At 46.8% G+C, this 56,649-nt stretch carries 59 protein-coding genes, 1 rRNA gene and 2 pseudogenes (1 of these 62 only partly in view); 43 read left to right on the top strand and 19 right to left on the bottom strand.

Features of this window, described 5'->3' with window-relative positions; translation table 11 throughout:
- Nucleotides 1-655, top strand: the 3' portion of a protein-coding gene (locus ACTTK7_RS00310) for an MBL fold metallo-hydrolase (protein WP_462864903.1). It extends 17 nt beyond the left edge of the window; 655 of the gene's 672 nt are visible here — the last part of the coding sequence; its start codon lies off the left edge, out of view; its stop codon occupies nt 653-655.
- An 11-nt stretch (nt 656-666) separates the two neighbouring features.
- Nucleotides 667-1,083 (top strand): nucleoside deaminase, encoded by a 417-nt coding sequence (locus ACTTK7_RS00305; RefSeq protein WP_462864901.1) that lies wholly within the window; start codon nt 667-669, stop codon nt 1,081-1,083.
- A 10-nt stretch (nt 1,084-1,093) separates the two neighbouring features.
- On the opposite strand, the gene ACTTK7_RS00300 is transcribed toward ACTTK7_RS00305, so the two are convergent.
- From ACTTK7_RS00300 to ytvI, 3 genes are all read right to left on the bottom strand, one after another.
- Complete coding sequence (locus ACTTK7_RS00300; RefSeq protein ID WP_462864900.1) at nt 1,094-1,522, bottom strand: hypothetical protein; 429 nt, start codon at nt 1,520-1,522, stop codon at nt 1,094-1,096.
- Between the two features lie 37 nt (nt 1,523-1,559).
- Nucleotides 1,560-3,047, bottom strand: coding sequence for an aldehyde dehydrogenase family protein (locus tag ACTTK7_RS00295; RefSeq protein ID WP_462864899.1), 1,488 nt, complete (start codon nt 3,045-3,047; stop codon nt 1,560-1,562).
- Nucleotides 3,048-3,187: 140 nt separating this feature from the next.
- Nucleotides 3,188-4,300: a sporulation integral membrane protein YtvI gene (gene ytvI, locus ACTTK7_RS00290; RefSeq protein ID WP_462864898.1), complete on the bottom strand. Its 1,113-nt coding sequence runs from the start codon at nt 4,298-4,300 to the stop codon at nt 3,188-3,190.
- 206 nt (nt 4,301-4,506) lie between these two features.
- On the opposite strand from ytvI, the gene ACTTK7_RS00285 reads away from it, so the two are divergent.
- Complete coding sequence (locus ACTTK7_RS00285; protein WP_462864896.1) at nt 4,507-5,274, top strand: 3-hydroxyacyl-CoA dehydrogenase; 768 nt, start codon at nt 4,507-4,509, stop codon at nt 5,272-5,274.
- A 66-nt stretch (nt 5,275-5,340) separates the two neighbouring features.
- On the opposite strand, the gene ACTTK7_RS00280 is transcribed toward ACTTK7_RS00285, so the two are convergent.
- The 4 genes from ACTTK7_RS00280 to treP form a co-directional block, all read right to left on the bottom strand.
- A complete protein-coding gene (locus ACTTK7_RS00280) occupies nt 5,341-6,243 on the bottom strand; it encodes a PD-(D/E)XK nuclease family protein (protein WP_462865158.1) in 903 nt (300 codons plus the stop codon).
- Between the two features lie 86 nt (nt 6,244-6,329).
- Nucleotides 6,330-7,049, bottom strand: a complete 720-nt coding sequence (gene treR / locus ACTTK7_RS00275) for a trehalose operon repressor (protein ID WP_462864895.1) — start codon at nt 7,047-7,049, stop codon at nt 6,330-6,332.
- Nucleotides 7,050-7,070: 21 nt separating this feature from the next.
- Nucleotides 7,071-8,735, bottom strand: coding sequence for an alpha,alpha-phosphotrehalase (gene treC, locus ACTTK7_RS00270; protein WP_462864893.1), 1,665 nt, complete (start codon nt 8,733-8,735; stop codon nt 7,071-7,073).
- 79 nt (nt 8,736-8,814) lie between these two features.
- Complete coding sequence (treP, locus tag ACTTK7_RS00265; RefSeq protein WP_462864891.1) at nt 8,815-10,266, bottom strand: PTS system trehalose-specific EIIBC component; 1,452 nt, start codon at nt 10,264-10,266, stop codon at nt 8,815-8,817.
- A 164-nt stretch (nt 10,267-10,430) separates the two neighbouring features.
- Between treP and ACTTK7_RS00260 the strand changes: the two genes are divergently transcribed.
- Complete coding sequence (locus ACTTK7_RS00260; protein ID WP_462864890.1) at nt 10,431-11,357, top strand: alpha/beta hydrolase family protein; 927 nt, start codon at nt 10,431-10,433, stop codon at nt 11,355-11,357.
- A gap of 76 nt (nt 11,358-11,433) precedes the next feature.
- Here the strand turns inward: ACTTK7_RS00260 and mreBH are convergent, their stop codons facing one another.
- Together mreBH and ACTTK7_RS00250 are read right to left on the bottom strand one after the other, a co-directional pair.
- A complete protein-coding gene (gene mreBH, locus ACTTK7_RS00255; RefSeq protein ID WP_462864888.1) occupies nt 11,434-12,438 on the bottom strand; it encodes a rod-share determining protein MreBH in 1,005 nt (334 codons plus the stop codon).
- Between the two features lie 132 nt (nt 12,439-12,570).
- Entirely contained in the window at nt 12,571-13,566 is a 996-nt protein-coding gene (locus tag ACTTK7_RS00250; protein ID WP_462864887.1) for a lipoate--protein ligase, read from the bottom strand.
- A 305-nt stretch (nt 13,567-13,871) separates the two neighbouring features.
- Between ACTTK7_RS00250 and ACTTK7_RS00245 the strand changes: the two genes are divergently transcribed.
- The 14 genes and pseudogenes from ACTTK7_RS00245 (at nt 13,872) to ACTTK7_RS00180 (ending at nt 26,257) form a co-directional block, all read left to right on the top strand.
- The gene (locus ACTTK7_RS00245) at nt 13,872-14,579 is read left to right on the top strand and encodes a phosphoadenylyl-sulfate reductase (protein ID WP_462864886.1); all 708 of its coding nucleotides are present in this window, start codon (nt 13,872-13,874) and stop codon (nt 14,577-14,579) included.
- Between the two features lie 29 nt (nt 14,580-14,608).
- Nucleotides 14,609-15,757, top strand: a complete 1,149-nt coding sequence (gene sat / locus ACTTK7_RS00240; protein WP_462864884.1) for a sulfate adenylyltransferase — start codon at nt 14,609-14,611, stop codon at nt 15,755-15,757.
- Between the two features lie 17 nt (nt 15,758-15,774).
- A complete protein-coding gene (gene cysC, locus ACTTK7_RS00235; protein WP_462864883.1) occupies nt 15,775-16,386 on the top strand; it encodes an adenylyl-sulfate kinase in 612 nt (203 codons plus the stop codon).
- A gap of 76 nt (nt 16,387-16,462) precedes the next feature.
- A complete protein-coding gene (gene cobA / locus ACTTK7_RS00230) occupies nt 16,463-17,920 on the top strand; it encodes a uroporphyrinogen-III C-methyltransferase (RefSeq protein WP_462864881.1) in 1,458 nt (485 codons plus the stop codon).
- Nucleotides 17,921-17,932: 12 nt separating this feature from the next.
- Entirely contained in the window at nt 17,933-18,685 is a 753-nt protein-coding gene (locus tag ACTTK7_RS00225; protein WP_462864880.1) for a sirohydrochlorin chelatase, read from the top strand.
- On the top strand, nt 18,678-19,133 hold the full coding sequence (locus ACTTK7_RS00220; RefSeq protein ID WP_462864878.1) for a precorrin-2 dehydrogenase/sirohydrochlorin ferrochelatase family protein: 456 nt from the start codon (nt 18,678-18,680) through the stop codon (nt 19,131-19,133). Before ACTTK7_RS00225 ends, ACTTK7_RS00220 begins: the two co-directional genes overlap by 8 nt.
- Nucleotides 19,134-19,209: 76 nt before the next feature.
- Nucleotides 19,210-19,969, top strand: a pseudogene (locus ACTTK7_RS00215) (aldo/keto reductase).
- Nucleotides 19,970-20,085: 116 nt separating this feature from the next.
- A complete protein-coding gene (locus tag ACTTK7_RS00210) occupies nt 20,086-20,835 on the top strand; it encodes a TspO/MBR family protein (protein ID WP_462864876.1) in 750 nt (249 codons plus the stop codon).
- Nucleotides 20,836-21,009: 174 nt separating this feature from the next.
- Complete coding sequence (locus tag ACTTK7_RS00205; protein ID WP_462864875.1) at nt 21,010-22,320, top strand: lysine N(6)-hydroxylase/L-ornithine N(5)-oxygenase family protein; 1,311 nt, start codon at nt 21,010-21,012, stop codon at nt 22,318-22,320.
- A gap of 57 nt (nt 22,321-22,377) precedes the next feature.
- Nucleotides 22,378-22,968, top strand: a complete 591-nt coding sequence (locus ACTTK7_RS00200) for a ribonuclease H1 domain-containing protein (RefSeq protein WP_462864873.1) — start codon at nt 22,378-22,380, stop codon at nt 22,966-22,968.
- 16 nt (nt 22,969-22,984) lie between these two features.
- Nucleotides 22,985-24,001: an LLM class flavin-dependent oxidoreductase gene (locus ACTTK7_RS00195; RefSeq protein WP_462864872.1), complete on the top strand. Its 1,017-nt coding sequence runs from the start codon at nt 22,985-22,987 to the stop codon at nt 23,999-24,001.
- A 64-nt stretch (nt 24,002-24,065) separates the two neighbouring features.
- Nucleotides 24,066-24,581, top strand: a complete 516-nt coding sequence (locus ACTTK7_RS00190; protein ID WP_462864870.1) for a type 1 glutamine amidotransferase domain-containing protein — start codon at nt 24,066-24,068, stop codon at nt 24,579-24,581.
- Nucleotides 24,582-24,721: 140 nt separating this feature from the next.
- A pseudogene (gene msrB / locus ACTTK7_RS00185) lies at nt 24,722-25,703 on the top strand (peptide-methionine (R)-S-oxide reductase MsrB).
- A 104-nt stretch (nt 25,704-25,807) separates the two neighbouring features.
- On the top strand, nt 25,808-26,257 hold the full coding sequence (locus tag ACTTK7_RS00180; protein WP_079474327.1) for a ferritin-like domain-containing protein: 450 nt from the start codon (nt 25,808-25,810) through the stop codon (nt 26,255-26,257).
- Nucleotides 26,258-26,406: 149 nt separating this feature from the next.
- On the opposite strand, the gene ACTTK7_RS00175 is transcribed toward ACTTK7_RS00180, so the two are convergent.
- Nucleotides 26,407-26,568 (bottom strand): FbpB family small basic protein, encoded by a 162-nt coding sequence (locus ACTTK7_RS00175; protein WP_462864868.1) that lies wholly within the window; start codon nt 26,566-26,568, stop codon nt 26,407-26,409.
- Between the two features lie 217 nt (nt 26,569-26,785).
- Between ACTTK7_RS00175 and ACTTK7_RS00170 the strand changes: the two genes are divergently transcribed.
- The 6 genes from ACTTK7_RS00170 (at nt 26,786) to ACTTK7_RS00145 (ending at nt 30,940) form a co-directional block, all read left to right on the top strand.
- Nucleotides 26,786-27,214 carry a hypothetical protein gene (locus tag ACTTK7_RS00170; RefSeq protein ID WP_462864867.1) on the top strand — a complete coding sequence of 143 codons (429 nt, stop codon included), beginning with the start codon at nt 26,786-26,788 and terminating at the stop codon, nt 27,212-27,214.
- Nucleotides 27,215-27,364: 150 nt separating this feature from the next.
- Entirely contained in the window at nt 27,365-28,165 is an 801-nt protein-coding gene (locus ACTTK7_RS00165; protein WP_462864865.1) for a VLRF1 family aeRF1-type release factor, read from the top strand.
- A gap of 182 nt (nt 28,166-28,347) precedes the next feature.
- Nucleotides 28,348-28,734 carry an OsmC family protein gene (locus tag ACTTK7_RS00160; RefSeq protein WP_462864864.1) on the top strand — a complete coding sequence of 129 codons (387 nt, stop codon included), beginning with the start codon at nt 28,348-28,350 and terminating at the stop codon, nt 28,732-28,734.
- Between the two features lie 39 nt (nt 28,735-28,773).
- Nucleotides 28,774-30,147 carry an MATE family efflux transporter gene (locus ACTTK7_RS00155; RefSeq protein ID WP_462864863.1) on the top strand — a complete coding sequence of 458 codons (1,374 nt, stop codon included), beginning with the start codon at nt 28,774-28,776 and terminating at the stop codon, nt 30,145-30,147.
- The gene (locus ACTTK7_RS00150; protein WP_462864862.1) at nt 30,144-30,335 is read left to right on the top strand and encodes an SE1561 family protein; all 192 of its coding nucleotides are present in this window, start codon (nt 30,144-30,146) and stop codon (nt 30,333-30,335) included. Before ACTTK7_RS00155 ends, ACTTK7_RS00150 begins: the two co-directional genes overlap by 4 nt.
- Nucleotides 30,335-30,940 (top strand): histidine phosphatase family protein, encoded by a 606-nt coding sequence (locus ACTTK7_RS00145; RefSeq protein ID WP_462864861.1) that lies wholly within the window; start codon nt 30,335-30,337, stop codon nt 30,938-30,940. The genes ACTTK7_RS00150 and ACTTK7_RS00145 overlap by 1 nt, the downstream gene beginning before the upstream one ends.
- 36 nt (nt 30,941-30,976) lie before the next feature.
- Here ACTTK7_RS00145 and ACTTK7_RS00140 read toward each other — a convergent pair whose 3' ends face one another.
- Nucleotides 30,977-32,509 (bottom strand): AbgT family transporter, encoded by a 1,533-nt coding sequence (locus ACTTK7_RS00140; protein WP_462864860.1) that lies wholly within the window; start codon nt 32,507-32,509, stop codon nt 30,977-30,979.
- Between the two features lie 265 nt (nt 32,510-32,774).
- On the opposite strand from ACTTK7_RS00140, the gene ACTTK7_RS00135 reads away from it, so the two are divergent.
- From ACTTK7_RS00135 to ACTTK7_RS00110, 6 genes are all read left to right on the top strand, one after another.
- A complete protein-coding gene (locus ACTTK7_RS00135) occupies nt 32,775-33,674 on the top strand; it encodes a DNA-3-methyladenine glycosylase family protein (RefSeq protein WP_462864859.1) in 900 nt (299 codons plus the stop codon).
- A complete protein-coding gene (rlmD, locus tag ACTTK7_RS00130; RefSeq protein WP_462864857.1) occupies nt 33,661-35,070 on the top strand; it encodes a 23S rRNA (uracil(1939)-C(5))-methyltransferase RlmD in 1,410 nt (469 codons plus the stop codon). Before ACTTK7_RS00135 ends, rlmD begins: the two co-directional genes overlap by 14 nt.
- 130 nt (nt 35,071-35,200) lie before the next feature.
- Nucleotides 35,201-36,442, top strand: a complete 1,242-nt coding sequence (locus ACTTK7_RS00125; RefSeq protein WP_462864855.1) for a PucR family transcriptional regulator — start codon at nt 35,201-35,203, stop codon at nt 36,440-36,442.
- A 103-nt stretch (nt 36,443-36,545) separates the two neighbouring features.
- Nucleotides 36,546-37,667, top strand: coding sequence for an alanine dehydrogenase (ald, locus tag ACTTK7_RS00120; protein WP_462864854.1), 1,122 nt, complete (start codon nt 36,546-36,548; stop codon nt 37,665-37,667).
- A gap of 94 nt (nt 37,668-37,761) precedes the next feature.
- The gene (corA, locus tag ACTTK7_RS00115; RefSeq protein WP_462864852.1) at nt 37,762-38,715 is read left to right on the top strand and encodes a magnesium/cobalt transporter CorA; all 954 of its coding nucleotides are present in this window, start codon (nt 37,762-37,764) and stop codon (nt 38,713-38,715) included.
- Between the two features lie 24 nt (nt 38,716-38,739).
- Entirely contained in the window at nt 38,740-38,979 is a 240-nt protein-coding gene (locus ACTTK7_RS00110) for a hypothetical protein (protein ID WP_462864850.1), read from the top strand.
- 44 nt (nt 38,980-39,023) lie between these two features.
- On the opposite strand, the gene ACTTK7_RS00105 is transcribed toward ACTTK7_RS00110, so the two are convergent.
- From ACTTK7_RS00105 to ACTTK7_RS00090, 4 genes are all read right to left on the bottom strand, one after another.
- Nucleotides 39,024-39,413, bottom strand: a complete 390-nt coding sequence (locus ACTTK7_RS00105) for an ectoine synthase (protein WP_462864849.1) — start codon at nt 39,411-39,413, stop codon at nt 39,024-39,026.
- 106 nt (nt 39,414-39,519) lie between these two features.
- Nucleotides 39,520-40,803 (bottom strand): diaminobutyrate--2-oxoglutarate transaminase, encoded by a 1,284-nt coding sequence (gene ectB, locus ACTTK7_RS00100; RefSeq protein WP_462864847.1) that lies wholly within the window; start codon nt 40,801-40,803, stop codon nt 39,520-39,522.
- An 88-nt stretch (nt 40,804-40,891) separates the two neighbouring features.
- The gene (gene ectA, locus ACTTK7_RS00095) at nt 40,892-41,410 is read right to left on the bottom strand and encodes a diaminobutyrate acetyltransferase (protein ID WP_322525965.1); all 519 of its coding nucleotides are present in this window, start codon (nt 41,408-41,410) and stop codon (nt 40,892-40,894) included.
- Between the two features lie 300 nt (nt 41,411-41,710).
- Complete coding sequence (locus ACTTK7_RS00090; protein WP_462864846.1) at nt 41,711-42,607, bottom strand: TIGR01777 family oxidoreductase; 897 nt, start codon at nt 42,605-42,607, stop codon at nt 41,711-41,713.
- 120 nt (nt 42,608-42,727) lie between these two features.
- Between ACTTK7_RS00090 and recX the strand changes: the two genes are divergently transcribed.
- The 3 genes from recX to ACTTK7_RS00075 are packed head-to-tail and all read left to right on the top strand — an operon-like array spanning nt 42,728 to nt 44,122.
- The gene (recX, locus tag ACTTK7_RS00085; RefSeq protein ID WP_462864845.1) at nt 42,728-43,582 is read left to right on the top strand and encodes a recombination regulator RecX; all 855 of its coding nucleotides are present in this window, start codon (nt 42,728-42,730) and stop codon (nt 43,580-43,582) included.
- A complete protein-coding gene (locus ACTTK7_RS00080) occupies nt 43,548-43,856 on the top strand; it encodes a YfhH family protein (RefSeq protein WP_027847476.1) in 309 nt (102 codons plus the stop codon). The genes recX and ACTTK7_RS00080 overlap by 35 nt, the downstream gene beginning before the upstream one ends.
- Before the next feature lie 20 nt (nt 43,857-43,876).
- Nucleotides 43,877-44,122, top strand: a complete 246-nt coding sequence (locus tag ACTTK7_RS00075; RefSeq protein WP_462864843.1) for a YfhJ family protein — start codon at nt 43,877-43,879, stop codon at nt 44,120-44,122.
- 39 nt (nt 44,123-44,161) lie between these two features.
- On the opposite strand, the gene ACTTK7_RS00070 is transcribed toward ACTTK7_RS00075, so the two are convergent.
- Nucleotides 44,162-45,160: a metal-dependent hydrolase gene (locus tag ACTTK7_RS00070; RefSeq protein WP_462864841.1), complete on the bottom strand. Its 999-nt coding sequence runs from the start codon at nt 45,158-45,160 to the stop codon at nt 44,162-44,164.
- A 122-nt stretch (nt 45,161-45,282) separates the two neighbouring features.
- Here ACTTK7_RS00070 and ACTTK7_RS00065 point away from each other — a divergent pair, with 122 nt between their 5' ends.
- Genes ACTTK7_RS00065 through ACTTK7_RS00055 form a run of 3 tightly spaced genes read left to right on the top strand, consistent with a single transcriptional unit; the run spans nt 45,283 to nt 47,471 of the window.
- Nucleotides 45,283-45,624 carry a hypothetical protein gene (locus ACTTK7_RS00065; RefSeq protein ID WP_462864839.1) on the top strand — a complete coding sequence of 114 codons (342 nt, stop codon included), beginning with the start codon at nt 45,283-45,285 and terminating at the stop codon, nt 45,622-45,624.
- Nucleotides 45,625-45,630: 6 nt separating this feature from the next.
- Nucleotides 45,631-46,719: an A/G-specific adenine glycosylase gene (gene mutY, locus ACTTK7_RS00060; protein WP_462864837.1), complete on the top strand. Its 1,089-nt coding sequence runs from the start codon at nt 45,631-45,633 to the stop codon at nt 46,717-46,719.
- Nucleotides 46,716-47,471, top strand: coding sequence for an SDR family NAD(P)-dependent oxidoreductase (locus ACTTK7_RS00055; protein WP_462864836.1), 756 nt, complete (start codon nt 46,716-46,718; stop codon nt 47,469-47,471). Before mutY ends, ACTTK7_RS00055 begins: the two co-directional genes overlap by 4 nt.
- A gap of 33 nt (nt 47,472-47,504) precedes the next feature.
- On the opposite strand, the gene ACTTK7_RS00050 is transcribed toward ACTTK7_RS00055, so the two are convergent.
- On the bottom strand, nt 47,505-48,473 hold the full coding sequence (locus tag ACTTK7_RS00050; RefSeq protein WP_462864834.1) for an NADPH:quinone reductase: 969 nt from the start codon (nt 48,471-48,473) through the stop codon (nt 47,505-47,507).
- Between the two features lie 88 nt (nt 48,474-48,561).
- Here ACTTK7_RS00050 and ntdP point away from each other — a divergent pair, with 88 nt between their 5' ends.
- Genes ntdP through ACTTK7_RS00035 form a run of 3 tightly spaced genes read left to right on the top strand, consistent with a single transcriptional unit; the run spans nt 48,562 to nt 52,320 of the window.
- Nucleotides 48,562-49,173: a nucleoside tri-diphosphate phosphatase gene (ntdP, locus tag ACTTK7_RS00045; RefSeq protein ID WP_319632152.1), complete on the top strand. Its 612-nt coding sequence runs from the start codon at nt 48,562-48,564 to the stop codon at nt 49,171-49,173.
- A gap of 12 nt (nt 49,174-49,185) precedes the next feature.
- Nucleotides 49,186-50,928, top strand: a complete 1,743-nt coding sequence (locus ACTTK7_RS00040) for an ABC transporter ATP-binding protein (RefSeq protein ID WP_462864832.1) — start codon at nt 49,186-49,188, stop codon at nt 50,926-50,928.
- A gap of 21 nt (nt 50,929-50,949) precedes the next feature.
- On the top strand, nt 50,950-52,320 hold the full coding sequence (locus tag ACTTK7_RS00035; RefSeq protein WP_462864831.1) for a dipeptidase: 1,371 nt from the start codon (nt 50,950-50,952) through the stop codon (nt 52,318-52,320).
- A gap of 38 nt (nt 52,321-52,358) precedes the next feature.
- Here ACTTK7_RS00035 and ACTTK7_RS00030 read toward each other — a convergent pair whose 3' ends face one another.
- Together ACTTK7_RS00030 and ACTTK7_RS00025 are read right to left on the bottom strand one after the other, a co-directional pair.
- A complete protein-coding gene (locus ACTTK7_RS00030; RefSeq protein ID WP_322525953.1) occupies nt 52,359-53,435 on the bottom strand; it encodes an FUSC family protein in 1,077 nt (358 codons plus the stop codon).
- A gap of 29 nt (nt 53,436-53,464) precedes the next feature.
- The gene (locus tag ACTTK7_RS00025) at nt 53,465-54,766 is read right to left on the bottom strand and encodes a glutamate-1-semialdehyde 2,1-aminomutase (protein WP_462864829.1); all 1,302 of its coding nucleotides are present in this window, start codon (nt 54,764-54,766) and stop codon (nt 53,465-53,467) included.
- Between the two features lie 109 nt (nt 54,767-54,875).
- Between ACTTK7_RS00025 and bcp the strand changes: the two genes are divergently transcribed.
- The 4 genes from bcp to ACTTK7_RS00005 form a co-directional block, all read left to right on the top strand.
- Complete coding sequence (bcp, locus tag ACTTK7_RS00020) at nt 54,876-55,385, top strand: thioredoxin-dependent thiol peroxidase (protein ID WP_462865156.1); 510 nt, start codon at nt 54,876-54,878, stop codon at nt 55,383-55,385.
- A gap of 15 nt (nt 55,386-55,400) precedes the next feature.
- Entirely contained in the window at nt 55,401-55,712 is a 312-nt protein-coding gene (locus ACTTK7_RS00015; protein WP_462864827.1) for a cyclic-di-AMP receptor, read from the top strand.
- A gap of 95 nt (nt 55,713-55,807) precedes the next feature.
- Nucleotides 55,808-56,245 carry a peroxide-responsive transcriptional repressor PerR gene (gene perR, locus ACTTK7_RS00010; protein ID WP_322526179.1) on the top strand — a complete coding sequence of 146 codons (438 nt, stop codon included), beginning with the start codon at nt 55,808-55,810 and terminating at the stop codon, nt 56,243-56,245.
- 339 nt (nt 56,246-56,584) lie between these two features.
- Nucleotides 56,585-56,649 (top strand): 16S ribosomal RNA (locus ACTTK7_RS00005); the annotation flags it as partial.

Genomic DNA, 56,649 nt, shown 5'->3' with positions numbered 1-56,649 from the left:
GGTGAGTGAAAATATTATTAAGGTGCACATGAAAGTAGGAATTACCATCAGCGCCTGGGTCGTGAAGCATGAGAACGGATCAATCATTATCGATACGGGCATCCGGCCAATGGCGCCGAGAATTTTAAAAGAAGCAGCGCGTTTTGGGCGGGTGCAGATGATTTTACTAACCCACGGTCATCCGGATCATGTAGGCGGACTCGCTTATATTCAGGATAAAGTAAACGCACCTGTTTATATTCATGGGCTCGAAATTCCTTACATAACGGGGGAAAAACCTTATCCTAATCGTAAAAAACCGACGGATTATACAAAAGGATTTTCTGTAAAGCAGCTGCCGGGGGACAGCCGTGGCGTTTTTCATTCCATGATGGGAATTGATCCATATTTTACGCCGGGGCACTCGCCGGGTCATACCGCTTATTATCATAAGAAAGATGACGTGCTGATCACTGGCGACATGATTACTTCTAAAAACGGGCGTATAGGTCCTCCAATGAAACAGTTTACTGCTAATATGGACCGGGCGATGCGAAGCACGAAAACTATACAGAAGGTGGCTCCCAGAAAATTATCAATCTGTCACGGAGAGGATCTGGAGTATTCGCAGCATCTTTACAGCGCCTTCGTAAATGAATACCAGTCTAAAGTATAGGGGGCACGGTTATGTATAATGAGGCTTTGATGAAACGGGCGGTTCAGCTGGCGCAGAAGGTAAAAAAAGAAGGAGAAGGAGATCCTTTTGGGTGTGTCATTGTCCGGAACGGGAACATAGTGGCAGAGGAAGGGAACAAAACCTTTAAAACCTTCGATCCGACGACTCATGCTGAGCTCGAAGCAGTAAGGACCGCTTCACGGCTCTTAGAAACTACAGATTTAAGTGACTGCGAGCTGTATACGAGCGGGGAGCCATGCCCAATGTGTGAAGCTGCGATCAATTGGAGCGGCATTCCGGTAGTATACACGGCAAAAACAGCAAAGGAGGCCGAACAAGCCGGCCTCCTTCCAGTGCCCGAAACAACCTACAAGCTGCAGTATAAACCAATTCAGGATAAAACATTTGATCCATACCTTGAACAGTAGGCCGGGGCGGTTAAAGCAGAAAAAAACGAAAATAAATAAGTATGCCCAGGTAGATAATTAATAATAATGCAGACATGAGCAGAATAAACCACATGTATAAAAGTGGCACGTGATGTGACTGCTTTTTTATTGTGATTGCAGCGAGAGTTGTTGTTGTTCCGAGCGTAAGCAGAATCAGCACCACCAGCCAGGTGGCAATGGACGGCCACGGGAGAAAATAAACAAAGGGCATAAGCATCAGCAGTACGCACATTGTATAAAACGCATAAAGCGATGTTTTATACAGGCGTGTGTCCTTTTGACGCTCTTTGTGCTGGCGCCGCCGGTCCAGTCTGCTGTTTGAATTTGCCCCGTTCGCCGAAGCAGGCTGCAGTGTCTGCTTAACACGGGCCCATAGCTTTTTCGGAGTGAATGCTTTCCATTTTGATGAGCTTCCCATATTTCATGCTCCTAAAGGCAGACGGAAAACATCAGCATTACGGCCGGCGTGCGAGGCCCATAAACGTTTGCAAAAATGATTTCCAGTTACGGTTTCTGCCATAGTAATAGTCGATGATCTGTGAAAGTGATTCGAACTTTCCTTCATAAGGATACCATAAAATTTCGCTGTTCATACTCCCTCTTGCGCTCATAACGGATGTTTCAATACTGAATGAACGCATGCCTGAGGTAGAGTGGTAGGAACCAATGCCGCTCTGTTTTGTGCCTCCATAAGGAAGGTAGTGATTGGCAGCGTGAGATATTACATCATTGATCATGAAGTTGCCCGTGCGGACCTTTGCAGTAAAGCTTGCCGCAAGCTCCTGATCAGCAGTGAAAATGGAGCCGCTCAGGCCGTAAATTGTATCGTTGAACAGCTCGAGTGCCTCGTCTATCGTAGAATAGGTCCGTACAGAAAATACAGGGCCGAAAGTTTCTTCCTTCCATACCCGCATTTCTCCAGTTACTCCAGTTAAAACAACCGGTTCGATTGCCAGGGTTTGGTCGTCCCACTGTTTTGGAGGCTTCCCGGCTATTTGTTCGGCACCCTGGTCAAGTGCTTCCTGAACCTGGCTGTAGACAATATCCCACTGTTTTTTTGTCGTCATCCGGCCGATTTCATACTCTTTTTCCCCGTTCCGGCGCAGACCGGCAATGGTGCTGCGTACACTGTTCAAAAATTCCTCCTGAACCTTTTCATGCACAATCACCCGCTCGACAGATAGACAGACCTGACCGCTGTTCATGAAGGCACCCCAGGAAGCAGCATTCGCTGCCCGTTCCACGTTTGCATCCTCATGAACGACCATAGCATCTTTGCCCCCGAGTTCGAGGGTAGTGGGGATCAAATGCTCGGCGGCTTGCTTCTGGATAATCTTTCCTGTTTCGACCGAACCCGTAAAATGAATATAGTCCGGCTGCTGCTCAATCATTAAGCGTCCGGTCTCAGCTCCGCCGTGAAGAACCTGAAAAACTCCCTCAGGAAAAAGACCCGAGATTTTTTCCAGAAGAAGACTCGCGAGCGGCGTTTCTGCGGAAGGCTTTAAAAGCACGCAGTTTCCTGCGGTCAGCGCTTCAACAACAGGGATAAGAGAAAGCTGAAAAGGAAAGTTCCATGGAGAAATAATAGCAATTTTCCCGCGGGGCTTCCGGATAATCGATGAATTTTTACCCATGAAAATCATCGGGGTTCTGACCCGCTCCCGGTTGAAAAGGCCGGGAGCTTCTTTTTCAATGTGACGCAGTGCTTCAAGAACAGGAATAACTTCAGATCCCAGCGCTTCAATAGGTGGTTTTCCTGTAGCGGAGGAGATAATGTCGGCAATCTCCTCGCGAAGCTCGCTGATAGTAAAACGAAGCAGCTGTATGTAGCTCAGCCGTTTCTCTATGGGCAGAGAAGCCCAGGGAGTGAAAACATCATCGGCCTTTTGCCAGGCGGCCAGTATTTCTTCTTCATTAGATGAATGAACGGTTGTTGAATCCAATGTTGACACCCTTTCTAAAATCATAATAATAAGTATAGTACCCAGTTCCCTAATTGGAAGTAATCATAACAGAAGTTACGGAAAAGAAACCGCGGCCGTTCCAGAAGGTGCCAGGCGTCTTTTCCGTGGTGAAGGATACTTTATTTATCAAATCCGTACCGGATAAAGCGGGAGATATCCTTCGCAACACCGATATCCCAAAGAATAATAAATAGAACCAAGATGGCGGGCCCTGCCAGCAGACCGACGGCTCCAAACATCTGCAGGCCGGCAAACAGGGAAATAAGCACGGCGAGCGGGTTCAGATTCATGCTCGAAGAGAGCACCTTTGGCTCGATAATCTGCCGGACAATCATTGTAATGGTGTAAAGGATCAATAGGCCTAGCCCGAGACCGAAGTTGCCCGTCAGAATCAGATACACTCCCCACGGAATTAAAATAGTTCCGGTGCCCAAATAAGGAAGAAATTCAGCGACCCCAACGACGGCCGCAAGCCAGTAAGCTCCTTCGATTCTCATGATAAGAAGGCCGATTAGCACAATAATGCCTGTCACAAGCATAAGAATCAGCTGCGCCCGGATGTATCCGAACACTCTCGCCCACATGGCCTGGTAAAAAGCTCTCAACCGCTCAATAACAAAGGGAGGCAGGGCCAATTTTATTTTTCCGGCGTAGCGGTGCCAGTCTTTTCCGATAAAATAAATAGCTAATACAATAAATAACAGAACGATTAAAAGCGTAGGAATACCTAAAATTAATTGGGTCAAAGCATCGGCAGTAGTTTGGGCGACCGAGCCAAGGCCAGAGCCGAGCTGGCTCCCAAGCTGAGCTATCCCCTGATCTACAGAAGACTGGCCGCCAATGCCGGAAGCGGCTCCGGTGGCTCTTTCCCAAAAGGGAAGGATGTTTTCATTGTAAAAATTCTGCATCTGCTGAAAGGTGCTCTCCATCCACGCGGGCCCCTTCTCAGCGATCACATTGAATATTTCAATTGAAAGAAAGATCAGGCCAGTAATAATGCCTCCAGCGATGCTTAAAGTAAGAAGGAGGCCGACAAGGGCAGCTATCCCATTTGGCAGGCGCAGTTTATAATGAAGCCATCTCGTAAGCGGCATAAGCATCCACGCGAAAAAAGCAGCAATCCAGAACGGATACGTATAGGAAAAAATCTTGCCAATCGCCCATGCGAGGGCGAAAGCGGCTATTATAACGATGACAAACCTTAAAATCATCCAGCCGGTCGTTTGTTTCATGGTCCATTCCATTCCTTTCCTTTGGCGGACATCCTATCCATCTTTTCTTATTATAACCTTCCCACTGTAAAAAGGAATCTACACGTTTTTTAATATTCCCGAAAAGAGGGGGATATATACTTTTGATGAATGGTTCTTTAGGGTAATTATAAGTTAGAATGACAGTAGTGGCTTATACTATAGGAACAGACAGGGGAGGAAGCAGTATGGATATTAACGGAAAGGTTTTTTTACTGCCGGGCGGTGCATCCGGACTTGGCGGCGCTACGGCGAATATGCTTGTAGAAAACGGCGCGAAGGTGGTTATCGCTGATTTTGAGGTGAGACCCGGAAGAAAAAGAGCAAAAGAGCTTGGGGAGAGCGCCATTTTTATTGAAATGGACGTCACTTCAGATGGAAAAGGAAAAGCAACTATTGATGAAACAATAGAAACGTTCGGACGTATTGACGGAGTAGTCAACTGCGCAGCTCTCGGACTTGCAGAGAAGATTTTGAATAAAAAGGATTCGCATTCCCTGGAGCATTTTAATCGTGTTATTCAGACGAATCTTGTTGGGACATTTAACATGCTCCGGCTCGGTGCAGATGCGATGAGACATAATGAACCAAACGAACAGGGAGAAAGAGGCATTATTATTAATACATCTTCGATCGCTGCCTATGAAGGCCAGGTTGGACAGGCTGCCTACAGCGCCTCTAAAGGAGGCATCTGGAGCCTTACAGCGCCGGCGGCCAGAGAGCTCTCAGACTTTGGCATACGCGTTATGGCGATAGCTCCGGGTTTATTCGAAACTCCTTTTTATATGTCCTTTCCGGAAAGAGCACGGCAGACGCTGGGACAGAATGTTCCTTTTCCGAGAAGGCTTGGATTTCCAAATGAGTATGCCTCGCTTGTGAAAGAAATTATCCACAACACGATGTTAAACGGGGAAACTATCCGTTTGGACGGGGCACTCCGTATGCCTCCGAAATAAAAAAGTACCAGAGTCTGTAATCCGGACTCTGGTACTTTTCATTTTTGGCACCAGCGTGCTGCCTGTTTACTGCTGCGGGAAGCACAGCTCATAAAAGTTGCACCGCTTACAGGCAAAGGTGTTGGTCGTTTTTTTGAAATATTCGAGTGGAAGAGGCTTGTTGGCCTCTTTGTCTTCAAGGAAGCCGGCCATGCGTTCCACGCTCTGGACGAGCAGCTCTCTCACTTCCTGAAGAGTGGAATGGTCGAGCTTGTGTTCGACATTCGTCCCTTCGAGCAGATATTCATTTCGCACGACGATATCCTCGAGCGCTGTTTCCGGGTAGTAGTCAAGGACGTACTGCGCATACAAGGCCAGCTGGTATGGATCTTCTTCTGTCTGCAGACCGGTTTTCCAATCCACGATTACCCATTTATTGTTTTCTTCATCTTTATAAAGAAAATCGAGCACGGCAAATACTTTTGTATTTTCAAGATTCATTGTGCGGAGCTCTTCCGATTCGAGGTAGTAGGTCGGCCGGTCAGAAGTAAGCTCGAGTACAGTGTCGCAGGTTAAAATGTGCTCTACTACAGCTTCAAGCCGGTCCTGGATTTTTTTAATTTTTTCCGCGGGCAGCTTTTTCTCTTCTCCGTAGTAAATTTCATGAAGCATCGTTGTATGTTTCGGTTTTTTACGCCACTGTTCCACGTTTTGGGTGGAATCGATAAATCCTGCATTCAGGCGGGTGCGGATCGTTTCTTTCAAAGTGTCTTTTGTCGGGAGGTGGCCATCAGTTAAATATTTTTTCAGCGTTTCTTCCACCAAATCATGCACAATAGACCCAAACAGCATTTCGAGATTAGTTAAGTTTTTCAACCGGTAGACGTGACGCGGAAAAGGATCTGCATTCCGCAGCCAGCCGTTGTGTGAGGAATAATACTGGTGGGCGTACTGCCGTTCGCATTGAAGCAGCGTTTTATGTCTCGACAGCGACCAGGAAAACTCCGGATAGTCCCGTATAGTAAACAGGAGAAATCACTCCTTTGATTTGTCTTTACCTTGCTCCTGATACCATTTTAACGGTGACGGCGGGCAAAGTCGATAAAACGGAACTTATCCGAACGGTGTCTGGACTCGGTGTATTGAAATAATTCTGCATTATCGAGATACACATAGTTTCGGACTACCGCAATACTTGAATCCGGGTAAAGGTCAAGAAGCTGCTTATCCTCTTCCGTCGGCTTTTCAATAGTAATTTCCTTACGCGCAAAGCTGATTACAAGCTTCAGTTTATTCTCCACGTAGTCATAAATAGAATCAGCACAAATGTCTTCGGTAAGGCCGGGGACCCAGCGCTCAAGCAGGTAGTCAATGTCGAGCACAATGTTTTCACCATCCATCTTTCGCTGGCGTTTTACTTCCCAGACCCGCTCCGTGTCCTGAACCTCGAGCGCATGCTGAAGTGCCGGAGGTACAGTAGAGAGGGTTAAGGAATGCACATGGGTTTTACTGTTGCTGCCGGTCTGTTCCGTCAGCTCCTTAAAGCTGACGAGCCCGGAAACCGGGAAATCGAACCTGCCAGTTTCAAGCACGACGGAGCCCTTGCCCTGAATTTTTTGAATATATCCGTGCTCGGAGAGAAGATTCAATGCTTTTCGGATCGTCTCCCGTGACGTGTCATACATAGAAGTAAGCTCATGCTCGGAAGGAAGCAGGGCATGAGGCTGAAACTGCTCATTGCGGATGCCTCGTGCTATTTCTTCATAGATGTCTAGATATTTTCTTTTTGTACTCATGCTCGTTACACCCCAGGACGGCTATTTTTGATAATGCAGAACGATTGTTTCATACGGCTGCAGGCTGTCGGCTTCCAGGGAAAAGCCATCCCGTTTGTAGTTGGTTACAAAGACAGTGCCTGCCGTTTCTTTTCGGGGAAGATTCAGACTGCCTGCCTGAATAGTATCAGACGAGAAATTACTTATAACTAGTAAGGCTTCATCTTCGTCCTCGCGTGTGTAAGCGAAAAGAGAAGGGTGCTCCGGGAGGTAAAGCTGATAATCCCCTGTTGTCAGGATTTTATAATCCTTGCGGAGCTGAATTAATTTTTTGTAAAAATGATACACAGATTCCGGATCGTTTACCGCTTCTTTGGCATTAATGGACGTATAATTTTCCGGTACCGGCAGCCACGGCTCGGCTTCACTGAAACCGGCATTTTTCGAGTCGTCCCACTGCATCGGTGTACGTGCGTTGTCACGGGAGCGGGCCTGAATGACAGCGAACGCCTCCTGGGGGCTTTTTCCCTGTTTTTGCATAATATCGTAATAGTTGATGGTTTCCACATCACGGTAATCGTTAATGGAGCTGTAGGAAGGGTCCGTCATCCCAAGCTCCTCGCCCTGATAGACGTAAGGAGTGCCGCGCATACAGTGCATGGTTGCTGCGAGCATCTTTGCCGATTCTACGCGGTACTTGCCGTCGTCGGCGTATCTGCTTACAATGCGGGGCTGGTCATGATTGCACCAGAACAGTGCGTTCCAGCCGCCGCCTTCATACATACCGCTCTGCCATTCCGATAATGTTTCTTTTAGCTGCACAAAATCGAATTCAGGCAGGGTCCATTTTTCTCCCCCGGGATAATCCGCTTTTAAATGATGGAAATTAAAGGTCATGCTCAGCTCTTCCCGGTCCGGGCGGGTGTATTTGATGCAGTGGTCGATCGTCGTGGAGGACATCTCTCCGACTGTCATAGCTCCGTGCGGGGCAAATACGTTCTGATTCATTTCATGCATCCACTCGTGCACTCTCGGCCCGTCCGTGTAAAACCGGCGGCCATCGCCAACATCGTCATTTGGAAACCGCTGATCCTTCGAAATTAAATTGATGACATCGAGCCGGAATCCATCAATACCTTTATCGAACCAGTAATGCATCATGTCATACAACTGGCGGCGCAGTTCTTCATTTTCCCAGTTCAAATCGGCCTGACTGACGTCAAACAGATGCAGATAGTACTGGTTTGTCGGCTCATGCCACTGCCATGCAGAGCCGCCAAATTTAGACACCCAGTTGTTTGGTACGTCCCCTTCTACAGGATCCTTCCAAATGTAATAGTCGCGGTAAGAGCTCGCGGCATCTGACGAAGCAGCCTGGAACCAGGCATGGTCTGTGGAGGTATGGTTAATAACAATATCCATAATGATTTTCATGTCCCTTGCATGAGCCTCAGTCAACAGACGTTCGAAGTCCTCCATCGTCCCATATACATCGTAAATATTATAATAATCGCTTATATCGTACCCATTATCCTTTTGAGGAGAAGGGTACACCGGATTGAGCCATAAAACATCGATTCCGAGATTCTGCAGATAATCAAGTTTTTCGATAATACCGGGAAGATCGCCGACCCCGTTGCCGGTCGTATCGTTAAAGCTTTTCGGGTAAATCTGGTAAATAACTGCGCGTTTCCACCACGGTTCCATTCTGCTCATCCTTTCGCATATATGATGTATGGAGCAAAGGCGCCTGCCAAGTGGACCAGCAGACGCCTGAATTCATTAGTTAAACTTCTACTTTGCGAATACGCCCATAGAGATAGGTTAATACAATCGGGAGGATAATGACAATCAGCATTCCGATAAAGAACGCTCCCCAGTCCGGTGGACGGATGGAAAAGATGCCGGGAATACCGCCGACGCCGACAGCAAAGGCCAGCACGTTATTAATACTGATAAATGTCGCTGCGATGGCAGAGCTGATGAGCGCACAGAAGAACGGGAACCGGTACTGCAGGTTGACCCCGAATAATGCCGGCTCGGTGACGCCAAGATACGCTGAGAGACCGGCGGAGCCTGCAAGCCCACGCATGTTCTGATCTCTCCAGGCCAAAATCATCATACCGACAGCAGCAGAGCCCTGGGCGATGTTGGAAAGAGCGAGAATCGGCCATAAGAAGGTGCCGTCCGTTGAAGCTGTAAGCTGCAGGTCCACCGCAAGGAATGTATGGTGGAGCCCGGTAATAACAAGCGGTGCATAAAGGAGACCGTAAAGCAGGCCGCCAAGCCATGCGTATTGATCAAAGGTCCACAGGAAGAAGTCGGTAATCGCGTTCCCAAGACCGAAGGTAACCGGTCCGATAATAATAAAGGTAAAAAATCCGGTAACAAGCAGAGCAATCGGTGCAACCAGCAGCACCTGGATGGAATCCGCAATCCGTTTCCGGAGGAACATTTCAATTTGCGCTAAAACATAAGAAGCTACAAGCACTGGAAGCACCTGGCCCTGATAGCCGACCTGTTCAACGTTCCAGCCAAATAAATCCCAGGTTGGGACTTCGTTGTTTGCACTAGCATCACCATAAGCATACGCGCTTAAAAGCTCCGGGTGAACGAAAATTAACCCGAGTACAATACCGAGAAGGGGACTGCCTCCAAACCGTCTGACTGCCGACCACCCTATTAGAACAGGCAGAAAATTAAATGAAGCGTTTGCAATGATGAAAATAATTTCAGAAAAACTGGTCCACTGCGGATATACTTCGATGATAGCTTCATCGAAAAATATGCCGGGGCCGGTTAACAGGTTGTTTAGACCAAGCAGCAGCCCTGCGGTGATAATGGCAGGAAGAATCGGAATGAAAATGTCAGCGAGCAGGCGAATAAAACGCTGAAACCCATTCTGTTTTTTTCCGGATTTCTGTTTTTCGCTGGTACCGCTTTCAGAATCTTCGTCTCCTGCACGGCCGCCGCTTTCCTCGGAACGACCTGTGACGCTCATCAGCTCTTTATACACTTTGTCTACAGTGCCCTGGCCGATGACCACCTGGTACTGGCCTCCGGAAGCAAAAGCTCCACGTACAAGATCGAGGTTTGTGAGCTTTTCTTTATCTACCTTTTCTTCGTCGTACAAAACAAATCGCAGCCTTGTCACGCAGTGGGTGACTGTTTCTATGTTTTCGTTGCCTCCCACAGCTTCTACAATCGTTTCCACGGCTTCCTTTGTAATTTTTGCCATTTTGGTTCCCCCTTAAATGAATGCATTTGAAAACGATACCAATTTATAAATTTACTTTAACTTGTATATACAAATTAGTCAATATAATTATCAAGGTGAAAAAGGTTTTTATTAAACGAAAAATAGGAATACTAATAAAAAACCCTTTAATGGAGCGTGAAAGCATGGAACAGCTGATAACACTTGAGCAAACAGAAACGTTATACGGAACGCTCACCGTGCCGGACAATGGCTATGAAAAAGTCCCTGGTGTGCTGATAATTGGGGGAAGCGGTCCTGTAGACCGCGATGGAAACGCCCCGGGGATGAAATTAAACATTTATAACCAGCTGGCTGCCTGGCTTGAAAAGCAGGGCGTAGCGGCACTGCGTTATGATAAGAGGGGCACAGGGAGCAGTGAAGGGGATTTTCTTGAAACGGGGCTGCAGGATTTAATCGAAGATGCTGCTGCTGCGGTGCGTCTTTTGAAGATGATCCCTGAAATTGACGAAGAGAGAATTTTCATTCTCGGTCACAGCGAAGGCGGGGCTATTGCTCCAAAGGTGGCTGAAAAAGAAAAGATACAGGGGCTGATGGCACTCGCATCGTCGCCTAAGCCGCTGTTTGATATTCTACTCGAACAGGGAGAATCGGTAGAAAGGGAAATAAGTGAGGGGAGAGGGATCTTTTACCGTGTGCTGAAGACGGGAAAAGTAAACAAGCGGATGATCAAAAAGCAGCATAAAGTGCTCAAGGAGCTGCTTGATGAAGAGGCTTCAAAAAAATATAAAAAAGTAAACGTAAAATGGTTTCAGGAGCACGCTGACTATGACCCGCGGGAGGCCTTTCACCGCATGCGCATTCCCGTGATTGCTGTCAATGGCGGCAAGGATGCCCAGGTGAAAGCAGAAGACGTCAGTGCAATTGCCCAGCACACAAGCGGTCCGGTGGAGGCTTACGTAGTCGAAGAGATGAATCATATTCTCAGGCACCAGCCGGAAGAGTTCTCGATTATGAAAACACAGCGGAGGTACTTAAAGCAGCAGAACGACAACCTGTCTCATGAACTGCTGGACCACCTGCATCCTTGGCTGCAAAAACAGATACATTAGTAAGCATTGGAAAAATTAATGTTGGATATAAAAAATCGCCCACAGGCATAAAAACCTGTGGGCGATTTTTTGTTTGTTACATAGAAGCTTTCTGCAGACTGTTGATCATTGCCAGCGATTTACCGGTGCCGATCGCGACAGCTTCAAGAGGTGATGAGGCAAGGTGAACCGGTACTACAATCTGGCGGCTCAGCCAGTCCTGAAGATCGTTCAGGAGCGCTCCCCCGCCGGTAAGGACAATGCCCTGGTCGACGATATCGCCGCTCAGTTCAGGTGGACACTGCTCGAGAGTAACGCGGATGGTTTCGAGAATCTGATCAAGGGTTTCCGTGATAGCCCGGTGAATTTCCGGTGATTCCAGGGTAATGGTTTTCGGCAGTCCATTCACAAGGTCTCTGCCCCGGATTTCCATTGTACGCACTTCACCGTCCGGAATAGCGGAACCGATCTCCATTTTAATGTTTTCAGCTGTACGTTCACCGATCAGCATATTGTATTCCTTGCGAACATGCTGCGTAATACTCTCATCCATATGATCCCCGCCGCGCCGGATCGCCCGGGAGGAAACAATGCCGCCGTAGGAAATAATGCCAACCTCTGTTGTACCTCCACCAATATCAACGATGACGTTCGCTTTAGGTTCATCTACAGGCAGCTCTGCACCGAGCGCCGCTGCAATTGGTTCTTCAATTAAAGAAACGGATTTAGCCCCGCAGCCAAGCACTGCATCACGGATGGCCCGGCGTTCTACAGAAGTGGAATCGCAGGGGGTGCACACTACGACCTTCGGCTTGCGGAGAGTAAAGCCTGCTTCTTTTTGGATTTTTTTCATGATATGTGAAAGCATTGCGGACGTAACATCATAATCTGCAATAACGCCTTCTTTCATCGGACGAGTCGCGATAATATTGGCCGGAGTTTTTCCAACCATTTCTTTTGCTTCCGTACCCACAGCGTAGACTTCTTTCGTGTCAATATGAAGTGCTACAACGGAAGGCTCGTTAAGAATAATGCCTTTTTCTTTCGTGTAAACGAGAATATTCGCGGTTCCTAGATCAATACCAATTTCTGTTAATGCCATTTTATTTACTCACCTTTTCCGGGTTATTAGTCTTTAGTATTTCATTGTAGAGGAGTAGGGATACTTAAATAAGGGTCTAAGGTCACGTAAAAAATGAGTAATTTCCCATTTTTACGAAAAGATTCAGCTGAATTAATAAATTAAGTCCACGACCTCATCAATGGAAATAGCTCCAAAATACGTATAAAGGTCAAACTGCGATAATGTTTTGTAGATGGCATCGCGTTCGTACTTCGTACCCTGAAGTGCTTGCTGAAGATCCTCTACGTTCCCGGTACCGAAAAAGTCACCGTATATTTTCGTTTCCTGAATCACGCCTTTTTTGACGTTGAAGCGGATGTCAAGCATGCCGGCATCGAATTTTTTGCTGCGGTGAATATCAAAAGCCGGGGATTTGCCGTAGTTCCAGTCCCAGTTGCTGTACCGTTCCTCAGATATCTTATGAATTTCCCTCCAGTCCTCATCGGTCAGGCGATACTGCTCGATGTCTTCGTCGCTTCCAAAAATGTAGCGAAGAATAAGCTGTTTGAAGGCTTCTACAGACAATGGTTCATCCAAAAACTCATTGATATTTCCTACACGGCTCCGAATGGACTTGATCCCTTTCGAGCGGATTTTTTCATCTTTGACATTCAGCGCAGCTACGACGTTTTCAATTTCTGAATCGAGCATCAGGGTGCCGTGGCTGAACATTCTTCCTTTTGTGGCAAACTGGGCATTACCGGAAATTTTTTTTCCGTTCGCCTGTAAATCATTGCGCCCCGACATTTCGGCCGGAACCCCTATATTATTTAAAGCATCGACGATCGGCTGAGTGAATTTTTGGAAATTTTGAAAGCTGTTGCCGTCGTCTTTAGTTAAAAAGCTGAAATTCAAATTGCCTAAATCATGATAGACTGCCCCGCCGCCGGAAAGGCGCCGTACCACCTGAATATTGTGCTGCTCCACATAATCGGTGTTGATTTCTTCAATTGTATTTTGATTTTTCCCAATAATAATGGAAGGGTTATTTACATAAAAGAGTAAATACATTTCGTCCTTGTCCAGATCCATGTTTTTTAAAGCAAATTCTTCAATGGCTAAATTGATTCTTGGGTCATTAATGCCTTCATTATCAATAAATTTCATTCGTAGCCTCCTAAAAATTATGCGTTGAACCGACGCTGCTTTTAAAAGTAAGATCCTTTTACATTATGCCATAAATACTGATGTGAAAGCTAATGCTAACAGAAAATAGAGTGCAGGGTAGAATTCCTACATGGATAATCCCTAGTTAAACGATTTGTATTGTTGACTTTGCAAAACGTAGCCACTAAAATATACTGTAAGCTAATAAACCTGATAAACTTACTGAGGATTTCTAAGACTTTAAAATAAGATTTTCATTTTTTATAGAAACAGGTACAATATTAAAGTGAAAGGGATGGAAGCGCATGATAGTATATGATTCCCTGCAGACAAATGAATTGGAGCAAGTGAATAACGAAGTGCTGGAAGGAAAAAGTGCGCTTGAAGTTATCCGCTGGGCCTACGGCGAATACGGCGATGATTTAGTATATGCATGCAGCTTCGGAGCTGAAGGAATCGTATTGATCGATTTAATCAGCCAGGTGAAACCAGATGCAACCATCGCTTTTCTTGACACCCAGTTTCATTTTAAAGAAACGTATGATGTAATTGATGCAGTTCGTGATAAGTATCCGGAGTTAAATATTAAAATGCTGAAGCCGGAGCTTTCGCCTAAACAACAGGCAGCCCAGGAAGGCGATAGACTCTGGGAAACAGATCCGGACCGCTGCTGCAGCATTCGGAAGCTGCAGCCCCTCGAAAATGAATTGAGCCAGTACGGCGCCTGGATGTCCGGCCTGCGCAGGTCGCAGTCACTTACGCGTCGCAACACGCAGTTTGTAAACGAAGATAAGCGGTTTGAATCGATTAAAATCTGTCCTCTGATCCACTGGACGTGGGATGATATCTGGGCCTATATCGAAGACAACAGCCTTCCTTACAACGAACTGCACGAGCAGAATTATCCAAGTATCGGCTGTGTACAGTGCACTGCGAAAGTGCTCGAAGGCGAAGACCTCCGCAGCGGACGCTGGACAGGAAGCGGAAAAACAGAATGCGGCCTGCACCGCTGATGAATTAAGATGAAGAAGGGACGATGATCATGGCTTTAAGCACACCACACGGTGGAAAATTAGTAAATCGTAAGGATTTGAACAAAGACGTTTCATCCATTCAAAAACAAATTGAGCTTGATGAGGTCGCTTTATCCGACCTTGAGCTGCTTTCAAACGGAGCGTTCAGTCCGCTCGAAGGCTTCATGAGCGAAGAGGACTACAACTCAGTGGTTTCTTCGATGCGCCTTGCGGATGGCACGGTCTGGAGCATTCCGATTACCCTGCCGGTCACGAAGGAAAAAGCGGAGGAGCTTAAGGCAGGAGAGGAAGCCCGTCTGGTTTGTGACGGAGAAACGTACGGTACGATTGAACTTGAAGGCTTCTATGCTCCGGATAAGAAGCGGGAAGCAAGAGAAGTATACCGCACCGAAGAAGAAGCCCACCCCGGCGTAAAGAAAATGTACGACCGTCCGGACACGTATGCTTCCGGAAAAATTACGCTTGTAAAAGAAATCAGCCATGAACAGTTTGAAAACTATTATCTGGACCCGGAAGAAACGCGCAGCGCGTTTGAAAGCCGGGGCTGGAATACCGTGGTCGGTTTTCAGACGAGAAACCCTGTCCACCGGGCGCATGAATATATTCAAAAAGCAGCGCTTGAAACCGTGGACGGCCTGTTTTTAAACCCGCTAGTCGGAGCAACAAAATCAGATGATATTCCTGCCGATGTGCGTATGGAAAGCTATGAAACCATTCTTGATGAATATTACCCTGAGAACCGGACGTTTTTAGCCGTATTTCCTGCTGCTATGCGCTACGCCGGGCCGAGGGAAGCAATATTTCATGCCATGGTCCGGAAAAATTACGGCTGCACTCACTTTATTGTCGGCCGTGACCATGCTGGTGTCGGTGACTATTACGGCACGTATGACGCCCAGGAAATTTTCTCCGAGTTTACGTTTGAGGAACTTGGCATTCAGCTGCGCTTCTTTGAGCATTCCTTCTACTGCCTGAAATGTGAAAACATGGCAACAGCGAAAACGTGCCCGCACGACAAAGCGGACCATGTCATTCTTTCCGGTACGAAGGTGCGCGCCATGCTGACCAATGGCGAGATGCCTCCAAAAGAGTTCAGCCGTCCGGAGGTCGTGGAAGTATTAATCCGCGGCATGCAGCGCCAGACTTCCAATTCATAAACGACAGGAGGAAAACGATGGGGTCTAAATCCACCGATATCGTCTGGCATGATGCCTCGGTATCCAAAGAAGAACGTCAGGAAAAAAATAAGCATCAAAGCTTTGTGCTATGGTTTACCGGTCTTTCCGGATCCGGTAAATCCACGCTTGCAAACGCCGTTTCCCGGAAGCTTTTTGAACGGGGCAGCCATACTTACGTGCTCGACGGAGATAACGTACGCCACGGCCTGAATAAGGACCTTGGCTTTTCTCCGGAGGACCGGACAGAAAACATCCGCCGTATCGGAGAAGTGGCAAAGCTGTTCGTTGACAGCGGCCAGATTGTCAGTACTGCTTTTATTTCCCCGTACCGCGAGGACCGCCATCAGGTGCGTGAACTGCTCCCGGATGGAGAATTTATCGAAGTATACGTAGAGGCGAGCCTCGAAGCGTGTGAAGAGCGGGACCCGAAAGGCTTGTATAAAAAAGCCCGCTCCGGAGAAATTCCTTCCTTTACCGGGATCAACGCTCCCTATGAAGAACCGGAAAGCCCGGAGCTCACGGTAAATACGGAAGAAAAATCCATTGAAGAATCCGCCCAGGAAGTGGTGGACGCTTTAGTGAACTGGAATTACATCGAAGAACAATAAAGAAAGATACGTAGAGGACGCGGGCTGTTAAGCCGTGTCCTTTTTTACCATTTAATAAAGAGAAAGGAGAGGTTGGGTGGCAGCTGGAAAAGTGTATTTAGTAGGAGCAGGGCCCGGAAATGAAGGTCTTCTTACCGTGCGCGGAGCAGAGTGTATCCGGCAGGCGGACGTCATCTTTTATGACAGGCTGGTCAACCCGCTTCTTCTGGAACAGGCCCCGATTGAAGCGGAACGTATATACTGTGGAAAACTGCCGCAAAAGCATATTCTGCGGCAGGAAGTGATTCAGGAAATGATGGTGGAAAAAAGCCGGGAGGGAAAACGGGTAGTGCGTCTTAAAGGCGGTGACCCTGGTGTGTTTGGAAGAGTCGGGGAAGAAGCAGCCGTGATGGAGGAAAACGGTATCGAGTACGAAATCGTGCCGGGTATCACCTCCGGTATAGCTGCCCCGCTTTATGCCGGAGTACCTGTAACCCACCGCGATTATTCGGGAAGCTTTGCAGCGATTACGGCCCATACGAAAAAGGAAACTGGAGAGCCGGATCTGGACTGGGAGCCGCTTGCCAAAAGCATTGATACGGTCGCTTTTTACATGGGGGTCAAAAATCTGCCTTTTATTACGAAGCGGCTCATAGAAGCGGGAAAGCCCAAGGATACGGCCGTAATGGTAGTCGAGTGGGGCACATATTCAAAGCAGCGGACGGTTAAGGGCACACTGGCAGATATCAATGATATTGTACAGAAGCATGCGATTGAAAATCCTTCGATCACGCTGGTCGGCAACGTCGTAAAGGCTGGGCCTGTCTCGACCTGGTTTGAAGAGCTTCCATTGTTTGGCCGCTACATATGGCATGTGCGGACAACACCGGGTGCAGGCAGGTGGAGCAGCGAATGGAAAAGTCAGGGGGCGGAGGTGTATGAAGGGCCGGTATGGGAAGAAACACTGCCGGAGCTTATCCACTTACAAAAGGATCTTCCCTATGATGAAATTGTATTTGAAACAGCCAGTGATGTTGAAGCGTTTGTGTCTCAGTTAAAGAACTGGCGTCTGGACCTGAGACAGGTAACCTGCCTTCTTACAGCTGCGACCCGCCGGGCAGAAGAAAAATGGAAGGACTACGGAGTTCTTCCCGAATTTCGTCCCAAAGAGCAGCGGGGAGATGCAGAAGGCGTTCATATTATTGGAAGTGAAGAATGGCTAAACGAAATCGGTCACGAGGGCAGCAGTGACATAGGACATGTGTTAAAAAGTGCCGTGTCTTCAGATCATACACTTGAGCGGCTGCTGATGGATGACTCCATCAATACAGTGATTTTCCCATGCAGAAAAGCTGTCACGACTGCGGTGGAAAAAATCAACCATCTGTATAATGAAGACGCTGGACGATGGTGGTCACAAAAAACGGTGGTATGCATTGGCGAACGCACGAAGGAACAAGCTGAAAAACACGGAATCCATGTGGATACGACAGCAGGGGCTTCAGCACAGGCAGTGACCGCCTCAATTCAAAAATGCTTCAGCCCTATTCTTTAAGGAGGAACCATAATGAAAGCTATTTTGTTTGTTGGACACGGAACGAGAGTCCCTGAAGGTAATGAACAGGTAAAAGCTTTTACAAAAAAAGCAGGAGCCGCTTTTCCGGAATACGAGCAAAAGACCTGCTTTCTGGAGTTGGCAGAGCCGGATATCGTCACAAGTGCTGTGGATTGCATTGAAAATGGCGCTGATACCCTGGCTGTTGTGCCGGTGCTTTTGCTGTCAGCCGGTCATATCAAAAAGGATATCCCGGAAGAGCTCGAAAAAGTACAGCAAATGCATCCTGAAGTAACTATTCAGTACGGAGACCCTTTTGGTGTTCATGATCGTATTAACGATCTTCTTCTGGACCGTCTTCGTGTAAAGGGCTGGGTTCCGGAGGAGGAAGCAGTCATCCTGTTTGTAGGAAGAGGAGCGAAGGATCCCGGAGCCATCGAAGACTTTTACCGTATTGCCGGGGAGCTTGAGAAGCATACCGGTCGCTCGAGGGTGGAAACAGCTTTTCTCGCCGCTGCGGAGCCGGGCTTTCAGGAGAAAATGAAGGAGCTGGCTGAAGGAAGACGACCTGTGTATGTTCTACCTTATTTAATGTTTGTCGGCCTGCTCATCAAAGAAATGGACGAAGCAGCAGCCCATTATAATCAAGCTAAACCCGGGCATTTTACAAGGTGCGACTTTTTAGGCTTTGACGAGCGGCTGCTCCCTGTGCTTGAATCCCGGGTCGCTGAAACACTTGAGAAAGACGCAGGCATTCATGTCTGACTTTCTTCTTCCGTTAGCTGTAAATATGAAGAGTAAGGAGGCCGTAATCATTGGCGGCGGCAGCGTGGCAGAGCGTAAAGCCGGTAAGCTTTTAAAGGCAGAGGCTCTCGTTACAGTTGTGGCACCGGAGCTTTCTGGAGGGCTGAAAAAGCTTTGGGAAGAAAATAAGGTGGACTGGAAACAGAAAATGGGCAGGCCGGAGGATTTGGAGAACGCGTGGCTGATTGTCTCCGCCTCCGGGGATAAATCAGCCCAGCAAATGATTGCGAGGCATAAGCATCCCTGGCAGCTGGTAAACGGTGCCGATAACCCTTCCATCGGCAATGTAGCTTTTCCAGCTTCGTTTATGGAGGACGGGGTGCAGATCTCTATTTCAAGCGGCAGTAATAAGCCGGTAAGCGTGAAGGAATGGAAGCATTATCTCCAGCGCCTTGTAAAAAAACGGTGAATACCGCAGGTGTAATTTAAGAAACAGCGGGTATACAGTAATAGTCATAGCATTTATAGAAAGAAGGTATGCAAAAATGGATTATGTAACTTTAAACAATCAACTGCAAATGCCTCAGCTTGGCTTCGGTGTTTTTCAGGTAAGTGATGATGAAGCTGAACGGGCCGTTACCCACGCACTGAACTCGGGCTATCGTTCGATCGATACGGCAATGATCTACAAAAATGAAGAAGGAGTCGGCCGCGCGATTAAAGCGAGTGGGATTCCAAGAGAAGAGCTCTTTATTACAACAAAGGTATGGAACTCTGATCACGGCTACGAAAACACACTAAAGGCATTTGACGCCAGCAAATGACGATTACGTAGAAACGTACCAGGCGCTTGAAAAGCTGCATGAAGACGGCAAAGTAAAAGCCATCGGCGTAAGTAACTTTGAGGTGGAGCATCTGGAAAGAATTCTAAATGAATGCACAGTGACGCCGGTATTAAACCAGGTGGAATGTCATCCTTATCTGGCACAGAATGAATTAAAGGATTACTGCAAAAGGAAAAACATTTATGTAGAAGCGTGGAGCCCTATCATGCAGGGCGGAGAAGTGCTTGGTGATGAACACATTCAAAGCATCGCAGAGAAGCACGGAAAAAATCCGGCCCAGGTCGTTCTGCGCTGGCACCTGCAAAACGATACGATCATCATTCCAAAATCAGTAACGCCAGAACGCATTGAAAGCAACATCGATGTGTTTGACTTTGCGCTTGAGGATGAAGATATGGCGACTATTAATCGTCTGGATAAAGGTGCACGTAAAGGGCCAAGACCGGTAGAAATCAACTAAAAAGAAACTCAAAAATCCTCCGGCTATTTTTGACCGGAGGATTTTTTAAAATGAACATAAAATATATAAGCAGCTGAAAAAGCTGCGCCAGGTCTTTTAATCAAAGGTGGTTGTTTATGTTTTCCATTCCTTCTATGAAGCTTAAGCTCCTGAATGCTTTCGCACTGACGGTAGTCATTGCTGTCAACGGGCTCGCGAACGCCCTGCCGTTAAACGGCCAGACTACCGGCAGCATCTCGGACAGCCTCAATGTACTATTCACCCCTGCAGGCTATGTTTTTTCGATATGGGGCGTCATTTATCTGCTGATGATTTTGTGGGTGCTGCGTGCTTTTTTCGCAAAGCCGACGGAGGAGCATATATATGCAGGCATCGGTTATACATTTATCCTGTCCTGTATATTCAACGTACTGTGGCTGTTCTTATTTCATTATGAAATATTTTACGGGACGATGGCGGCTATTCTGGGGCTGTGGTTCAGCCTGGGCGTTATCTATATGAAAATTAAAACAAGTCCCCGCCGCGGGCTTCTGCTGGTGCCAATCAGTGTATACTTTGGCTGGGTTACGGTCGCTTCCATTACAAACATCGGTGTTGTACTCACGGCGAACGGCGTGCGCGGATGGATCATCGATGGCAGCTGGTGGACTGCTCTTGCGATTGCCGCAGCTTCTGCTGCCGTGGTTTTGTTTTATAGAAAAACGAGCGACGTTTTATATACGCTCGTGTTTGTATGGGCTTTTGCCGGTATTTTTGTACAGCGCTGGCAGGAAGTGAATCTGGTGGCATGGACAGCTGCTGTGGCTGCATTGTTTCTGTTTGTGCAGCTGTTTTTCCGTCCTAAAGGGAAATTCACTTATTTGTAATCATATTGGGTGATTAACATTAAAAAAGGAAGGGAAAACAGAACTTGATTACAAAGTTGGAAATTCGTATAGAGTCAAAGGTTTCCGGCAGCCTTTCAATACGGAATGGAAGTCCAGCGGAATTGCTGGACTTTTTGATTGAAGCCGGAAGTACTTAATTTAGAGGTGATCAGGTTGGAAAACAAACTTTATGATATAGCAGGAATCGGGCTTGGGCCGTTTAATCTTGGCATGGCCGCCCTGCTTGAACCAGTGGACGATATTGAAGCCGTGTTCTTAGATGAAAAGGATGAATTTGCCTGGCATCCGGGAATGCTGCTCGAAGGCACAGTGCTGAATTCTTCATTTCTTGCTGATTTAGTGACTTTTGCCGATCCGACGAGCCGTTTCACGCTGTTAAACTATTTACACAAGCATAACCGCATGTTTCAGTTCTTTTTTAATAAGCAGCTGAAGGTGCCAAGAAGAGAATACGACTCCTACGGAAAGTGGGTGGCTGCCCAGCTTCCGTACTGCCTTTTTGGGCAGCGGGTGCTTGAGGTTGCTGACAGCAGCTGGGACGGGGTGGCCTGCTACAAAATTACGACGGAAAATACTGGCAGCGGGGAAAAGGAATATTTTTATACGAAAAACGTGGCGGTAGGCACAGGAGCAGCACCGATGCTTCCTCCTAATATTGAAAGGCAGCAGAGTGATGATATTTATCATGCGGCCGATTATTCTTTTCGCAAAGAGGAGCTGAAGAGTGGAGACGAAGTCACCGTGGTCGGCTCCGGCCAGAGTGCAGCAGAGATTTTCCATGACCTCCTGCAGGACCAGAAGCATTTTCATTATAAGCTCAACTGGTTTACCCGGTCTCCTCAGTTTTTCCAGGCTGAGGACGCCAAGGTCGCCCGCGAGATTTTTTCCACGGATTTTGTCGAATATTTTCGTTCACTTGATATTAAAACAAGGCTTGAAACACTGCCGGAGCTTGATCATGCGAGAAAGGGCATTGAGCAGCCTACGCTTGAAAAAATATACGATCTTCTTTATCATCGTTCTATCGAACGTGAAGATCCAAATGTAGTGCTCCAGGCTGCCACCGAGCTGTCGGATATTCAGTCGGTGGAGGGGGGCTATCAGTTGAAGCTCCGCCAATGGCAGCAGGATAAAACGTTCCGGTGTTTTTCGGATAAAGTCGTGCTTGCCACCGGCTTCCAGCCGAGCGTCCCGGAGTGGATTCAGAAATACGGGGAGCTTGTGGAAAAGGAAGACGCGGACCATTATATGATTGATGATTATTACCGTCTTCAGTTCAGGGACGGGCGTGATAATCATATATATATGCTCACAAATATCGATCATTCACACGGCACAGCTGCGACGAATTTATCTTTATCCGTTGTAAGAAATCAAACAATCATTAATGATTTGTGCGGCTTTGAGCGTTATCCGGTGCAGAAGGATACGGTATTCCAGCGCTTTTCAGCAAAAGAAGAATAAGAAATTGGACGTCTCTGCTGGTTGGGAGACGTTCTTTTTTCCCGGGGAGAGAGACAAATGGCTAAAAAGAAATGGTATGTAGTATGGAAAGGAAAAAAGCCTGGGATTTACAGCACCTGGGCTGAATGTGAAAAGCAGGTCAAGGGGTTCAAAGGAGCGAAATTTAAGTCGTTTCCATCATATGAAGAAGCAGAGGCAGCTTTTAACGGCTCCGAAGGAAAACCCGAAACTGAAAATAGCAGCTACATAATGGAAAGTATTTCCGTAGACGCCGGCTCCCACGGCAACCCGGGGCCGGTAGAATACCGGGGCGTCTATACGAAAACGGAAGAAATTGTGTTTGCCCATCCCGGGTTTAAAAAAGGCACAAACAATATGGCGGAATTTCTCGGGATCGTGCACGCGCTCCGGTACTTAAAAGAAAAGGAGAGCGGAATGCCCGTATATTCGGACTCGGCAACAGCCATTGGCTGGGTTGAAAAGAAAAAAGCGAATTCGACGCTTGTTGAAGATGCGGACAGCCAGGAAATCTGGGAAGAGATCCGGCAGGCAGAGAAATGGCTGAAGGAGCATACGTGGAAGAACCCAATTTATAAATGGGATACAAATAACTGGGGAGAAATTAAAGCGGATTATCAGCGCAAGTAAAGAAAGAAGGGAAACCGTGAAACTGAGTATACTCGATCAATCCATCATACCCTACGGAGAAACACCGGAAAACACATTCGCCTGGACCGGGGAATACGCCCGAATCGCTGAAGAACTCGGCTACCACCGGTTCTGGGTCTCTGAGCATCACGGCACGAAGCATATAGCCGGGAGCGCTCCGGAAGTATTAATTGCTCATCTGGCTGCATGCACAAAACGTATAAAAGTTGGCTCCGGTGCAGTACTGCTTCCTCATTACAGTGCCTTTAAAATAGCAGAGGTATTTGAAGTGCTGGCTTCGCTTTACAGAGATCGCATTGATCTGGGTCTGGGCAGGGCCCCGGGAGCCATGCCAAACATTACAAGGGCGCTTCACGAAGGAGGGTCAAGAAATGCAGCGAGGTATCCTGAACAGCTGAAAGAGCTGCTCACTTTTTTGTCCCCGGAAGGCAATAAATACGAAGGGCTGTATGACTACGCGTCCGTAACTCCCCGGGCCCAGGTGAAGCCGACAGTCTGGATTCTAGGCTCAAGCCGGGACAGTGCTAAAACAGCGGCAGAAAACGGCCTGCCGTTTTGCTTCGCTCATTTTATTAATCCGGATGAAGGCTTTCAGGCAGCTGATTATTATCATGAGCATTTTCAGCCGTCTGGCGTCTGTCCGACTCCTTATTTTATGCTGGCGGTCTCGGCGCTCGCGGCAGAGTCCGAACAGCAGGCGGAAGAATGGAGGGCGGTAAGTGATTATGTTTCTTCGGTGACGGCTAAGGGGCTCGGGCTGCTCGGTATACCCTCGTATGAGATGATCAAGGACGTTACGTACATGGATGAAGAAAAAGACATGTTTCAAAAAAACCGGTATCATAACGCGGTGGGAACGATAGACCAGGTGGAGGAAAAGCTCAAATGGCTTGAAAAAGCTTACGGTGCTGAAGAAATTATGACTGCAGGCATCACTCCGTCATTTGAAGAGAAGGCTGCCTCAATGCGGCGGATTGCCGACCGGTTTAAAATAAACAGCCACCAGGTTTAGAATGAGCTGGGACTTGGGTAAACTTAATTGTGTGACCAAAGATTATATCCAGGAAAGGTGATGTATGATGAGTAAAATAGCCGTAGTCCTTACAGATCTTTTTGAGGATGTGGAATTCACAGACCCGAAAGAAGCATTCGAAAAAGAAGGTCATGAACTGACCGTAATCGAAAATGAAAAAGGCAAAACAGTTACCGGTAAACAGGGAGAAGCGAAGGTAACCGTTGACGCTTCTATTGAAGATGTGAAGCCGGAAGATTTTGATGCACTTTTTATTCCGGGAGGATTTTCTCCGGATCAACTTCGCGGCGACCAGCGTTTCGTAGATTTTGCCAAATACTTTATGGATAATGACAAGCCGGTGTTTGCGATCTGCCACGGTCCGCAGCTGCTTATTACAGCAAAAGCACTGGAAGGCCGTAACGCCACAGGATTCAAATCCATTCAGACGGATATGGAGTATGCTAAGGCCAAGCTTCATAACGAAGAAGTAGTGGTATGCAACAACCTGGTTACAAGCCGTGAGCCGGATGATATCCCGGCCTTTAACCGTGAATCGTTGAAACAACTAGCAAAATAAGATCGAAAGGCCGGCTGGAAAGCTGGCCTTTTCTTAATTGAATGAGATTAGCAAAAGAAGGTTCAGAGCGAGCATATAAGCAGGAAATCGTATGAAGAAATGTTATAATTAGCAGTACATGAGAGATTGGGGTGAATAACATGGCAGAAGAACAAAACAAGAAGTTTGCCACCTTTGCCGGAGGGTGTTTCTGGTGTATGGTAGGCCCCTTTGAACAGGAAGAAGGTGTCTACGACATTATGTCGGGATATACCGGCGGGCATACAGAAAACCCGACGTACCAGGAAGTGTGTTCAGAAACTACCGGTCATGTAGAAGCTATCCAAATGAAATATGACCCATCGGTGGTATCCTATGCACGGCTGCTTGAAATATTTTGGCGCCAGATTGACCCTACGGACCCGGGTGGTCAGTTTAATGACCGCGGGGAATCATATACGACAAATATTTTTTATCATGATGAAGAACAGCACCGGCTTGCAGAAGCTTCCAAACATGAGCTTGATAAGAACGGTCCGTTTGAAAAGCCGGTGGTAACGAGAATCAGGGAAGCCGGGGTGTTTTATCCGGCCGAGGAATATCATCAGGATTATCATCACAAAAACCGTTTTCACTATATGATGTACCGGAAGGGCTCCGGCCGCGAAGGATTTATAAACAATTACTGGAGTGAGCAGAATGAGCACCAATAAAAAATACAGTAAAGAAGAACTAAAGCAGCGTTTAACCCCGACGCAATACGAAGTAACTCAAAATGACGCCACTGAGCGCCCGTTTGAAAATGAATACTGGAACCATAAAGAGGAAGGCCTGTATGTAGACGTGGTCTCCGGAGAACCTTTGTTCAGTTCAAAGGATAAATTTGATTCCAACTGTGGATGGCCGAGCTTTACCATGCCTTTAAAGGAAAGTGAAATTAAAGAAAACTTTGATGATTCTTTAGGAATGAGAAGAACAGAAGTCCGCAGCGATGAAGCAGATTCCCACCTTGGGCACGTATTTCCGGATGGCCCTGAACCAACAGGCTTACGGTATTGTATCAATTCGGCTGCTCTTAAATTTATCCCGGTCAATGAGCTTGAAGAGCAGGGTTACAGTGAATATCTGTACCTGTTCAAATAAAAAAGAGGTTTTTTCAGCCTGAAAAAGGGTAAAATATACTTTGGAAGGTTACAACTATGAGAAAACATCAATTGCACTAAACAGACGACAGGAGGAATTTATTCATGGAACGCGTAAGAGAAAACGATCCTAAAGTACAGGAATTAATCGATGGACTTAACGTCGACTTAGCACACGAATATGCAGCAGCTATTATGTATACAAACTACGCAGCTGTGGTTTCCGGCATTCACACACCTATGCTCAGACCATTGTTTGAAGATGAAATCGGTGACGAGCAGGGCCACGCTCAATACATTGCTTCCAAAATTCGTACGCTTGGCGGCACGCCGACTACAAAACCTGCTGATATTAAGCAGACGTTCCAGGTTCGCGAAATGCTTGAAGCTGCCCGTGATTCTGAAGCAGACACAATTGAGCGCTATACTAAACGCGCCCAGCAGGCAGAAGAGCTGAACATGATCGAGCTTCAAAACAAACTTGAAGACCTCATTTCTGATGAGACCGGTCATAAAGAAGAAATTGAACGCATTCTTGAAGGTTCCGATCTGTAAAATAGAGTAAAAAAGCCGCCGGGAGGCGGTTTTTTTATTATTTAAAGATAAAATCCGGATTAATTTAACAGAAAATTAAAAAATTAATAGGAGAACATGTATAAGTTTGGCATGGAAATCTGCGGATGGCTGCCATCCCTGCAGTTCTATTAGTTAGCTCGTTTTTTAGTACCCGGGCGCACATAAACTTCTTTGGATTTCTTATCATCAAGCCGGCGCTCTATGGAATCAAGTGCCTGCTTATTGCCTTTGAGTTCATTTTTATTTGCTTCCATTAAGTCTTCAAATGAAAGTCTCTGTGGTTTTCTCATGCGAACATCTTCCCTTCTTTCTGTTATACTCCTGCTGACAATTAGTTTACCCTATATTACTCGTTTGACAAACCATAAAATTATGAAAATGTGATAAAAAAACATAATAGCTTTCAGGCAGGTAGATTTTTTTTGATAAGATAAAGTAAAAAAGAATAAATTCATGTAAAATGTGGTATAGGTAATAATATATGCAAAGTCGAAAGGATGGATAGTGATGGCAGAGGAAAATGGAAACACAGCACTCAAAATTGGTTTAATTCTTGGAGGAGTCGTCTCCGTTATTGTTTTACTCAGTACACGTAAAACCCGTTCCCCTATTGTAGAAGGAACAAAACAAACAGCTTCTACATTGAACAGCACCTCGCAATTTCTTTCAGAGAACAGGGAATCGGTTATTTCTACATTAAGAGAAACATCAAATTATTATTCTGAGCTCCTCCAGTCGGCAAGCACAGATATCCAGGAAATCGTCAACCGGGTGAACAGCCTGAAAGAAACACTGATGAAAGCAAAAACAACGACTCTGGAAACTACCGGCGAATTAAAAGAATTAAAAGAAGAAAGCACAGCTATTGAAAGCAGTTCTTCAAACAGCGGCTCAGGCCAGCTGCAGAGTGCTGAAAATACCCAGTCCTCTTCATAATAAAAGGCAGGTTCTTTCATTTGAACCTGCTTTTTTTATTGGTTTGAAAATATTAATGCATTTGACGTTTACCGTTCCGTTTCGAAGGAAATACACTTTGTAGAATGGTAATTGAATAGTAAACACAGTCACGGAAAGGGGCAACAGACAATGGGAATTACGAACAACTTGAAACAGCTGAAAAATAAAGAGGACGAATATGGTTTTGTTTCCTTTTATTTGAACACAGATATTGGTGAAGGCGGACAGCCGAGCGAAGAATGGAAGATTAAATACAAAAAGGCTGTTAACGGTTTGAAGCAGTATGCAGATAAGAGCGAAACGAAAGATGAAAAAAATGCGATTAAAAAAATCACCGATGATATCGAAAAATACATTGAAGATCACCGCGACGAATTACAAAAAAGCATTATCATTTTCGCTTCCGGTGACGGATCGACCTGGGAATCGGACATTTTCCAGGTGCCGGTGGAAACAGAAGTTATGTGGGAACCAACACCGCAGACCGAGCAGCTGGAAAAGCTCGAGAAAACTTTCCCGCCAACTGCAATTCTTCTTACGAACAAACAGGACGTTTATCTGATCGATACTTCCATGGGTGTAATCCGCGAAGAAATGCAGTTCCACTGGGATGTGGACAGCGAGGACTGGCAGGAATACAAAGGTACAGCATCGGCTGACCGTACTGCTGCAGGGTCGACCCAGGTGGATAAAGTCCAAAAGCGTTTTGAAGAAAACCGCCACCGCTGGTACAAGAGCCTGGCGCCTGTCATCAACAAACAGATGAAAAACCGTGGTTTGGATACAGCATATATTATCGGTGATAAAGAGTATGCCAAGGATCTCGAAGATAATATGGGTGAAAGAGTAAAAGAAGTTATTAATAAAAACTTGATCTCTACGCCAACGCATGAAATCTTAAACGAAATTTATCCTGAAAACGTACGCTAAACAGTACGACTGCAGCAGCTGCTATCATTATAGCAGCTGCTTTTTTCATGAACGGAACAGCTCCAGGCTTCCGGATAACTGCACACAACCCCTGAGTTTTTGATATAATACCTTTTGTTTGGAGATAGGCTTATATTTAGATAAGATACAACACGAAGGATACTATTGAAGAGGTGAATAGAATGAAGTTTTCGATGACTGACGGAGGATTTCAAACAAAAACAGACTACGGAGAGCTGTCTGTATCCGGGGAGGAGGAGTATGGCTTCCGCCCTTTTCAGCTGATGACTTCTTCAATTGCTGTTTGCAGCGGAGGAGTGCTGCGTAAAATAATGAATAAAAGACACCAGACCGTGCATGATATCCAAATTGAGGCAGATGTGGAGCGGGATGAAAAGCAGGCAAATAAAATAACTGCTGTTCATCTGCACTTTATAGTAAAAGCGGAAAACGTAACAGAAGCCCAAATGGAAAAGAACATGGAGTGGACGAAGAAAAACTGTTCGATGGTTCAGTCAGTAAAAGACAGCATTGCGATTACAGAAACATTCGAACTTCTTTCCAGCTAGCAGTGCGGAAGGTCTTGGAAGAGAATTGGAGAGAAAAGTATGGCAAATGCCGGACGTAACCAGCTAGACTTCACGGAAGGCAGTATCATGAAGAAAATGGTGATATTCGCCTTTCCGATTTTTATTGGGAATCTGCTTCAAAGCTCTTATCAAATCGTGGACAGCCTGTGGGTAGGTAATTTAATCGGCGCGAGCGCCCTGGGTGCGGTTTCCCTGGCTGCCACGATTTTATTTTCTGTGCTTTCCTTTATTATAGGAATTAATAGCGCAACATTAACCGTGCTCTCCCAGAGGGTGGGGGCGGATGATGATGAAGGCCTGAAGCGTTCCCTGAATGCTTTTGTCTCCGTTTTAGGGACGCTTGCAATTATTCTCGGAACGATAGGTTTTTTTGCAGCTCCAACCGTTTTGACGTGGATGGGGACGCCGCCGGACGTCCTGGAAAGTGCAGTCATATACTTACGCATTAACTTTATCGGCATTGTCTTTTTATTTGGCTACAATTTTATAGGTACTGTTCTGCGTGCTGTTGGCGACAGTAAAACCCCGCTTCGCTTTATAATGATGGCTGTCGGGCTGAATATCTTTCTTGATCCGCTGTTTATTTCAGTCTTTGATATGGGCATTCAGGGAGCGGCAATTGCGACGGTTATTTCCCAGGGAAGCGCGTTTGTATTCGGAGTCGTCTATATGATTCTCGTGAAGGGGCTTCCGTTTGCTGTGCCAAGCATTCCCGAAAAAGCAGAATTTCAGCGTATTATGAAACTCGGTCTGCCGGCGGGACTGTCGATGATGGCTATTTCCGGCGGGCAGCTGGCGATTATGACGGTGGTAACGTCGTTTGGCTCTGTGGTACTTTCCGGATACGGGACAGCTCAGCGGCTGGACAGCCTGATTATGCTTCCGGCAACAACGCTTGGCTCTGCCATTACAAGTATGGCCGGACAGAATATTGGAGCGAACCGCTGGGACCGTATCAGCTCGATTGCGAAAAATGCGTTAATTTTAATTTTAATTGTATCGATCACGATGAGCACCGCTGTCTTTTTACTGGCTGAATTTTTGATGGGGTTGTTTGTAAATGATGAAGCTACCATTCAATACGGTAAAACGTATCTGCAGATTGTCGCTTTCTTTTATCCGTTTTTGGGGATAAATTTCGTGCTGAATGGTATTGTACGCAGCTCTGGGGCAATGATCCAGGTGCTTGCCCTGAATATTATTTCTTTCTGGGTGCTTCGTTTTCCGCTTGCCTGGTTCTTTTCCGAAAGAATAGGGGAAAACGGGATTGCGCTCGGCATAGGCCTCAGCTTCGTGGTCAGCGCTGTAATTGCGGTCAGCTATTATGTTTTTGGCGGCTGGAACCGTATTGATATATTTAAAGAAGAAAAGAAAAAAGGAGGAACGTCATGAGCACCCCAGTACACGACAAGAATCAGCAGCTTCAGTATATAAAACAGCGTCTGCATCTGCTTTCGACAATGGTGGATAACATTGATCCTGAAGAAGGCTCCGAATCGGAAATGAAGAGACTTGAAGAAATGGTGGAGCAGCTGCGGATTAAATGCCGTCAGTTTCAGCCGGATTGGAAGGATGAGTAATGCCTGACGTTTATTTTATCCGGCACGGGGAATCGGAAGGTAATTATGCCCAGGTGCTTCAGGGCTCAATGGATTACCCATTAACTCCGCGGGGCAGGAAACAGGCAGAAGCGCTGGGCAGCTACTTTCGCGAGGTTCAGTTTGACGCCGTAATTGCAAGTGACTTAATGAGAGCATCTGACACTGCAGCAGCACTGGCTGATCTTCAGAAGGTGGACATCTCCACCGATGAGCGGCTGCGCGAAGTACATCTGGGCGTGCTTGAAGGAAAGGCAAGAGACGTGATTCAAAACGAATTCCCAGATCTTATCGGAAGGGATCTTTTAACCGCTGAAGTGGAAGGGGCAGAAACAAAAAATGATCTGACCGAGCGGTGTGCATGGCTGTATTATAAGCTGACCGAGGAATGGAAGGATAAAGACCAGATTGCTGTCGTTTCGCATGGAGGATTTATTACGATCTTCTTTATGTATTTACTGGCCAAAGACAACTGGGTGTCGCTCCAGCGTTCCATGCGTATCGACAATACAGGAGTATCCCGGATTCACTTTCGAAAAGACCGTGCTTCTATTCAATATATCAACCGAATTACACATCTGGAATAACAGAAAGCAGGAGCCGCAGCTCCTGCTTTTAAACGTTCAGCCGTTGTATTCAATTGGACCGTTTGGACCGAGCGGAATGCCGGTGAGCATCCATACGACAAGCAGCAGGGACCAGAACAAAAGAAATGCAATGGAATATGGAAGCATAACTGCTATCAGGGACCCGATGCGCATATTTTTGTCATACTGCTGGGCAAACGCGATAATAATCGCAAAATAAGTCATCAGTGGTGTAATAATATTGGTGGAGGAATCTGCCACACGGTACGCCATCTGCGTAAGCTCCGGCGAATAGCCAAGCTGCATCATGATCGGAACGAATACAGGCGCGAGTATGGCCCATTTGGCAGAGGCACTGCCGATAAACAGGTTGATAAAACCAACAATTAATACGAATACCAGGATTAAAGGAATACCGGTAAGGTTAATAGATTGTAAAAAGTCTGCACCATATACAGCCATGAATGTACCCAGATTGGTTTCTTCAAAGTAAGCAACAAACTGCCCGGCGGTAAATGCGAGCAGAATGAACATGCCCATGCTCGCCATCGTATCAGAAAGCTGGTTAGCGACATCCGTATCGTTTCTGATGCTTTTTGTCACAATACCGTATACAAGTCCGGGAATGAAGAAGGCTATAATAATTACGACAACGAGGGAATCCATAAACGGCGACTGAACGACGGCCCCTCCTTCACCGCGAAGAGGAGCATTAGATGGAACAATGAGCAGAGCAAGCAGAATAATGGTCAGAAGCGCTGACCCCATCGACCAGAAGATTCCTTTCTTTTCCGTTCCGGTTAATGAAGTGAGGCTCTCCCGGTAGTCGCCCTTATATTCTCCCAGCCGCGGCTCAACGACGAACTGACTCACAAGTGTACCGATGACAGCTAAGAAAAATGTGGATACAAAAATGAAGTAGTAATTCATCGCCAGGTTCATCTGTTCGGCGTAGGCCGGATCGATGGTGGAAGCTGCCTGGATCGTCAGCTCCCCAAGCAGGACATCCGTACCGGAAAGCAGAAGGTTGGCGCTGAAGCCCGCCGAAACACCGGCGAAGGCAGCAGCAAGCCCTGCGAGCGGATGCCTGCCTAGTGCAGCAAACAGAATAGCGCCAAGCGGCGGAAGCACCACGTAGCCGGCGTCGGAGGCGACACTCGACATAATGCCGGCAAAAACAAGCCCAAAGGTAATTAATGATTTCGGAATAGACAGGATGAAACCGCGAAGCAGCACGCTGATCAGGCCGGTGCGCTCCGCAATGCCGATACCGATCATGGTAGCAAGCACCACTCCGAGCGGGGCAAAGTTAATAAAGTTGTCCACCATACTGGTGAATATGTATTCAATTCCACTGGCTGAAAGCAGATTGGTTACCTGAACCATTTCTCCATCTTCTCCCGGAGATTCCACCTGCAGGCCGGCGGCCGAAAGGACGGCAGATAATACCAGTACGAGCGCGGCGAGAATGGCGAACAGAGTAACCGGATGGGGAAGCCTATTCCCAACTCGTTCAATCCAATTCAGCGCCCGCTGCAGCATGGTCGATTTTTGTGCAGAAGAGCTCATAATTTACCTCCTAATTCGTTTGGAAATGACAAAAGTATCATAGGAACACAAAGATTATTGTAATGAATGAAAACAAAGGAAGAAAGCAATTTCATCGAGAATAGGAAAATAGAATGGAAAAAATAATTAACAATTTATTGAAAATTAATGCTTTTATCCTAAAAAAAGAAAGTATTGCAGAATTCTGAGTACGCCTGGGAGCAGGTCGCGTGAACAGGGGTAAACGTGATAAAATAACAAAGCTTCATGAAAGGACGTAATTACTTTGCAGCAGATAACACGGAAGACCCCGTCCGTATATGATGTTCAGCTGATGCTGAAACGGATGGCACTCGATCCGCTGTATAATGTAGATATCGATAAAAGACAGGTGAAATTGCCTCTGCCGGCTGAGGAACAGCTTGATACAGTAACTGTTGCATTTGTTGAACATCAACCGGAGACTTATGTATATATAGAGTCCCCGGAGAAGAGAGAACAGGAGGCTCTGGATAAAATAGAACGTATTTTTCGTTTTCATCAGCCGCTCGAGCAGGCAGCCGGGCATTTTCAGGAAACGGAATTAGAACCGCTGTTCCATCGGTTTTACGGCGCGCCGCTCACCTGTGACTTTGACCTGTACGGCTGTCTTATAAAAACAATTATTCATCAGCAGTTGAATATGACCTTTGCCTATACTCTTTCCACCCGATTTGTGCAAACGTACGGCAGTTATAAAGATGGTGTTTGGTTTTACCCTGGCCCTGCGACTGTGGCAGCTATTCATCCAAGCGAGCTTCGAAGCCTGCAATTCAGCCAGCGAAAAGCGGAATACGTTGTGGATATTTCAAAGAGTATTGCACAGGGAACGCTTGATATTGACGCTCTTCAGAAAAAAACTGATGAAGAGGTCATACGGGAACTTACGAAGTACCGGGGAGTAGGGCCCTGGACGGCAGAATGCTTTTTATTGTTTGGGCTCGGAAGAGAAAATCTGATGCCTGCAGCTGATATTGGCGTTCAAAATGGATTAAAGAAGCTGCTGGGGCTTGAAGCGAAACCATCTAAGGCGGACATAAAAGAGTGGTCCGGCCGGTGGAGCCCGTACAACAGCTATGCAAGTATTTATTTATGGCTTCATGTGGAAATACCAGATAAAGGAGAAGATACACGTGCCGAAAAATGAAAAGTTTGAACAGCGCCAGCCGCTGCAGGAGGGTCAGGAATTTCCGCTGACCATTAAACGAATAGGTATTAATGGTGAAGGAATTGGATATTTTAAACGCCAGGCTGTTTTCGTAGAGGGGGCGCTCCCGGGGGAAGTGATCGTCGGTCAGGTCGAGGAAGTAAAAAGAAACCGTGCGATCGCAAGCATTAAGTATATCCGCGAAGCTTCGCCGAGCCGGCAGAAAGCTCCCTGTCCGGTATATAAAATCTGCGGGGGATGCCAGCTGCAGCACGCCGAATACGACGAACAGCTGTGGATGAAGCAGGACCTGGTGCTGCAGTCATTTGAACGCTACGCTCCCGTCGTTCCGGAAATTCGTGAAACGATCGGTATGGAAAATCCATGGCGTTATAGAAATAAAAGCCAGTGGCAGACAGGAGAGGGAAAAAAAGGGCGAGTGGAAGCCGGTCTGTATTCAAGTGATTCCAATCAGCTGGTGGACCTCACCAATGTCGGCTGTATGGTGGAAAAGTCGATCCTAAATAAAATTACAAAAGCAATTACCGTATTTATGAAGGATGAAGAGGTGCCGGTACACACGAGTAAACAAAAAGGGGTTAAAACCATTGTCGTGCGGGCAAATGAACAAAAAAGCGAGGTTCAGGTAACGCTTGTGACGTCTTCGGTGGATCTGCCGGAGCAGGAAGAACTGGTGGATTTCCTGCGTTCTTCTTTTGCAGAAATAAAATCCATCCATCATCATGTGCAGAATGAAAGCAGCCCGACTGTTTTTGGCGGTACGACCAAACGGCTGTGGGGTAAAGATACAATTAAGTACAACATGCAGGACTTTTCATTTCATTTATCCCCGGAGGCATTTTTCCAGCTGAACTCGGAGCAGGCCTCCACGCTTTATGACGAAGCGAAGCAGGCGGCGAAGCTCACCGGCCGGGAAAAAGTGGTCGATGCTTACTGCGGCAGCGGCACAATTGGCCTCTGGATGTCCTCGGATGCTAAGGAAGTACGCGGCATGGATATGATTAAAGCAAGTATTCAGGACGCTAACAAAAATGCTAAACAGGCAGGAGCTTCCCACGCCAGGTTCTACCACGGCAAAGCCGAAGAAATGATGCTTCAGTGGCAGCGGGAAAACTGGAGCCCGGATGTAGTAGTGGCGGATCCGCCGCGCACAGGCTGCGGGGAGGCACTGCTGAACACGATTGGAAAAGTAAAGCCTAAACGCTTTGTATACGTATCCTGTAATCCATCCACCCTGGCCAAGGATGCCGCGTACCTGAAAAAAGCAGGGTATCATCCAGAATACGCCCAGCCGGTGGACATGTTCCCGCAGACATCCCAGGTGGAAGCCGTAGTTCCTTTTGTGTATAAACCGGAGAAAAAAGGGAAAAAATAAATATGCGTGGTGAACTGCAATGTGTTTGTACTGGCTCGGTATCAGCCTGATTGTCTCCATTATTCTTACCATCCTGGCTAATCTGCTGCTCTACCTTTTTTTATAAACCTGGAAAGGAGAGCACATATATATGTTTGAAAAGCAGCTTTGGCAGCATACTGCCGATTCATTAAATGAGTTTGCCGACTTTATCAGTGAAGCACTCGGAGGCCCGGTCATCATTGAGGATTCGACGCACCGTCTTCTCGCCTACAGCGGCCACCCCCAGGTCACTGACGGAGCACGTACGGCGACTATCATGGGGAGGCGCGTGCCCGAAGAGGTGATTCACCATTTATGGAATGAAGGGGTGATACCGAGCCTTCATCAGCGGAGCGCGCCGGTCTCCATTTCCGCTATTGATGAAATAGGACTCGGAACCAGGATGGCCGTAGCCGTTAAGGAAAAGCAGACGGTAATAGGCTATATCTGGGTGGTGGAGGGTGAAACGCCTCTTTCAGAAGAGGCAAGGCAGGATCTTCACTCGGCAGCTGTTGTGTGTGGTGAACGTTTCCGGCGGCAGTTTCACCCAAGAAACCCGGCCCAACAGGACCATCAGGAATATTTTTGGCGTCTGTTGACCGGGGATGAGACGGACGAGCAGGCAGTGGAGCGTCAGATGCTTCGTTTTTTTCCGGGGCGGCCACAGCAGTATTCCATTGTAATCATGGAGTTTTCAGAACAGCTTGAACAAAATGCCTGGGAGCGGCTCACTTATCTGCTGACGATTTCGCAGCGGGTGAAGGTGATGCTTAAAACATATGATCAGCACCGGGCTATTCTCATGCTGTATGGACTTGAAAGCAGAAATATAGAAGCAACAATCTCAGCATTTTTACGTCAGATGCATGAGCTATGGCACAAACGGTACGATGATACTTTAACGGCTATTGCTGCGTCTGAAATCTGTCATCAGTATATGGAGGTGGCGGGCGGCTACAGACAGGCACTGACTATGCTTGATTTAAAAAAACAGGTTCGCCAGCTTCCCTCCCATTATTACTTTCTGCATGAAGCAGGCTATTACCGCTTTTTCTCAGTTCTTTTACAGAGGTGGGAGGAAGAAACATTTACACACCCTTCCCTGAAAAGCTTGTCCGATTATGATGCAGAAAATGAAACGGAGCTTTTGAGCACGCTTTACATCTATCTGAGCGAAGACTGCAACGTTAACGCGGCCGCTAGGATACTTCATGTGCATCCCAATACGCTGACCTACCGTTTAAAAAGGATGCAGGCAATTGCAGGGGTGAGTCTTTCCAGCGCCCATGAAAAATGGACGCTGCTGCTGGAATTGGAATTGTTGAAAGAAAAACACACAAACCTATTGTGAAAAATCACAAATGAATAATGGGAATATTATTTTAATCTGCCAATGCTTACAATCCGGAAACACGCTATACTAATAGAAAAGGTATTAGAGGAGGCGATGCATCTTGATTATAGGGATTCCCAAAGAGATTAAAAACAATGAAAATCGAGTAGCGATTACGCCGGCGGGGGTTGTGCATTTAATACAAGCTGGCCATCACATATATGTTGAAAACCATGCCGGAGAAGGCAGCGGATTTTCGAATGAAGAATATGAATCAGCTGGGGCAAAAATTATTCCGGAGGCTGCAGACGTATGGAAGCAGGCAGAGATGATACTGAAAGTCAAAGAACCTCTGGCTTCGGAATATCAGTTTTTCCGGGAAAACCTGATTTTATTTACCTATCTGCATCTTGCTGCGGAGCCTGAGTTAGTGAAAGCATTAACCGAAAGCGGAGTTACTGCAGTAGCTTATGAGACAGTCGAGGAAAACCATACGCTGCCGCTCTTAACGCCAATGAGTGAAGTAGCAGGAAGGATGGCAGCCCAGGTTGGAGCTCAGTTTCTCGAAAGCGTGCACGGGGGCAAGGGCGTCCTGCTTTCGGGAGTCCCCGGAGTGAAAAAGGCCAATGTAACGGTAATCGGCGGAGGGGTTGTCGGTACGAACGCTGCACGCATCGCCCACGGCCTCGGAGCCAACGTAACAATTATCGATTTAAACCCGGCGAGACTCCGTCAGATTGATGAAGACTTTGGCGGCCAGATTCAGACGCTGAGCAGTAATCCCCTGAACCTGGCGGAGGAAGTAAAACGGTCGGATCTGGTGATCGGGGCCGTCCTGATTCCCGGAGCTAAAGCACCTAAGCTTGTGACAGAAGAAATGGTGAAAAGCATGGACCGGGGCTCTGTGCTGATCGATGTGGCGATCGATCAGGGAGGCATTATTGAAACTGCTGATCAGGTAACAACGCACGACCAGCCGACATATGAAAAACACGGTGTTGTGCACTACGCTGTGGCAAATATGCCGGGGGCGGTTCCGAGAACGTCTACAATTGCTTTAACTAACGTAACGATCCCCTATGCGCTTCAGATTGCAAATCAGGGCTTGGCAAAAGCTCTTACCAACAATCCGACGCTTGGCAAAGGATTGAATACAGCGCAGGGAAAAGTAACGTATCAGGCAGTGGCAGAGGATTTAAATTATCCTTACGCATCATTAGACGAAATACTTCCGATGTTGTAAAATGTGGAACGGGGTGCCGGAGCGGGTGCCCCGTTTTCTTGTGGGGAAATAACTACAGCGGACAACTGCTGTTCAAAGGAAGGGAGGGGCTGCAATGATTTCCTGTGCCGGTATTGATGCAGAAGGAAACACAATTAACAATATTACATTGGATGAATTTAAAAAATACGAATGGAAATGGTACTGGATTGATTATTCCTCTCCCACCACTGAAGAAACAAACACGCTGGACTCGGTGTTTCATTTTCATCCACTGGCCATTGAGGACTGCTACACGGAGCGTCAGCGTCCAAAGCATGATTCCTATGATGGATACAGCTTTTTCGTCCTTCATGCACTTGATAAGGAAACGCTTGGGGCTGAGGAGATCTGTATGTTTCTTGGACCCAATTTTGTCGTTACATATCATGAAGCTCCGTCTTCGGCGGTTAATCATTCCTGGAAAAAGCTGCAGGCTGAAGGAGCCGCGCTGAATCCGGATGATATCAGCTATCACATTATTGATAAAATGACGGATGAATACTTTCCGGTTCTGGATCAAATCGAGGACCGCCTGAATGAGATCGAGGAAAGCAACGCGGAGCTGACCTATGGTAAGCTGATAGAAGAAGTATTTGATTTACGGTCTGACCTGCTGAGACTCCGCCGGACCATCGTTCCTATGAGAGACCTCGTGTACCGGGTTTTATTTGTGGAGCGTCTGCATCTGATTACCCAGCAGCGGGAATATTACCGGGATATTTATGACCATCTTCTAAAGGTCACTGAAATGATCGAATCCAACCGGGCTATGACCTCAGACATGAGAGACAACTTTCAGACGATGGCATCAAACAGAATGAATGCGATTATGATGACGCTCACGATTGTATCAACCATCTTTATTCCGCTGACATTTATTGCCGGGCTTTATGGTATGAACTTCGTGTATATGCCGGAGCTTGAATATAGATACGGATATTTCATAGCGCTTGGGGTTATGCTCTTAATAGCAGTAGTGCTACTGGGCTTGTTTAAACGAAATGGATGGTTTAAGATTTTTAGATAGAAGAGTAGAAAGGGGGCGTTCGGATTGTCCTACCGGTTATATAAAGCACAGTTTAAGCATCCAATGCACGAAGAAGATTTGATCGTTTATTATGATAAAGATCAATCAACCTTTTGTTTTGCGACAAAAGATATTGAAGAACAATCCCCGGAGATATGTAAGTTCCAATATCCTGCAGATTCGCTGCACGATGTGAAGCTTTTCATTGAAAAACTGGGTGTTGACGCCCAGACGCTTACGTTTCGTCATTATCTTCTGCATTAATAAGCAAATCCCCTGATGCCAAAAGCATCAGGGGATTTTTGATATTAGTCAATATCTGCCGGATATACGCCGTTTTCATCATGAACTTCACGGCCGCTAAGGGGTGGGTTGAATACACAAACCATGCGCATATCCTTGCTGCCTCCACGGAGCATGTGCTCGTCGTTTTTATCGAGCGCATACAATACGCCAGGCTCGAGCTGATACACTTTATTGTCGCTTAATGTTTCAATTTCTCCATCTCCTTCAATGCAATAGACGGTTTCGAGATGGTTTTGGTACCAGATGTGAGTTTCAGTACCGGCGCGGATAATTGTATCATTTACCGAGTAGCCCATATTATCATCTTTCATAATGAAACGGCGGCTGACCCAGTTACCGTCATCCACTTCACGTTCAGTACCGAGCAAATCTTCGAGCTTAATTACTTTCATTGTCTATTCCTCCATCTTGTCAGTTAAGGATTTATATCATAAAAAGGCCGATCGTCGGGGTGCCGATCGATCGGCTTCTTTTTATCCAAATAGTCAATCGGTTAAATTAGTTGGCAACGAGGTTACTTTCAGAGGTAACTTCTTCAATCGCCTTCTGAAGAATTGCCAGTCCGCGTTCAAGTCCTTCGTCGTCAATGGTAATTGGCGGGAACAGTTTAAATACTTCATCGTCCGCGCCGGCTGTTTCCATAATCAGACCGTGTTCAAAGCATCTGCCGGCGATATTGTCGCACAGATCTTCGATAGGACTCATAATTCCCTGCATAAAGCCGCGTCCTTTACGCACACCCTTCATTTCAGGATGCTTTTTGATCATGTCATCCAGAAACGAAGCAATACGCTCGGATTTTTCCTGCACGTTCTTTTCCAAACGGTCATCCTTCCAGTAATTCAGCGCTTCAGTACCTGTTACAAAAGCAAAGTTGTTTCCGCGGAAGGTACCGTTGTGCTCGCCGGGAGCGAATTTGTCATACTCCGGCGCCACTAAAGTGATGGCAAGCGGTGAGCCGTTTCCGCCAATGGACTTGGAGAGGCATATAAAGTCAGGCTTAATACCGGCTGGTTCAAAGCTGAAGAAGGTACCGGTACGTCCGACGCCTGCCTGAACATCGTCAAGAATGAGCTTGATGTCGCGCTCCCGGCAGATTTTTTCAATCGATCGAAGCCATTCGCTGCTTGCAGCATTTAAGCCGCCTTCACCCTGAACTGTCTCTACGATAAACGCTGCGGGCTTATCAAGGCCGCTGCCTCCGTTATCAAGGAAGTTTTCGATATATTCAACGGAATTATCGCTTTCCTTTAAGAACTTGTCGTACGGAAGGATCGAGGTATTTGATAAAGGCATGCCGGCTCCATTACGCTTGAATTTGTTGCCTGTAACGCTCAAAGCGCCGATAGTCATACCGTGAAAGCCGTTAGTAAAGCTGACTACATTTGTGCGGCCGGTTACTTTACGTGCAAGCTTCAGAGCGCTTTCCACACTGTTTGCGCCAGTCGGCCCGGGGAACATGATTTTATAATCCATGTTACGCGGCTTCAGAATAATATTTTGGAACGCATCGATAAATTCACCCTTTGCTTTAGTTGCCATATCAAGAGAGTGGGTAACCCCGTCCTCCTGAATGTAGGCGAGCAGTTTTTCTTTCATGTTGTCATCATTGTGTCCATAGTTCAGTGCTCCTGCACCGGAAAAGAAGTCAACGTATTCTTTTCCGTCCAAATCCCAGAGCTTGTACCCTTTTGCCTGGTGGAACACCGTAGGAAAGCCTCTGACATAGCTGCGTACTTCCGATTCGTATTCGTTAAAAACGCTAAGGTCATTTTTCATCATAAATGTAAGTATCCTCCTTGGGGATGTTATCGAAAAATTCAGTTTTTACATAATACATGACATGCTCTTTGCATGTCATATGCACTACTTATTTTGTAAAGGGTCCTACTCGAAATGTCAACTCTTCTTCATGTTCATCATCCGGAAAAAGGTCTTCCGTAAAGCATTCAGAAACTGTCACTTCAGTCTCCCGTTTCTTGGCGAGCTTTTTAAACAACGCCTGCGAAGCTTCATTGGAAGGAGTGATGGTAGCTTCTAAATACAGCACTTCTTCACATACATCCCGTTCCAGAAGAGCATCCAGCAAACGGGAAGCAAGGCCTTTTCCCCGTTGGGAAGTGTCCACGCCCACCTGCCAGACAAACACGGTATCCTGTTTTTCAGGTGGAATAAAGGCCGTTACGAAGCCCACTAATTCATCGTTTTCTTTAGCGACAACACATGTTTCGGCAAAAAATTCACACATCATAATATATTTATACGAGGAATTTAAATCCAATGTGGAGTTTTTGACAAGTTCCCACATGTCTGCCCCGTCTTCCACGGTTGGTTTGTCAAAAACGATTGAATCGACGGAACCGTTCGTTCCAGTCATTTTCGTTTCCATTTTCTTACCACCTTTTAAAAGTAATAGAGGGCTACCTGTACTATACCTCTTTATAAAAAAAACAAACGTAATATTGCTTTGTTTTAAAATGTAATAAGATCTACCATACTCATAAATCAAATCTTAACGCTAATTATGAAAATTTTCAAACTTGCCTATCAGGCATTTATGAGTATTATTACTACTTATAGAGTGTTATGTAATCTGAACAGCGGAAACGATAAGTAATACTTGCGCAGATGGACAATTGCTCCGCCTTTGATTAAGAAAAGCCGTCTGGAAGGCCCAGACGGCTGAAGATTACTCTTTTAAAATATTGATCAGCGCAGGCTGGAGGCTTGGAAAATGAAAGTGGAAGCCATGATCCATGGATTTTTGGGGTATGACCTTCTGGCCTCCAAGGATCATTACACTCATTTCGCCGAGCATCTTTTCGATAACAAATGATGGTACAGAGAGCCAGTGCGGACGTCCGGTCACTTTAGCTATCTCGCGTCCCAGTGTTTCCATCTGCGCAGGCTGCGGCGCAGTAATATTCAATGCACCTTTAATTTCTTTATTTGTAGCTGCAAAAAGAAGCATTTCGACAGCGTCTCTTAAATGAATCCAGGAAAACCACTGTTTTCCGCTTCCGATAGTGCCACCGCCAAACATTTTATATACGGAAACGAGTGGCGGAATGAATGCCTGCAAAACGAGACCCATCCGTGCTTTTACTACCCGGATTCCGAGTACTTCCGCTTTTTCAGCTTCATTTTCCCAGCGTACGGAAACGTCCTGTAAAAAGTTTGTTTCTCCTTTAGGGGATTCCTCAGTAAATTCCTCTTCGTCGGAAATTCCGTAATAAGCCACGGCTGAAGCACTGACGAGCACTTCTGGTTTATGGCTGCTTGCTTTGAAAATACGAATGATTTCTCTGGTGGAATCGATACGGCTGTTTAAAATATCTTCTTTGTTTTGTTCTGTCCAGCGTTGTGCAATCGATGATCCTGCGAGATTTATGAAAGCATCCAGCGGCGGCAATTCATATTCGGGTTTACTGCCGGGATTCATCCATTCAATAAAGGTGATATTTTCACTATTTTTTTTATTTTTACTGTTTCTTGTTAAAATATAAATGTGGTGGCCCATCTGCTCGAGGTAGCCGGTGAGGGCGGAGCCTACATATCCGCTTCCTCCTGCAATAGCAATATTCAATGTGTATTTCTCCTTTCACTACTTAAGGTGATGTAAAAACGTCACTTTTGAAGCTATTCAACTTTACCCAAAAGCAGGTTGTCATAATCATTTTCCGCTATGTAAAAGGAGAGGGCCTTTGTGAAAATCACAAAAATTGAAGTGCAGAAAAATAACCCCGAGCGATACAGCATTTTCACCGATCAGACAGGCCGGGAAACATTCACGACCGGTGTGGATGAAGCCGTTTTGGTGCAGTGGGACCTTAAAAAGGGGAAGGAACTGACGGAAAAAGAGCTTGAGCTTCTGATTGAGGACGATCATGAACGCAAGGCATGGAACCGGGCGCTGCATTACTTATCGAGTGTGATGCGGACAGAAAAAGAAGTATATGACCATCTAATAGAAAAAGAGTTTACAGAGGCTTCTGCGTCGAAGGCGGTCGAAAAAGCGAAGGAATATAAATTCTTAAACGACCGGGAATTTGCGAAAGCATTCGTGCGCACAAAAATTAACACGACCGATAAAGGGCCGAAGGTCATTAGGATGGACCTGGAAAAAAAAGGCGTGGCGGAGATTTACGTTTCCGAGGCGATGAAGACGCTGACTGATGAACTGGCTCTCGACCGGGCTGTGAGAGCAGCCGAGAAAAAAGGACGTCAGAAAAAAGGCGAATCAGGCGGTGCGGTGAAACAGCGTTTGTTGCAAATGCTGCTCCGGAAAGGATATGATCATGAAACAGCTTCAGCCGCTGTGAAAGAGGCAGACTTCGCTCCTTCTGAGGAGGATGAGTGGAACTCGGTTCTGGAACAGGGAGAAAAAGCCTGCCGGAAATGGGAAGGCAGACTTGAAGGCCGTCAGCTTGAACAGAAAATCAAAGAATACCTGTATCGGAAGCAATTTCCGATGGAGCATATCCAGCGGTTTTTAGATGAAAAGAGAGAGGAGTCCGAGCATGGGAATGGAAAAAAGATACAGTCAGATGAGCAGGTATGAGCTTGAACAGGAAATCGCAAGCTTAAACGAAAAGTCTAAGAAAGCAGAGCAGATGGGAAGAGGAAATGAGTTTGCGGTTTATGAGCGTAAGATTGCAATGGCGAAAACGTATATGCTTGATCCAGCGGATTATCAGCCGGGGAAAACGTACCGGATCGCCCAGGAAGGGTCCACCTTTGAAGTAGAATTTATTAACGGCGTGTTCGCCTGGGGCTACCGAAACAATTCAAGCCAGATCGAAGCACTGCCATTTTCCCTGCTGGTCGAAAAATAAAGAATGGAGGCACGAGAGGAATGGAAAACCAGAAAAATTATTTATTGGAAACTCTCCTTTCAGTTAATAGTCAGTTAACTGACGAAAAAGCCCGGGAATGGGTGGATTTCTTATGGGAGGATTTTGAATCCACTCAGGCTAGAGCAGGCCGTTCGTACAAGGGGGAAGAAGTAACCGGGCAAATCGTGGAAAAATGGGTCCGGCAGTACGGTCCGCACCTGCACCGCTACGAGGCAACAAATGAAAAGTTTTTCGGCATTAACTAGCGTAAGTAAAGAGTACGGAGGGCGGCTCCGTACTCTTTATTATTGAGTATAGTAGGAAAAGGCCCGGCCTTTGTCCAGTTTTTTGTGAAGAGTATCATCACTGAAAATCCAGCCGGTGTAGGAAGTCATAATCTCAAGCTCCTCGTTCAGCTGAACGACCGCTACAAACGGATAGTATCCTTTACTGCGGTAACGCAGGTCGATGAATTTTACTTCGTATCCCTCGTCTGTGCTGCGGACAATCCAGCGGTACGTAGGGGAGAAGGATAGAAAGGAAGCAAGGTTCCGGTCATCTCTGGCCGCATTGATAACCGGATCGTCAGGAATTGGCTCAAACGGGTACGTTTCAAAGTAGCGAAGCCGTCCGTTCCGGTAATTGGTGACGAATAGCTTGTGCGGCGTACGAATAACCAGGTGCCACCGATACCAGTTGTATGTCGGTGAAATAAACAGGTGCGTGGCATCCGGGTGCAGGCGGCGGGCTCTTTGCAAAACAATGTTTCGGGCCTGGAACCGCCATAAATAATAAACAAGCAAAAAGATGTATAAAACAATCATAGAGGGTGCTCTCGGTACATCAAACCACCACAGGATAAATACAAACAGGTGGGAAAAAAAGATTACTGAATCAAAAATATTAATTACGCCGAGCGCTATCCACCGCCTCGTGAACGGAGACAGCGCCTGGGTGCCGTAGGCATTAAAAATATCCACAAAGACGTGAAGAGCGACAGCAATAAAGGTCCAGAGCAATAAATGCGAAAAAGCAACGTCCGGAGAAAACATATATATAAGAACTGCCAGCAGCACCGGCCAGATTAGAACGGCGGGAATAGAGTGTGTCGGTCCGCGGTGGTAGCGGATATAGACGGCGTTATTTTTCAGCTTTAATACGGTATCAAAATCGGGGGCCTGCGAGCCTATAATTGTCGCGACCAGAATTGTGCCCATTGCTCCGCCTTCGGTTGAAATAGCAGGATCAATGGTGGCAAGACCGCCGAGACCTATCCCCATTACAGTGTGAGTTGCTGTATCCATTGGCACCACCTTTAATTTATGGCATGCTGAAACAAAAAAAGCCTGTGGCATTAAACAAGCACAGACCGTACCAGCGTAGTTCCATAATACCCTAAACAGTTTATTTCAAAAAGGAGAATTGTATGAATCCGCAGAAATACGTCGTTTTTATGGAATACCGGATTTCAGAAGAGAAAAGAACTGAATTTTTAACCGCCATGGAAGAAATTTCTTCTGCTATGCTCAATGAGCAGGTGAACGATTACGAGTGGTTTGAATCTGTGGATCAGGGAGCGTTGTTTGTGGAAATGTTTGCAGTTAATACGCTTGAGCAATACAACATCCTTAAAGCTAAACGAACAGAACCAGGGGACGGAGCATTCGGCCAACTTGAAGAATTTGTCCCCGGGGGAATAAAAAAAGTGCACTGCTGGTGCTTTGAGAAAAAAGGACCTGACGGTGACCAACATAAAGAGAAAGAGTGAATTGCTATGCATCCACTACTGGAGAATTTTTCGCCGGAACAGTTTCAACAGGACCTAGTCGACTGGTACCGGCACCAAAAAAGAGACCTGCCCTGGCGAAGAAGCGCAGACCCTTATCACATATGGATTTCAGAAATTATGCTTCAACAGACAAAAGTCGATACAGTGATTCCTTATTATTACCGGTTTTTGGAAGCTTTTCCCACTATTGAAGCCCTGGCAGAAGCTGAAGAAGACCAGGTGATGAAGAAGTGGGAAGGTCTCGGTTATTATTCACGGGCGAGAAACCTGCACCAGGCGGTCAAAGAAGTAGCTGAAGAATACGGAGGAGAAGTCCCGAGCGGAAAAAAAGAGTTTCGGTCGTTAAAGGGAGTCGGTCCCTATACGGCGGGAGCGGTACTCAGTATTGCTTTTGATAAACCGGAGCCGGCCGTGGATGGGAACGTAATGCGCGTGTTTTCGAGGCTGCTGTGTTTGTATGAAGACATTGGCAAACAGTCCACAAAAAGTACATTCGAAGCAGTGCTTGGCGAAATTCTGCCGCTTACCTCACCATCAGACTTTAATCAGGCAGTGATGGAGCTGGGTGCTCTTATCTGTACGCCAACCTCACCGGGCTGTCTGCTGTGCCCGGTGCAGGAGCACTGTAAAGCAAGAGCAGCAGGGGTGCAGGAAGAGCTGCCGGTAAAAGAAAAGAAAAAGGCGCCGAGAAAGCAGGAAATGGCAGCAGCGATTATTTGGAACGATGAAGGGGAATTATTAATCCATCAGCGTCCGGATAAAGGTCTTCTGGCCAGGCTGTGGGAATTTCCCAACACAGCAGTGGAAAATGAATCGGAGCGCGCCGGGGAAATAGGTGCTTACCTTGAGGAAGATGCATTTATAACCCCCGAAATTAATCGTCCTGTTCAGCGTGTGGAACAAACATTTTCACATTTGATCTGGAATGTGCACGTATATGAGGGGCAGGCGGAAAAAAGCGCTCTGCCGGAGGATTGGAAATGGGTTTCGCTTAAGGACGTAGCGAACTACGCGTTACCTGTGGCCCACCAAAAAATCTATAAAACACTGATTGAAAGGATGGAATTAAATTGAGCAAAGCTTTTGAGGGAAAGAAAGTATTGATTACAGGCGGTTCCAAAGGAATAGGAAAAGGCATTGCCCAGGCATTTTACAGCCAGGGAGCCGACGTTGGTATTTTAGCACGTTCCGAAGAAGGGCTAAAAGCCGCCAGGGAAGAGATCGGGGACGTTGAGACCTACGTCTGCGATGTCACTGTAGATAAGGAGAGGCAAAGTACCTTTCAACGGTTTATCGAAACGTTTGGCGGTATTGACGTACTGGTAAACAATGCTGGCGGAAGCAGCGGTGGGAAAATTGCGGATACTTCTATGGAAGAATTTACGCAGGCGATGGAAACAAATTACTTCCAGGCTGTACACTTTAGTAAAATGGCGTATGAGCAGATGAAGGAGCGCGGCGGAGCGGTTATTAATATCACCTCGATCTTTGGAAAGGAAGCTGGTGGAAAAGCTACGTATAACAACGCCAAAGCGGCGCTGATCAGCTTCACAAAAGCAGCAGGTAATGAGTGGATAAAGGACGGGGTGCGGGTCAATTCAATTGCTCCGGGGTCCATTCTGCACCCTACCGGTAATTGGCAGAAGCGGATAGAGGAAAATCCGGAAGCGATGGAGCAGTTTGTGGAACAAAATATCCCCGCCGGCAGATTCGGTAATGTGGAGGAAGTGGCAGACGCAGCGTTGTTTCTCGCTTCGAAGGAGGCACGGTGGCTTGTTGGCACAACGCTTACTGCTGACGGCGGCCAGTCCCGGATGAATATATAAAACCGGAGACCGCGGCCTCCGGTTTTATTATATTTATTCAGAAACAGTAAGCACGAGGTTGCCGGAGTAACGCTTGTTTTCCAAATCTTTGTGAGCCTGGGCAGCTTCATCCATAGGATAGGCACGGGCTACGTGCGGGGAGAAGGCTCCTTTTTCATAAGCCTGCTGTACTCCGGAAGCTGCTTCCTGCAGCGCCGGAACAGGAGCTGTGAAAAGCAGAATGCCGAGGATGGAAGCATATTTTTTGTTTAAAAGCTGCCATGGAAAAGACGGCATACTGTTCACCGGGGAGCCGACCGCAACGATTCGTCCCCCGGGAGAGAGAATCTGCAGATCTGTATCGGCGTTTTCGCTGAAAGACATATCAAGAACAACATCAGCGCCCGTCTGTCCCGTAGATGAAGCAAAATCCTCCTTCCAGCTTTCATCATTTAGATTCAAAACAACATCGGCACCGGCGCGGCTTGCGGCTTCGTGCTTTTCAGCGCTGCTTGCTGTAGTGATGACAAAGGCATTACGGTGCTTGGCCAGCTGAATAGCGGCATGACCGACCGCGCCGGCCCCGCCGTAAATAAGAACGGTCTCTTCAGGCTGAAGCGCCGCCCGAAAAAATAAAGCCATATGAGCAGTAAGGGCGGGAATTCCAAGAGAAGCTCCCTCGGTAAAGCTCATGGCCTCCGGAAGGGGAAAAGTGTTTGAAGCCGGGGCGGCTGCCCACTCTGCGGCGGCGTTTGGAATGTTTGTGCCCCATACCCTGTCTCCCGGCTGAAAGCTTCCCGCGCTGCTGCCAACTTCTTCAACTATTCCGGCAGCATCGAAATGTGGAATAGCCGGGAAGGAGGACACGGGACGTTTGCCGGAACGAAAATACGTATCAACGGGATTGAGGCCTATCGCCTTTACCTGTATGAGAACTTCATCCGGCTGAATACCGGGTTTATCCACTTCTTCCATGGTGAGTACATCCGGTGTCCCCTGTTCATTATAAACGACTGCTTTCAAAAAAATCGTCTCCTTTCGTTTTACGCATAATAGTTTTTGCCTGCCCTTTTATCCTAACAGTTTTTCAGATCGACAGAAGAAATGTATAATGAAAGGTGATAGAAAAAAGAAGGCAGCAAAAATTGCAGAAGAAGGGAGGCGGGACACATTGGCCGAGCGTAACGAAATCGCCGCAAGCTTCCCGGAAACAGGTAAGCCTATCCAGGTGCAGAGTTATAAGCATAACGGATCGCTCCACCGTGTATGGGAAGAGACATTAATACTGAAAGGCACAAGCAGAGAAGTTATTGGCGGGAACGATCGTATTCTGGTTCACGAATCGGACGGGAGAGTCTGGAGAACGAGGGAGCCTGCTATTTGTTATTTTCATGCCGAAAAATGGTTCAACGTTATCGGGATGATCCGGTCTGACGGAGTGCATTATTATTGTAACCTTGGCACGCCGTTTGTCTACGACAGTGAAGCTCTTAAATATATCGATTATGATCTGGATATTAAAGTTTTTCCGGACATGACCTACAATTTACTGGACGAGGACGAGTATGCCCAGCATAAAAAGGAAATGAATTACCCTGCGCAGATAGATGAAAAGATGGACACGAGTATTCGGGAACTGCAGAATTGGATCTGCCAGAGAAAAGGCCCATTTAACTCTCATTTTATCGAACAGTGGTATGAGCGTTTTTTGTTTTTTCGATAAGAGGTGAAAAAGATGGGCAGTATTAAACGCTACATGCAGTTTGTGCGGCCGTACAATAAAATAATTGCGGTGACAGTGATTATTGGTATTTTTAAATTTGGCCTGCCGCTTTTAACGCCGCTCATTCTTGCTTATATTATAGACCACGTGCTGTTGGCCGACGGCATGGCAACAGCTGAAAAAGCACGAGTGCTCGCCTGGCTGGCAGGCGGAGCGGTTGTGCTTTTTATTATCGTTCGTCCGCCGATTGAATACTACCGGCAGTACTTTGCCCAGTGGACTGGTAATAAGATTCTATATGATATCCGTGATCAATTGTTCAGCCATATTCAGAAATTGAGCCTTCGTTTTTATTCCAACCGCAAAGCCGGTGAAATCATTTCGAGGGTAATCAATGATGTCGAGCTGACCAAAGACTTTGTCATTACCGGCCTGATGAATATATGGCTTGATCTTGCCACTATTGTTATTGCACTTATTATTATGTTCACGATGGATGTGGAATTAACGCTGGTGGCAATGTTGTTTTTACCTATTTACGCCTTTTTTATCAAATATTTTTATTCAAGGCTTCGGGATTTAACAAAAGCAAGGTCACAGGCGCTTGCAAACGTGCAGGGGCACCTGCATGAGCGGGTGCAGGGGATGAGCGTGATCCGGAGCTTTGCTCTCGAAAATCATGAGCAGGGACAGTTTGATTCGAGAAACCGGCAGTTCCTGGACCGGGCGGTCGATCACACGCGCTGGAATGCTAAAACATTTGCCGCTGTTAATACTGTGACAGACGTAGCGCCGCTGGTAGTTATCCTGGCAGCCGGCATGGCTGTTTTGTACGGGAATTTGTCCGTCGGGGAAATGGTGGCGTTCACCTCCTACATGGAGAGACTATACAGCCCGCTGCGTCGTCTGGTGAATTCATCCACGACCCTCGTGCAGTCGATCGCTTCCATGGACCGGGTATTTGAATTTATTGATGAAAAATACGATATTACTGACAAAGAAACAGCCGTACCGGTGAAGCACGTCAAAGGCGATATCAGGTTTGACCACGTATGGTTTAAATATGAAGAGGATACTAACGATGTATTAAAGGATGTCGATCTGCATGTGCGGCCGGGGGAAACCATCGCACTGGTCGGCATGAGCGGTGGCGGTAAGAGTACGATCGTCAGTCTCCTTCCGCGGTTTTATGATGTGACCGGCGGGGCTCTGCTTCTTGATGGAAAAGACGTTCGGGACTACGAAGTGCGCACGCTCCGCGATCATATCGGAATGGTGCTGCAGGACAACATTTTATTCAGCGAATCAGTGAAAGAAAATATCCGGATGGGAAAACCGGATGCCACGGATGAGGAAGTCATACAGGCAGCACGTATGGCGAACGCCGAGGTGTTTATTAACGAACTGCCGCTCGCCTACGATACTCCAGTCGGAGAAAGGGGCGTGAAGCTTTCCGGCGGACAGAAGCAGCGGATTGCTATTGCCCGTGTATTTTTGAAAAACCCATCAATACTTGTATTTGATGAAGCCACTTCGGCGCTCGACCTGGAAAGTGAGCATTATATCCAGGAAGCGATGGAGCGGCTTGCCCGCGACAGAACGACTTTTATAGTAGCGCACAGGCTTTCAACGATCACCCATGCGGACCGGATTGTCGTCATCGAGGACGGCCGGGTGGTGGAATCAGGCAGCCACGAGCAGTTAATGATGGCAGAAGGCTCTTACCAGCGGCTGTTTGACGTTCAGCATGTGTAATTGAAAAGCAGGGAGGCAACCATGGAAGAAGTCAAAAAGTATTTCAAACATCATCGAAGCAGCCACTTAAGGCAGCTGAAAGAATTTTTATCAATACCAAGCATCAGTGCAGACTCGGAGCATAAACCGGATATGGAAACGGCGGCCTCCTGGGTGGAAGAAAATATGCAGTCAGCCGGTCTGGAAAACACGGCTGTAATGGAGACAGGCGGTCACCCGGTTGTGTACGGGGATTGGATGCACGCCCCGGGAAAGCCTACGGTTCTCTTTTACGGGCATTATGACGTGCAGCCGGCCGATCCGGTTGAGCTGTGGGATACGCCGCCGTTTCAGCCGGAGATACGGGACGAAAAGATTTATGCCCGCGGTGCCACGGACGATAAGGGCCAGGTGTTTATGCATCTTAAAACGATTGAAGCCTTCATGCAGACCAAAGGAGAGCTCCCGGTGAATGTAAAGTTCTGCATTGAAGGAGAAGAAGAGGTTGGAAGTCCCAATCTGGATGAATTTGTGCAAAAGCACCGTGAACTGCTGCAGGGAGATGTACTGTTGGTTTCCGATACGCCGATGCTTGAAAAAGGCCGGCCGACAGTGTGCTATGGACTGCGGGGGCTCGCGGGTGTTCAGATTGATGTGAGAGGTCCGAAAGGAGACCTGCACTCCGGTCTTTACGGAGGCGGAGTCGCAAATCCGCTTCATGCACTGGCCGACATACTTGCATCCATGCATGATGACAGAGGCCGTATTACCGTTGATGGCTTTTACGACCGGGTTCTTTCGCTTACGGAGCAGGAACGCCGGGCGTATGCGGAGCTTTCATTTGACGAGGAAAATACAAGGAAAGAATTGAACGTACCGGAGCTGTTCGGCGAACAAGGGTTTTCATTTCTGGAAAGAACGTGGGCCCGGCCGACGCTTGAAATTAACGGTATGCATGGAGGCTTTCAGGGGGAAGGCATCAAAACGGTGCTGCCTTCTGCTGCTTCAGCTAAGATTACGTGCCGGCTCGTGCCTGACCAGGACCCGGATGAGATTGTTGAAAAGCTGAAAGCTCATGTTCAGCAGAAGACCCCGGAAGGCGTAGAGGTGGACGTGACTCCGTTTGATAAAGGCCGGCCATTTGTCACTCCGTTTGATCACCCGGCCATCCAGGCAGCCGGCAGGGCGCTTGAAACAGCGTACGGCACAACAGCAGCATATACGCGAATGGGAGGATCTGTGCCTGTCATTGAAACGTTCTCCCAAATGTTAAACTTGCCGGTAGCATTGATGGGATTTGGTCTTCCAACCGAAAACTTCCATGCACCGAATGAACATTTTCATCTGGAAAACTACGACAAAGGCCTTGAGGCTTTAGCAGAATACCTGATGGAAATCAGTGAAAATTTATAAACGAAAAAGGAGGGCAACCGCTGTGGGGAGCCCTCCTTTTAGTTTTCAATAGCAAAAAAGTCTTCGCTGCTGTGATAGCGGAAATAGGTTTCGACAAGCCGGTCGAGGTGTTCAAGCTGCTCATTATACTCGACGATATGTGCGACAATAGGAAGAAGGTGGAGCCATTCCGAACGGTCGATATTCTGCTGCTCATACATTTCCATGAGCTGATCTGTCAAGGACGCTCTGCCCTCATCGACCTCTTCGGCCATCTCCTCCGTAAGATGAGTGGTCACCTTGCCTACATAACGCTGAAGAATTCTGTCGTGATAATCCATAAGATGATCAAGCTGATTGCGTATGGCTTCCTGCATATCTGAAGGCGTGTGCTGCATGTCGTTTTCAAATTTATCGAGCGTGCGCAGGATGGTCACGATTTTATTCATCGAAGCGATCATCTGTTTAAAAAGAACAACGCGCCGGTCCCGGGTGAGCCGGGCTTTTTTTGTATACACGCGTTCTTCTTTAAATAAAAGGTAGAGATTTTCGATGGAAACGGTCTGGTCTTTAAGAGAGGAAAGGTCTTTCCGCAGCGTCTGGCGGTTAGTTTCGTGCCTTCCAAGCAGCCGTATCCACTGAATAGTATCCTGGGTTACGTCCCGGATCTGCTGATACAGCTTAGTTTCATGCTTTGGCGGCAGAAACAGCATGTTGACTAAAAAAGACGCGAGAATCCCGAGCATGATTAAAGCAAACCGCTCCGAGGCGAACAAAATAAAATTGCCGTCTCCAGGTCTTCCCATAATAATGATGACTGTCACAACAGCAATCGGAATGGTGGAGGCATCCAGCTTCAGGCCTAGAATGCCTGCGATAATAATCATCACCGTGACTCCGATAATTACCGGATCGTGGCCGAAGGCAAGTACCATAACAATAGCTGTGCCAGCCCCGATGATATTAGCCTGAAGCTGGTCGAGCATTGTCTGGAATGTACGGGAGATGGACGGCTGAATAGCGAAAGTAGCGGCAATAGCTGCGAAAAAAGGAGGATTCAATCCAATCCAGGATGCTGCGTATATAGCGAGAACGATCGCAAGACCGGTCTTGAAAATTCTGGCTCCCAGCTTCATAACGGATTGTATTCCTTTCTGTATTGAACTTAGTGAATGTAGCTGCTTAAGGCTGCGAAAGCCTGTTCCGAAGCCTCCAGCGTTTCTTCTATGTCACCTATGCTGTGTTCAGTGGTGAGAAACCAGGCTTCGTATTTTGAAGGAGCGAGGTGCACGCCCCGGTCGAGCATTTCTTTAAAAAAGATGCTGAACCTTTCCGAATTCGAACGCTCGGCCCCTTTATAATCTTTTACTGCTTCGTCAGTAAAATAAATGGTGAACATTCCTTTTAACCGATTGATCGTAACGGGAATGCTGTACTTTGCAGCCTGCTCGAGGAGCCCCTTCTCAAGGCGTTCACCGAGGTGGTCCAACGTGTCGTACACTTCCTCTTTTTCCAATACTTCAAGGCAGGCAATGCCGGCGCGCATAGAAGCAGGGTTTCCGGACATTGTTCCTGCCTGATAGGCCGGGCCCAGGGGAGCGACCTGCTCCATGACATCAACCCGGCCGCCGTAAGCGCCGATCGGCAGACCGCCTCCGATAATTTTCCCCATAGCAGTCATATCCGGTTCCACCTGGAGCATGCTTTGGGCAGCGCCGTAGGTGAAACGAAAAGCAGTAATGACTTCATCAAAAATAAGAAGGGAGTCCGATTCGTGTGTGAGTTTTTTGATCTCTTCAAGATAACCGGGCTCCGGCTCGACAAGGCCGAAATTGCCTACGATAGGCTCGATAAGAACAGCGGCTGTTTCGTCCCCCCAGCGGTCAATGGCTTCGCGAAAGCTTTCAATGTCGTTAAATGGCACAGTGATGACTTCTGCAGCAATATTGGGAGTCACACCCGCAGAGTCCGGGGACCCCAGCGTCGAGGGGCCGGAGCCGGCTGCCACAAGCACAAGGTCGGAATGGCCGTGATAGCACCCTTCGAATTTGATGATCTTATGTTTACCGGTATAGGCCCGGGCTACCCGGATAGTCGTCATTACAGCTTCAGTGCCGGAATTGACAAACCTGACCTTCTCAAGAGAAGGGACTGCGTCTTTTAGTTTTTTAGCAAAAACGTTTTCCCATTTAGTAGGGGTTCCGAGCAGTGTGCCTGTACGGGCAGCATCATTGATAGCTTCAGCGATGTGCGGATGGCCGTGCCCGGTAATAATAGGGCCATAGGCTCCGAGGTAATCAATGTAGCGGTTGTTATCCTCATCAAATAAATGTGCGCCGCGTCCTTCTTTCATAAAAACAGGGATTCCGCCACCGACGCCTTTAAAGGAACGGGACGGGCTGTTAACGCCTCCTACGATCAAGTCGCAGGCTTCATTATAGAGTTCGGCAGATTTTTCATAGGACATATTTTCTTAACTCTCCTTACTATCAACTATTTCTTATCTATTGTATCATGGAGAAGTAAAGCAAAAACCATGATATCATAAGATGAAAACAAGTGTTGAGGTGATCGATATGAGTACAGAAGAAAGCAGTGTAAATCCAAAAGATCTGGAAGGAAAACAGGCGCCTGATTTTGAGCTTCCCGCCACCACTGGAGAAAATATCCGTTTAAGTGATTACCAGGGACAAAACGTGATTTTGTATTTTTACCCGAAGGATAACACGCCTGGATGTACAACTGAAGCCTGCGATTTCAGGGATGCTCTGCCGGAATTGAATGATAAAAACGTTAAGGTACTTGGGGTGAGCCCTGATTCAATGAAAAAACACGAAAATTTCACCGCCAAGCATGAACTTTCCTTCCCGCTTCTGTCTGATGAAGAACAGGAAGCAGCCAACGCCTATGGAGTCTGGAAATGGAAGAAAAACTTCGGCAAAGAATACCTTGGAATTGTGCGCTCCACCTTTTTTATTGATACAGAAGGAGTCGTGCAGAAAGTATGGGATGAAGTGAAGGTAAAGGACCATATCGGGGAAGTATCCCGGTATGTTGATGAATTCTTATCATCTTCTAAAAAATAGCAGGCGGGTGAAAAGATGAAACTGCTTCTTTGCATTATCGATAATTTTTATACTGATCAGGTAGAGATGGAAATGAAAGATAAAGGCTACCGTATGACAGAGATTGCGAGCAGCGGCGGTTTTTTGAAAAAAGGAAATACGACGTTTATGTTTGGCGTAAATGAAGAAGAAGTGCCGAAGCTGAAAACAGATTTAAAGGATATATGCCTGGCTTACGAAAAACACAGGGGAAAACGCCCCGAGCATTCAAACAGGTTTACATCTTTTCTTTTAGACGTATCGATGCTTCCTTTTTTTCAATCAGCCCAAGCAGATGAGAATCGCTGACCCCCTTTCATTGACAAGAATCAGGGAATTCCGATAGAATAAATTATAAGAATTACAAATAAAGAATCGTTTTACAGGAAGAGAGGTGCATGACGATGGCGAGCGCTAGCCTACAGGAAGCAGTAAGTGTCTTAAAAAGCACGAACGTTCGGATGACACCGCAGCGTCATGCTATTTTAGAGTTTCTGCACTCTTCAATGAGCCATCCGACTGCTGACGATATCTATAAATCTCTTGAAGAACGTTTTCCGAACATGAGTGTAGCCACAGTCTACAATAATCTTCGGGTTTTTAAAGATGCTGGTATAGTGAAGGAATTAACCTACGGGGACTCCTCAAGCAGGTTCGACTGCGTGACTTCAGATCATTACCATGTAATATGTAATGATTGCGGGAAAATTGTAGACTTTCATTATCCAGGCCTGGATGAAGTAGAAACGTTAGCTGAACATGTAACGGGCTTTGAAATTGAAGATCACCGGCTTGAGATTTACGGAACATGCCCGGAATGTACAAAGATGAGCAAACAGTAAGCTGTTTTAAAAGCCTTCATCTTTTTAATGGATGAAGGCTTTTTTATGCTTTTTGAACACAGAAAATTTTCGTAAAAACTAATTTAAAATTATTTTGCAAAAGTGGTTGACGGTCTTATGGGCCGATGTTATATTACTAATTGTCGCCAAAACGGCTGACAGAAAAGAGAATAACGAATTAAAACTTCTTTAAAAAGTTGTTGACATTCATTATTCAAAAATGATAAATTATAAAAGTCGCTGTTTAGCGACAGATCGTTCTTTGAAAAGGAAAGACAAGCCAGGCCCCAAAGAAAAGAAACACATTTAGGGCATCACTGATGCCAAAGCATCAAACTTTTTACGGAGAGTTTGATCCTGGCTCAGGACGAACGCTGGCGGCGTGCCTAATACATGCAAGTCGA

Source organism: Marinococcus tarijensis (assembly GCF_054971385.1).
Note: the sequence above shows the minus strand (reverse complement) of the source record. Positions and strands in the feature narration are given on the sequence as shown.

Bases quoted from the DNA above. Each gene is read 5' to 3' on its own strand.
- ACTTK7_RS00305 (WP_462864901.1), top strand. From the start codon at position 667: ATGTATAATGAGGCTTTGATGAAACGGGCGGTTCAGCTGGCGCAGAAG.
- ACTTK7_RS00300 (WP_462864900.1), bottom strand. From the start codon at position 1,522: ATGGGAAGCTCATCAAAATGGAAAGCATTCACTCCGAAAAAGCTATGG.
- ytvI (WP_462864898.1), bottom strand. From the start codon at position 4,300: ATGAAACAAACGACCGGCTGGATGATTTTAAGGTTTGTCATCGTTATA.
- ACTTK7_RS00285 (WP_462864896.1), top strand. From the start codon at position 4,507: ATGGATATTAACGGAAAGGTTTTTTTACTGCCGGGCGGTGCATCCGGA.
- treR (WP_462864895.1), bottom strand. From the start codon at position 7,049: ATGAGTACAAAAAGAAAATATCTAGACATCTATGAAGAAATAGCACGA.
- treC (WP_462864893.1), bottom strand. From the start codon at position 8,735: ATGGAACCGTGGTGGAAACGCGCAGTTATTTACCAGATTTACCCGAAA.
- treP (WP_462864891.1), bottom strand. From the start codon at position 10,266: ATGGCAAAAATTACAAAGGAAGCCGTGGAAACGATTGTAGAAGCTGTG.
- ACTTK7_RS00260 (WP_462864890.1), top strand. From the start codon at position 10,431: ATGGAACAGCTGATAACACTTGAGCAAACAGAAACGTTATACGGAACG.
- mreBH (WP_462864888.1), bottom strand. From the start codon at position 12,438: ATGGCATTAACAGAAATTGGTATTGATCTAGGAACCGCGAATATTCTC.
- ACTTK7_RS00250 (WP_462864887.1), bottom strand. From the start codon at position 13,566: ATGAAATTTATTGATAATGAAGGCATTAATGACCCAAGAATCAATTTA.
- ACTTK7_RS00245 (WP_462864886.1), top strand. From the start codon at position 13,872: ATGATAGTATATGATTCCCTGCAGACAAATGAATTGGAGCAAGTGAAT.
- sat (WP_462864884.1), top strand. From the start codon at position 14,609: ATGGCTTTAAGCACACCACACGGTGGAAAATTAGTAAATCGTAAGGAT.
- cysC (WP_462864883.1), top strand. From the start codon at position 15,775: ATGGGGTCTAAATCCACCGATATCGTCTGGCATGATGCCTCGGTATCC.
- ACTTK7_RS00225 (WP_462864880.1), top strand. From the start codon at position 17,933: ATGAAAGCTATTTTGTTTGTTGGACACGGAACGAGAGTCCCTGAAGGT.
- ACTTK7_RS00220 (WP_462864878.1), top strand. From the start codon at position 18,678: ATGTCTGACTTTCTTCTTCCGTTAGCTGTAAATATGAAGAGTAAGGAG.
- ACTTK7_RS00210 (WP_462864876.1), top strand. From the start codon at position 20,086: ATGTTTTCCATTCCTTCTATGAAGCTTAAGCTCCTGAATGCTTTCGCA.
- ACTTK7_RS00200 (WP_462864873.1), top strand. From the start codon at position 22,378: ATGGCTAAAAAGAAATGGTATGTAGTATGGAAAGGAAAAAAGCCTGGG.
- ACTTK7_RS00190 (WP_462864870.1), top strand. From the start codon at position 24,066: ATGATGAGTAAAATAGCCGTAGTCCTTACAGATCTTTTTGAGGATGTG.
- ACTTK7_RS00180 (WP_079474327.1), top strand. From the start codon at position 25,808: ATGGAACGCGTAAGAGAAAACGATCCTAAAGTACAGGAATTAATCGAT.
- ACTTK7_RS00175 (WP_462864868.1), bottom strand. From the start codon at position 26,568: ATGAGAAAACCACAGAGACTTTCATTTGAAGACTTAATGGAAGCAAAT.
- ACTTK7_RS00170 (WP_462864867.1), top strand. From the start codon at position 26,786: ATGGCAGAGGAAAATGGAAACACAGCACTCAAAATTGGTTTAATTCTT.
- ACTTK7_RS00165 (WP_462864865.1), top strand. From the start codon at position 27,365: ATGGGAATTACGAACAACTTGAAACAGCTGAAAAATAAAGAGGACGAA.
- ACTTK7_RS00160 (WP_462864864.1), top strand. From the start codon at position 28,348: ATGAAGTTTTCGATGACTGACGGAGGATTTCAAACAAAAACAGACTAC.
- ACTTK7_RS00155 (WP_462864863.1), top strand. From the start codon at position 28,774: ATGGCAAATGCCGGACGTAACCAGCTAGACTTCACGGAAGGCAGTATC.
- ACTTK7_RS00150 (WP_462864862.1), top strand. From the start codon at position 30,144: ATGAGCACCCCAGTACACGACAAGAATCAGCAGCTTCAGTATATAAAA.
- ACTTK7_RS00145 (WP_462864861.1), top strand. From the start codon at position 30,335: ATGCCTGACGTTTATTTTATCCGGCACGGGGAATCGGAAGGTAATTAT.
- ACTTK7_RS00140 (WP_462864860.1), bottom strand. From the start codon at position 32,509: ATGAGCTCTTCTGCACAAAAATCGACCATGCTGCAGCGGGCGCTGAAT.
- ACTTK7_RS00125 (WP_462864855.1), top strand. From the start codon at position 35,201: ATGTTTGAAAAGCAGCTTTGGCAGCATACTGCCGATTCATTAAATGAG.
- corA (WP_462864852.1), top strand. From the start codon at position 37,762: ATGATTTCCTGTGCCGGTATTGATGCAGAAGGAAACACAATTAACAAT.
- ACTTK7_RS00105 (WP_462864849.1), bottom strand. From the start codon at position 39,413: ATGAAAGTAATTAAGCTCGAAGATTTGCTCGGTACTGAACGTGAAGTG.
- ectB (WP_462864847.1), bottom strand. From the start codon at position 40,803: ATGATGAAAAATGACCTTAGCGTTTTTAACGAATACGAATCGGAAGTA.
- ectA (WP_322525965.1), bottom strand. From the start codon at position 41,410: ATGGAAACGAAAATGACTGGAACGAACGGTTCCGTCGATTCAATCGTT.
- ACTTK7_RS00080 (WP_027847476.1), top strand. From the start codon at position 43,548: ATGGAAAAAAGATACAGTCAGATGAGCAGGTATGAGCTTGAACAGGAA.
- ACTTK7_RS00075 (WP_462864843.1), top strand. From the start codon at position 43,877: ATGGAAAACCAGAAAAATTATTTATTGGAAACTCTCCTTTCAGTTAAT.
- ACTTK7_RS00070 (WP_462864841.1), bottom strand. From the start codon at position 45,160: ATGGATACAGCAACTCACACTGTAATGGGGATAGGTCTCGGCGGTCTT.
- ACTTK7_RS00065 (WP_462864839.1), top strand. From the start codon at position 45,283: ATGAATCCGCAGAAATACGTCGTTTTTATGGAATACCGGATTTCAGAA.
- mutY (WP_462864837.1), top strand. From the start codon at position 45,631: ATGCATCCACTACTGGAGAATTTTTCGCCGGAACAGTTTCAACAGGAC.
- ntdP (WP_319632152.1), top strand. From the start codon at position 48,562: ATGAAAGGTGATAGAAAAAAGAAGGCAGCAAAAATTGCAGAAGAAGGG.
- ACTTK7_RS00040 (WP_462864832.1), top strand. From the start codon at position 49,186: ATGGGCAGTATTAAACGCTACATGCAGTTTGTGCGGCCGTACAATAAA.
- ACTTK7_RS00035 (WP_462864831.1), top strand. From the start codon at position 50,950: ATGGAAGAAGTCAAAAAGTATTTCAAACATCATCGAAGCAGCCACTTA.
- ACTTK7_RS00030 (WP_322525953.1), bottom strand. From the start codon at position 53,435: ATGAAGCTGGGAGCCAGAATTTTCAAGACCGGTCTTGCGATCGTTCTC.
- ACTTK7_RS00025 (WP_462864829.1), bottom strand. From the start codon at position 54,766: ATGTCCTATGAAAAATCTGCCGAACTCTATAATGAAGCCTGCGACTTG.
- bcp (WP_462865156.1), top strand. From the start codon at position 54,876: ATGAGTACAGAAGAAAGCAGTGTAAATCCAAAAGATCTGGAAGGAAAA.
- ACTTK7_RS00015 (WP_462864827.1), top strand. From the start codon at position 55,401: ATGAAACTGCTTCTTTGCATTATCGATAATTTTTATACTGATCAGGTA.
- perR (WP_322526179.1), top strand. From the start codon at position 55,808: ATGGCGAGCGCTAGCCTACAGGAAGCAGTAAGTGTCTTAAAAAGCACG.